Source organism: Spiroplasma gladiatoris (assembly GCF_004379335.1).
Classification (GTDB): domain Bacteria; phylum Bacillota_I; class Bacilli_A; order Mycoplasmatales; family Mycoplasmataceae; genus Spiroplasma_A; species Spiroplasma_A gladiatoris.
The window spans coordinates 115343-173013 of sequence record NZ_CP038013.1; the positions used below are offsets into that span (position 1 = coordinate 115343).

Sequence of the window (57671 nt, forward strand, 5' to 3'; positions counted from 1 at the left end):
AGTGAAAGCTTTAATGTAGAAAACTTTATTAGTAAAATTAAAGCATTTAAAATTAATATTGAAAATATAGTTTTTAATTTTTCTATAACTCAAGAAGTTGAAAACACAAAACTATTAGAAAAAAATATAACAGAATTAAAAAACCTTGGAGTAAAATTTTCTATTTCTGATTTTGGGTCAATTGATACAGATTTTAGGTTGGTTGGAATTTATCAACCAGACTATGTTTTTTTAGATAGAAATATAACTAAAAAAATAAATATGGTTAAAGAAAATGAACAAATAGTTTTAAATAGCTTAAAAATTTGTAATAAAATAAATGCAAAGTTAGTAGCAACAAATGTTGATACTTATATGATTTATAAAACTTTAAAAATGTTAGGCATAAAATATTTTATAGGTAATTTAATTGGTCAAGGTTTAGAACCAAAATTACTTTTAGAAGAAGAATTAAAATATTTATTAATTAAATAAAAGGAGAAACATGAGAAAACAAAACTTATCACCAGACAAGCTCGGCGAGTTATTAGATGATATTTTAAAAACAAACAACTTTAACTTGTACAGAGAAACTTTAAAAGATTATTATCCAGCAGATTTAGCTGATGCTTTAAGTAGTTTGCCAATCGAAAGAATTATAATTGCTTTAAGAATAATGCCAACCGAAGACCTTGGAGAAATATTTCCATTTTTTAATAACGACATACAAGAAGAAATAATTAGTTCATATACTTCGTTAGAAATAAAAGAATTATTTGATCAAATTTTTACAGATGATATTGTTGAAATTATTGAAGAACTACCAGCAGACATTGTTGAAAAAATTTTAAGAGCTACAACTCCTGAATCTAGACTTCAAATTAACTCAATTTTGAAATATCAAGTTAATACAGCTGGAAGTATTATGTCAGTAGATTACACAAAGTTGCATTTAGATTGAACTGTAAGAGAAGCGATTAATGCAATAAAAAAAGAAAGAGAAGAAGCAGAAGAAGTACATTACTTTTTTGTAGTTGATGATTTAAATAATCTAAAAGGTGTTGTTGAATTAAAAACTCTTTTCTTTTCAAAAAGTGATCAACTAATTAAAGATATAATGGATGATAGAATTATTTTAGCAACTACTAAAACAGATCAAGAAGAAGTTGCAAACATGTTTAAAAAGTATGACGTTACAACATTACCTATTATCAATAGTCAAAATAAACTTGTTGGAATTATAACTGTTGATGATGTTTTAGATGTTTTAGAAGAAGAAGCTACTGAAGATATTCATAAAATGGCAGGTATAAGTCCTGTAGAAGACGAGTATTTTAAAACAAGTATTTGAAAAATGGTTAAGTCCAGAATCATATGATTATTATTCTTAATGTTATCTGCAACAATAACTCAAGTTATCATTTTAGTTTTTTTAAACCTATATGGTGTAGAAGATCAAATCTCAGCTATTAAAACAGAAAAAGCAAATTTTTCAATTAGTTATATAGTCGCTATATTACTAACTCCATTGTTAACAGTTATTTCAGGAACTACAGGAAATGCAAGCAGTCAATCATCAACAATGATTGTTAGATCGCTTTCTTTAAAAGAGATTGAACCAAAACATTATTTAAAAGTTTTAGGAAAAGAAATTTGTGTATCATCATTTCTAGCTATAATTTTAATTTGCGTAAACTTTGTAAGAATGATAATAATATATGCAGTTGAATTTAAAGGTGACATAAATCAAAAAGTTTTGTGATATGTAATTGCAACTATTTCAATAGCAATGTTTTTATCAATTGTTTTTTCAAAAGTAATAGGAGCCACATTACCAATTATTGCAAAAAAAATTAAAATGGATCCAGCTATAATGGCAGGTCCACTACTTACAACAATTGTTGATGCTTTATCAACTACAATATTTTTTTCAATAGGTATGATTTTCTTTTTTGTACTTATATAGAAAGTAAAATAATGAGATTAAGAAATAAAAACTGAACAAAAGATTTTATAAAAGAAAACGAAAAACATTTATTAAACAAAGAAGAAAAAGTAAATTTATTTAAATGTTTTAAAAATGAAAATAATTGTTTTTTAGAAATTGGTTGTGGTAAAGGTCAATTTATAATTGATAATGCAACAAAAAACTTGAATAATAATTATATTGCTATGGAAAAAGAATCAACTGTAATCGGTGTGGCTTTAAAAAAAGCCTTAGAAAGAAATAAAGAACTTCATAATCTAAAATTTTTAAATACATATGCAGAAAAACTAAAAGACTTATTTAATAAAAAAACTTTTGAAAAAATATTTTTAAATTTTTCTGATCCATGACCAAAATCAAAACATTATAAAAAACGATTAACTTACAAAAGTTTTTTAAATATTTATTATGAATTATTAAAAGACAATGGCAGATTAGAAATAAAAACTGATAATGATAAACTTTATTTATTTACATTAGAACAAATTGATTTAAATATGTGAAAAATAATTTATAACACTACAGATCTTTACAAAGATTTAAAAGAATTAGAAACAAATATACCAACTGAATATGAACAAAAGTTTCATAGTCTTGGTAAAAATATTAATAAAATTATATTAAAAAAAATCAGTTAATCTTTTTTAGACTAAACTGATTTTTTATTATCGATATGTTCTTTTGCATTTTTATAAAAATCTATATAAGATAATTTAAATTTCTCACTTGCATTCAATAAATATGAGTTTATATTAAAAAATAAATAAAAATAAATTATGTTATAAACCATTATTATCATAAAAACTCATCAATAACTTTTTGCATAATCACCTCATGTAATTTTTTGCAATTGAGACCCACTCGTAATGTGAATAAAAAAACAAATTATTGAAAAAAAAATAGAGAATATGTGTGTATATTTACTTGCTTTTATTTCTACATTAATTTCATTTGTTTCTAAATTTGTAGTTGTGTGAATATCATTAAATATTGTTACAGAAGCTTTTGAAAAGTTTAACACTATGCTAACAAAATAAATACAAATAAAATTTAAACTAATTTGACAAACTCAAATTATTTTCGCTTTTTTTTCTAAGGAAGTTGTTAATATTACTATTAAATAAATTATTAATGTTGCAAAAACAATCGAACCCATTCATATAAGTGGTTTTTTCAAGATTGGCTTAACTAATTTAAATTCCATTTTAATCACCTAAACTCTATTATAAATTAATTTGATAAGATAATTAAAAAATTGAAACTATTCTTGATTATTTATAAATTCTCTAAAAAAAGTGTGTAAAATAAAAATATATTTGAAGGGAAAAGATTCAATGACACCTCACATTAGTGCCAAAAAAGGAGAAATAGCAAAAATTGTTTTAATGCCAGGAGATCCTTTAAGAGCAAAAAAAATTGCAGAAAATTACTTAACAGACTACAAGTTAGTAAGTGAAGTCAGAAATATGTTTATATATACTGGAAAATATAAAGGAATAGAAGTAAGTGTTGCTGGTAGTGGTATGGGATGCCCAAGTATTGGTATTTACTCTTATGAACTATATAACTTTTATGATGTTGACTATATTATTAGAGTCGGATCATGTGGAAGTTATCGTAAAGAAATTAATGTTTATGATATTTACAATGTTAAAGAAGCGTATGGAGATAGTAATTTTGCAAAAATAGCTGCAAATATCGATAATAAAGTAATCCCAGCAGGAACAAAAATTTATAATTTAATTCAAGATACAGCTAAATTAAAAGGACTAAGTATTCATACAGGAAGAATTTATTCATCAGATGTATTTTATACTTATGAAAATAAAGAAAATTTTGCTGATGAACATGAGCTTGATGTTGTAGAAATGGAATCATTCGCTTTATTTGCAAATGCTATTCATGCTAAAAAACAAGCAGGATGTTTATTAACTGTTTCTGATAGTTTTGTAACAAAAGAACAAACAACCCCAGAAGAAAGACAAAACAATTTTATGGCGATGATTGAATTAGCTTTAGATTCAGTAATTAAAATAGCAGACTAACTGTTATTTTTTTAAAAATTTATGACTATTTTAGCAATCGAATCAAGTTGTGATGAATTTAGTGTTGCAATAATGATTGATAACAAAATCAAGGCAAACATAATTTCATCACAAATTAAAGATCATAGCCAGTACGGGGGCGTTATTCCAGAGTTGGCTTCAAGATTACACGTAAAAAACTTTTCAATTGTAATTAAAGAAGCTTTATTAAAAGCAAATATATCGCTTGATAAAGTTGAGCAAATTGCTTATACTGCAAGACCAGGTTTGATAGGAAGTTTAATTATTGGTAAATTAGTAGCTCAAACTTTGGCTTTGTATTTAAATGTACCAATTATGGATTTAAATCATATTGAAGGACATATTTATGGCGCTTCAATCGAAGAAGAATTCATCTATCCTGTTTTAGCTTTAGTTGTTAGCGGAGGACATACTCAAATAATTCACTTAAAAGAAGCATTAAGTTTTGAAATTCTGGGAACCACTCAGGATGATGCGGTGGGTGAGTGTTATGATAAAGTAGCAAGAGCACTTGGTCTCGGTTATCCTGGTGGACCTAAAATTGATAATAATGCTCAAAATGGAAATGAAAATTTTTACATTCTTCCAGTGGTGAAAAAGGATGATAGTTTTGATTTCTCATTTTCAGGTCTAAAAACAGCGAGTTTAAATTTAATTAATAAATTAAAAATTTCAAATAAAGAAATTAATGTAAACGATTTTTGTGCAAGTTTTCAAAAATGTGCAATTGAAAATCTAATGATAAAGTTCGAAAAAGCAATTAAAATAATTAAACCAAGAACAATTACGCTTGCTGGTGGTGTATCTTCCAATAAGTTGTTAAGAAAAAAAATTTTTTCCATAGCATCTATGTATAATATTAGCAGGACTATAGTACCTCAATTGCAATATTGTACAGATAATGCAGCTATGATTGCGAATTTATGTAGAGAATATTTAATAAAAAATAAAAAATAAAAAATAAGACAGGAGAATAAATAGATGAGATCGTTTTTAAGTAAGTTAACTACAATTGATGAAAAAGATCTAACAATTAAAGAGAAAAAAATTGTTGACTACATTAAAAATCATTTAAAAGAAATTGTTGAAACAAATATGAAAATTGAAAGAATGGCTCAGGAAGCAGGTACAGGGTATAGTGCAATTTATGGTTTGTTAAAAAAATTAAATATAAAAGGTTTTAGAGATTTTGCTATTTTATTAGCAAATGATGCAGAAAATCAAGAAATCAATATAGCAAAAAATGATGAAAATGTTGTATTTGGATATATCAATTTAATTAAGCAAAATTTTGCTTTAATTGAAAAAAGATCAATTTTTGAAACACTAAATGTTATTAGAGATGTTGAGGGAGCAAGAGTTTTCTTTTGTTATTGAGAGAATTTATTAGCAGGACCTGCACAAGAACTTTCAAACTTCTTTTATAAGGAAGGATTTAATGCAATCTTGTTAGATAGCGATCAAGAAATTTTAAAAGACAGAATAAATTCATCTTTAGAAAAAGATGTATTTGTATTTTTTACAAGATATGGCAATTCAACAAGACTTAATAGTTTTATTGAAAGCATTGGTGAAATGAATAGAAAAATTATTTATGTTTCAGGAAAAGTTGCATCAAATAATATTACTCAATACTTAACTTCAATCCATACATTAATAGTTGATAATCCAGATCAAAAAGCTTTTAAAGGACACATATCTCAATCTGTTCCATTTAATTACTTTAATGACCTACTTATTTATCATTACTTAAATTCAGAAAACTAGTATGGCAATTTTTAAAATAGAACCTTTTTTTTCTCAAAAAATTTGAGGAAGTAACAAACTTAAAGATATGGGATATAAAATTAAAAGCAATGATATTGGAGAAGCGTGAGTAGCTTCTGCACACAATAATGGGATGGGTTATTTAAAGTGAAAGAATAAAAAAATAAGTTTACAAAAGTTTTACTCAGAAAATAGTTTTTTTAATAACGAATATGATGAATTTCCTTTACTTGTAAAAATAATCACAGCAAGTGACTTTTTATCAGTTCAAGTTCATCCAAATGATGAGTATGCTAAAAATAGACATAATTCATTAGGAAAACCTGAAAGTTGATATATTTTAGATTGTCCTGAAGATGCTTATTTAATTTATGGACATAATGCAAAAACAAAAGAAGACTTTGTAAAAGCAATTGAAAGTAATGATTGAAATAGTGTTTTAAAAAAAGTGTCTATTAAAAAGGGAGATTTTCTTTACGTACCTCCCAGGAAAAATTCACGCTATAACTCCAGCAGTGACCTTATACGAACTACAAAGATCAAGTGACATAACATATCGATTATATGATTTTGATAGAGAAGATAAAAATGGTAACAAAAGAGAGTTACATATCGAGGACTCACTTAATAACGTTAATATTCCAGATGACTCAGATTTTATTGTAAAAAATGCAAAAGGAAATATATTTAATTCTCAATATTTTTCATTATTCTTGTATGATGATAATAATATTAATTTTTCAACAGGCAATGCTAAATGGTTGATAATGACAGTCATTAATGGGAATGGTCAAATTGATGATTTAGATGTCAAAGTTGGAGAAACATTTATGTATTTGTTAGATAGCACACCTGTTATCAAAGGAAACTTAGAAATACTAATTGCTTGAATAAATAAATAGGAGGGTTTAAATGTTTATAAGAAAGAAAAAAAATAAAAGCACATTAATAAATGGAGTTAGAAAAACATTTGTTAAAATTTATTATGCTTTTGAAAAACCTTATTCACCTGTTCCTTTTTATTTAAATAAATATGATAAAGCAATTCGTCCTTTAGTTAAAACTAATAATATAATTAAAAGGTTTTATAAAAGAGAAGAATTGGTTGTAGATGACTATGAGAACTTAGAATCTATTACATTTAAATCACAAGATGGTATTGAATTAGCAGGATTTGTTTACACACCAAATAAAGAATCTAATAAATGATTAATTGCTTGTCATTGGTTTGCAGGACATAAATGTTGAGCACTTCATCATGCTAAAATATTTACAAAAATGGGATATAATGTTTTAGTTTTTGATTTTAGAGGTCATGGAAATTCTCAAGAAAATTCAACAACTATGGGGTTAAGAGAAGAATATGATTTATTAGCAGCAATTGAATGATTAAAAAATAATAAAAAAATTGATTCGCTGGCCTTATACGGAACTAGTATGGGGGGATATTGTGTTAACTATGTCTCTTTAAAGTACTCTGAAGAACTAAAAAAACTAAATTTAAAATTTGTAATTTCAGATGCAGCATACGGTAGTGTTTATAGATTATTAATACATGTAAGAAATATTTATTTAAAAATAATTAATAAAAAGAAAACGAAAAAAATTGTATTAAAAATTATGCAAAAACATAACGAACTAGAACAAGATGTTGATTTTGGAAAAGCTAGTGTTTTTGAATTAATTAAAAAAGGATACAAACCAATTTTTCCAACATTATTCTTTCACAGTAAAGATGATAAAGTTACGCCACCAACTGACACTTATGAATATCTGCTAGAAAGAAACAAATACATTGAAGACGACTATCTAATTTATTCATACTCAATGCATACACAAGCAATAAGACAACATTTTTTATCTTATAATTACAAACTTGCTAGCTTTATATCAAAAATGGATAATAATAAAGCAGATTTTGATAGGGTAACAAAAGAATGAAGCTTGGTAGAGTTTAGCGATCAAGACCAAGATGAAAAAAATTCTAACTAGGAGGATTTATGCAAATTAAAGATATATATGATAAGTATTTAATAGAAGAAATAAAAAAAGTTGAGTTTTTAGCAAGAGTTAGAACTCATAGACAAGGGAAAGTTGTTAGTTTTTTAGTTTTAAATGATGGAACAACATTAAATGACGTTCAAGTTGTTTATAAACCAGAAGTAAAAGGATATAGTGAAATTCAAAACGCAAGAGTAAGTAGTGTTGTAAAAGTTTGAGGAGAGTTAGTTTTAACACCAGACAAACCTCAACCATTTGAAATACAAGCTAATGAAGTTGCTTTATTAGATGAAGCTGCTGAAGATTATCCATTACAAAAAAAAGAACACTCTCCAGAGTTTTTAAGAGAAATTGCTCATTTAAGAGTTAGAACAAAAACTTTTCAGTCAATTTTTAGATTAAGAAGTTCATTAGCTTATGCTATTCATAAGTTCTTCCAAGAACAAAACTATGTTTATGTAAATGCACCAATTATAACAGGAAACGATGCAGAAGGTGCGGGAGAAGCGTTTTTAGTTACAACCAGAACTGATGGAAATCATGAAGAAGACTTTTTTGGGAAAAAAGCATCATTATCAGTTTCTGGGCAACTTCATGCAGAGGCTTATGCTCAAGCGTTTAATAAAATTTATACATTTGGGCCAACTTTTAGAGCAGAAGAGTCTAACACTTCAAGACATGCAGCAGAATTTTGAATGATCGAACCTGAAATTGCTTTTATTGATTTAGCAAAAAACTTAGAAATAATTGAGAATATGATAAAGTTTGTTATTAACTATGTTTTTGAAAACAATAAAGCAGAATTAGAGTTTTGTGATGCAAACTTAGAAGAAGGGTTAATAAATAAACTTACAAACGCAAAAGACTCAAAATTTGTTACAAACACTTACGAACAAGCAATTGAAATTTTACAAAAAGCTGTTGAACAGGGAAAAGAATTTGAAAACAAAAATATAAAATTTGGTATGGATTTAGGTTCTGAGCATGAACGTTATATTTGTGAAGAAGTTTATAAAAGTCCAGTATTTATAATTAACTACCCAAAAGATATTAAAGCTTTTTATATGAAATTAAATGATGACAACATTACTGTTGCTGCTTCTGATCTATTAGTTCCAGGAATTGGTGAATTAGTTGGAGGAAGTCAAAGAGAAGATGACTTTGGAAAATTAAAAAAAAGATGCTTAGAAATGAATGTAAACATAAACGAATTAGACTGATATAACAACCTTAGAAATTATGGTTACTATAAATCAGCAGGATTTGGTCTAGGGTTTGAAAGACTTGTTATGTATATAACTGGCGCATCAAACATAAGAGATGTTATTTCATTTCCAAGAACACCTAAAAACTTGTTATTTTAATAAAAAAACTCTTAAAAGAGTTTTTTTATTAATAAATGTTAAAATTATAAAGAATGTAATTTAAAAGCGGAGGAAATATTTATGCTAATTTCATTTGTTTTAGTTTCTAAGGGATCTTTAAGTAAGGTTGAAAAAGCGATTAAAAACATTGAGCAACTAAAAGACAACGACTATGAAGTCATAATTATTGCAGATTGCAATATTGAAGATAGTATGTTAGATCAAGATTTAAAAAATGAGTTTTGATTAAAAAATAATGTAAAAATTATTTTAAATAGTTCTTCTCAGGGTAAATCGGTTTCATGGAATATGGCAATTGATCTAGCAGAGGGTGAATACATAAAGTTTGTTTCTGAAAAAGATACAATCGATAATAACTTTATAGCAAGTTTTAGAGAAGTTCTTGAAAAAAATAAAGATAAACAAATCGACCTAGTTGAATATTTAATTGAATTAAAAGGCTTAGGTCAAGGAATCGATGTAGAAAATTTTTTAGAAAATCAAAAAGCTTATAACCTAGCAGAAAATTTTGAACCGTTTGCATTTTTAAGTCCTACATTATTTAATAAACTTTTTAAAACCAGTTTATTACAAGAGTTTGGTTTTAAATTTAGAAGGTTTGTAAGATTTGATATGTTATTTGTGTATAAAGTTTTAGGACAAGCAAAAAGTTTTATATTTATGGGTGATAAATTATATGGAGATAGATATTTAGAAGAACCTTCTTATTCTTCTTTTGATTTAGTAAATCAAGGAACACATATTATAAATTACTATAGAAGAATTGGAAAATATAAAAATTTAAAAGATCATTTAAATTATGCATATTTTAAAACTTTGTGTTTTGTCTGATTACAGTTAGTAAAACTTTACAATAACAAGTTACTAATGAAAAAAGCAATTATTTTTGCAGAAAAAAAATTCTCAGAAAAAAGAGAAGAGTTTATTCAAAACAACTCGGTATTAAAATTAAATAGAGATACAAAGTTTAGAGAAATTTGTCAAGACTTTAATAAGTATATTAAAGATTTGTTAAAGTTAGTAAAATAAAAGGATTGCAATGAACAAAATAGATCAAGAAAAAAAATCTAATTACAAATTGAGTTCTTCACAAGAGTGGCAAATACCACATTTGGGGAGAATTTTTTTTGCTAGACTTATAGATTTAACAATTTCATCGATACCAATGATTATATTATTATTTTTATATAAAGTAGAAGATTGAAAATCAGCTACAATAGTTACGACTTTAAATATAACTTTTCTATTTTTATATTTTGTTTTATTACCAATATTTTTAAAAGGAAATACAATAGGAAAATTAATTTTAAATTTAAGATTAAAAAAAGAAAATTTGAAAATAAACTTTTGAGATATTTTTTGTAGAGAAACTTATTTTGTTTTTATTCCTACTTTAATACAAATTTTATTTCAAATAATTACTTTAGTAGTTTTTATAACATTAAACAAAGATAAAAGCGATGAAACAAAAGGTAAGGAAAGTATAACTTTATTACAAAATATAAGTTATCTTGTTTATGTTTGTTGATATTTATATATTATTGCAACCATTGCTTTGCAAAAAAAACATCAAGCTGCAATTGATGTTAAAAGAAAAATTATTGTGAAACATAAAGTTAAAATTTTAAAAATAGAAAATATTAAAAAAGAAAAAGAAAAAAAACATTCACACTTAAAAGATCACAAACCAGGATTGATAAATGTTGATGATATTGAATATGAGGTAAATAAAATGAAAGATAAATTTAAAAACTCAAATAGTTTTATAAATAATTTTATTAAAGATAAATTTATAAGCGGGGCAGTAATTAGAGTATGTAAGAATAAAAAGTTAATTTATAAAAACACTTTTGGATTAAACGATATAGAAAAAAATGTTGAAATGAAAGAAGATTTATTATTTAGAACTTATTCAATGACAAAACCATTAACCGTTGTTGCGTTTTTATTACTAGTTCAAAATAATAAAATTTATTTAGACACAAAGTTAGAAGATATATACGAAGAGTTTAAAAACACAAAAGTTTTAAAAGAAAATAATGAGTTAGAAGATCAAAAAGAAAAAATAACAATGCATCATTTATTAACTATGACAGCTGGCTTCACTTATCACGGAATAAAAAACGAAACTGAAAAATTAACTACAAAATTTTTAAAAAACTTTGCTACTTCAAAAGATGGAAAATATTGAGACTATAAAGATTTTTGTAAAAATTTAGCAAAGATACCTTTAGCTTTTCAACCTGGAACTAATTGATATTATGGAATTGAATTAGATGTAATAGCAGCAGTAATTGAAAAAATAACTGGAGAGAAATTTTATGATTATGTAAAAGAAAATATTTTTGAAAAACTAAAAATGTTTGACAGCTCTTTTTATATTAATAACAAACAAAAAGAAGCAAATGTATATAATTGTATAAGAGAAGAAAATAAAAACACATTGATAAAAATCAATGACTTTAAAGTGTTTTTTCAACAAATGTATCAACAATCTCCAATTGCGCTTGGAGGAGCTGGACTAATCTCTACTTCAAAAGATTATCAAAACTTTTTAAACTTTTTAATTGATGGTAAAGATCATAATGGAAATCAGTTATTGGATTTTAAATTTATTGAAATGATGTCTAAAGATCAATTAAAAGATTTAAAAAAATATTTTAAATGAACTGTTAATGAAGATTATAGTTATGGCTATGGTGTTAGAGTTAAAATTGAAAATAAAGCTTATCCAGTAACAAATGTTGGAGAGTATGGTTGAGGTGGACTTTTAGGATCATTTTGTTTGGTTGATATGAAAAATAAAATAACTATGAATTTAATGATAAGTTCAAAACCTGGACATAATAAAATAATTGAAAACGATTTTGTGAATGAGTTTTATAAAGATTTACAAGAAGAAAATTTAAACTAAGGAGAATTTATGTACGACTTTTTAAAAGATTTAAATGATCAACAACTAGAAAGCATTATCACAACTGATGTTCCACTAAGAATAATAGCAGGAGCAGGGAGTGGAAAAACAAGAGTAATAACAAATAAAATAGCTTATCTTGTTGAACAAGAAAAAATTAACCCCTACAAAATTTTAGCTGTTACTTTTACAAACAAAGCAGCAAACGAAATGAAAAGTCGTGTGCAAAAAATTTTAAAAAATAGTTTATCTGTACCTTATATTTTAACCTTCCACTCATTTTGTGTAAGAGTTTTAAGAGAAGACTATGAGTTTGCAAACTTAAAAAAAGATTTTATTATAATTGATACAAGTGAACAACAAAAGATTATTAGAAAAATTCTAAAAGATTTAAATTTAGATGACTCAAAAAATAAACCTGAACGAAAAATTTTATCTAGAATTAGTAATTGAAAATCTTCTTTTACATCATGAGAAGAAGTAATCGATAATACTTTTAATAGTCAAGAAAAAAGTTATGCAAAAGTATATAGATACTATGAAGATTATCTAATAGATAAAAATTTCGTTGACTTCGATGATTTACTTTTAAAAGTACATAAAATGTTTAAAACAAATATGAACGTAAGAAAAAAGTGAATTCAAAGATTCGATTATATACTTGTAGATGAGTTTCAAGATACAAACAATGTTCAGTTTGATTTAATAAAATGATTAACAGACAAAAGAGGTTGTTTAACAGTTGTTGGAGATCCTGACCAAACTATTTATTCTTGAAGAGGTGCTAGAGTACATATTATTTTAAATTTTGAAAAAGAATTTGAAAGAGCAAAAACTGTTAAACTAATAAAAAATTATCGTTCTACTCAACCTATATTAGATTTAGCAAATAATTTTATTCAAAATAATAAAAATAGAGAACAAAAAGATATATTTACTGATAAAAAAGAAGGAGACATAGTTGAAGTAAAAGAATGTGCTTCAAAATATTTTGAAGCTAAGTTTATTGCAAAAAAAATAAAACAATTAGTTGAAGAAAATAATTATAAATATTCTGATTTTTTTGTACTATATAGAATGAACGCTTGGTCTGTTGAGTTTGAAAAAGAATTCTCAAATTCTAAAATACCTTACGAACTAGTTGGTGGTTTTGAATTTAGAGAAAGAAAAGTTATAAAAGATGTAACTGCTTTATTAAAAGCAGTAGCAATTCAAGATGATTTTTCATTTGAAAGAGTATTTAGTTTTGTACCTAAAGTAGGAACTGTCACTTCTGAAAAATTATTTAATTGTGCATATGAAAATAACATTAATATGTTTGAACTTTTAACTAAAAGAGAAGATTTGACTATTATGATTTCTAAAAATTTATATGAAATAAGTAACGCTTTAAGAGAGGCGCATAAAAAGTTTTTAAATAACGAAAACGTTGTTGATATTGCAAATTTTCTAATTAAAGAATCAGGTTATAAGCAAAAATTAGACCTTAAAGATAAAGAGGGAATTGATGCAATTGAAAATATAGAAGCATATTTTGATCAAATGAAAAAATTTGATGATGAGTATGATAAAAATCAAGAACAATCAAATCGATTAGTCAAATTTTTACAAGAAGAAACATTAAATATAAATAACGAAAATCTTATGGTTGTTCCAAATAAAGTTACTTTAATGACAATTCATGCTGCTAAGGGATTAGAAAATAAAGTTGTATTTATAGTTGGTTTAAGTAGTGATGTTTTTCCTTCAAGAATGAGCATGTTTTCAAAAGAAGGTTTAGAAGAAGAAAGAAGAGCTTTTTATGTTGCAATAACAAGAGCTCAAGAAAAATTATTTATTTCATATGTTATGGGAGAATACTCTTATATTGCTTCAGGACAATTAGGTCCGAGTCGTTTTATAGGTGAGTTAGATCCAAATTTATATAGTATCGAGAAAAATATCTTTTTTCACTCAGCAACAGAAATGAGCAGTAAAAAATATGATAGTGGAGTAGTTAATCAAAAACCTGAAAAAATTGATCCAGGAGTTAAAGTAGGAGATATTGTAGAACATTTTATGTTTGGTGATGGGGTTGTTAGCAAAATCTTAGATAAATATATTCAAATTGCTTTTTCTAATCCTGCATACGGAAGTAAGGCAATACCAATCAATTCCAATGCTTGAAATAAAAAATAGTATTTTTACCAAAAACTTAAGTTTTTATATATAATATACTTTGTTAGGAGGATTAAAAAATGACTTCATTTACAGCAAAAGTTATTGATCCAGTAGGGTTACACGCAAGACCGGCTTCAGTTTTAACAAAAGAAGCTTCAAAATATGCTTCAGACATTAAAATTGTTTGTGGTGAAAAAGAGGGAAACCTAAAATCAATTATGAACGTTATGGCATTAGCAGTAAAATCTGGTGCAGAAATAACAATTCAAGCATCTGGAGAAGATGAAAAAGAAGCAATAACAGCTATTGAACATGCAATGAGAGAAAATTCAATCATTTAATTGAAATAGCAATATACTTTAAAAATGGTTTTAAGAAGTTAAAATCATTTTTTTTGTATTTATTATATAATAATTAGGTAGTGAGTTTTGATATTTAAATCATTTCTACTAAATTAAGAAAGGAATAATAAAATGATAGAACTAAAAAATGTGTCGAGAAAACTAAATAATTTTAAATTAAAAGACGTAAGTTTTCAGATAAAAAAAGGTGCTGTCGTTGCTTTTGTTGGAGACAATGGAGCAGGAAAAACAACAACTATTAAAGCAATCTTTGGTGAGCTTAAAATAGATAGTGGTGAAATATTAATGGATGGTGAAAATTTATTTGCCAACAATAATCTCCACAGATTAGCATTTTTTCCAGATTCAAATAACATTCCTCTAAATATTAAGGTTCATGACTATATGTTATATATTTGTGCTGCAAATGGAATACCTTCTTCAAAAGCTGCAAAAAAAATAGATGATGTTTATCGTTTATTAGAATTAAGACCCTATAAAAATAAATTAATTAAACAACTTTCTGCAGGGTGAAAGAAAAAAGCTATTATGGCAAGTGTTCTAATAAGAAGACCTGAATACGTTGTTTTTGATGAACCAACTGCAAACGTTGATGTTGAATCAAAACTATATTTTATGAATATTTTAGAACTGCTTATTAATCAAGGAATTACAATAATGATTACCAGTCATATTATTGAAGAATTGCAAGAAGTTGCTAACTATTTAGTTTTAATTAAAAAAGGTGAGATTGTTCATGCAGCAGATTTTGACAATAAAAAAGAAAAAATAATGGATGTATATAAAACACATATGAAAAATCCAATTAAGGATATGACTATATTGCGTGAGTTATACAATAAGGAGATATAAAAGTGGAGTTAAATTTAGTTAAACATAAAAAAAATAAAAGCACAAATTCAAATAATATTAAGGCTAATTTATCTGTAATTTTTGCAATAAATTTAAAAATGACTTTTGCAAGTCCTGGTGTTATAATTGCATTTTTAATTCACTTTATATCACTAATTGCAATTTTATTAGTCGAAACAACTTCTGGAATTCAAACACAAAATATTGGAAGCATTGGAAATTATAAAATAATATTTTATGTAGTATCGGTTTTATCAACAATCTTTTTTGTAATGATGATGCTTTTGTTTTTATTTAAAAAACAAAAAAAATCTGGTATTCATTCAATTGAGTTAAGAGCTGGATTAGCAGTTTGAAAATCATATATACTAAGGGTTTTAGTTGCAACTACAATTATTACAATTGCAAACATTTTAGTACTAATTGGAGTAGCTATTATGGGATTGTTATTTACAGTGCCAACAGAACTATATAAGGCTTTTCCTTATTCACAAGTTGCATTTATAATATTTTTAGCAATTATTATGATTTTAATTTTATTACCAATTTTTATTTATTCATCAACAATGGTTGGTACATTAATGGCAACTGTTTTAATGTTTGTGTTTTCATTAAGTCCAATATTTGCTTCAATTAGATATTCATTTTCTGGTAAAGATGCAGAAGATGATTATGCTTTAAAATTTAATGTTTTAAATGAATTTTATGAAAATACAAAAAACGATGAAAATGTAAAAAAAATATTTAACGATGAACAAATATCAGAAGTTGATAGTAGATCTAAACTTGTAACAACTTTAGAAGAAAACCTTGCAGGTTATCAATCAGGATTAAGTTCATTTAATTTACCATCAGCTTCAATAACAAGCAAGTTTAAACAGTTTTATACTTCAAACAATAGTCAAGAATCTTCGAGTACAAATAGATATAATTCTTGAGATCTTGTAAATAAAGACAAAGAAGGATCAGATTTTTTAAGTACAAATTTTAAAAGTTTAATTTGAGACACAATCATTACTAATGATATGTATTTAGGACAAGTTAATTATGATTATTCATTTACACCATCTGTAAACAAAGATGCTAGAAATAAAAAAAGTATTTTAGAAGATACTCCAATAAAAAGTGTATTGGATGAATTGTTTGACTCATTAAAAAATAATCAAGATAAAATTGATTCTAAAAATAAAAATGAAATACCAACAATGTTTTTAAAAAAATATAATTATAATTCAAGTGAAGTATATAAAACTAAAAAAGTTTCTATTAGTGATTTTGCAAATCAATTAGAAAAGTACTCACCAAAATATGCAAATTTAATTAGTACTGCTGCAAAAATTTATGATAAGTACTCTGCTATATTTAATGAACAACAAACAAATATATTTAAAAACACTAACCCAATTGAATATATTAGTGGTTCAAGTTCAAATAAAAAATATGCATTAGATGATTATTATACAGGTGATTTCAGAGCAAATTTATTTGTAGATGATGTTTATTATAAACCATTCGAAGGTGGTCAATACAATTATTATTATAAAGTACCTTATGATTTCTTTAGTGAATATAACAATAGAACTAAACAATATGAAGATCAAGAAGAACATTTGGGCGATACTGGATTAAAAGCTTTAAGTGATGAGGAAAAAGAAACTATTAATAAAAATCAAGAAGTAGCAGAAATTTATAAAAAATTTCCTGAAATAACAATTTTAAACTGATTAATAGTTAATTTATGATATGAATCATTTACAATTGCAGTTGATTCAGTTGATGAATTGTATTCATACTATGTAAGTTCAAAAAATGGATCAAAATTGACTTTTGATGTATTTAGACACTTTGCAGTTATGTCAAGTGGTTTATTTGCAAATAGTTCATTAAACGATTCATACAATAATACAGACTCAAAAGTTTTATATCAGGGGAAAACTTCATCGATTAAAAATATTTTAGATTACGAAAAATATTTACCACAATACAATAAAAACTACGCTGTTCAAAAACCATTTTTAACAGAAGGAAAAGTTATTTATAAAAATGCTTTCATAATCCCACTGGCTTATGCAATTTACTTATTATTAGCTTCTCCACTTTATTACCTTGGTTATATGGCATATAAAAGAAAAATTAGAACATAGGAGGCAACTAAAATGATTGAAATAAAAAATATTACAAGAGACTTGGGTGGTTTTTTCTTAAATCAAGTAAGTTTCACAATTAAAAAAGGATCAGTAGTTGCTTTTGTGGGTGACAATGGTGCTGGAAAAACAACAACAATTAAAGCGCTTTTTGGAGAAATTAGACTTGATAGTGGTGAAGTAATGATCGATGGAGAAAGTTTATTTGTAAATGAAAATTTACAAAGAATTGCCTTTTTCCCTGATTCAAATAACGTTCCAATGGATATGAAATTAAAAGACTATGTTAAATATATTTGTGCAGTAAATGCTATGAAAGCAAAAGATGCAAATGCAAAAGCTAAACAAGTATATAAAATGTTAGGTTTAGAAAAATATGTTGGAAAAAAATTTAGAGAATTATCAGCAGGTTGAAAAAAACGTGCAATTATGGCAAGTGTTCTTGTTAGATCGCCAGAGTTTATAGTTTTTGATGAACCAACTGCAAACGTGGATGTTGAGGCAAAACTTTCATTTATGAACATCTTGCACGAACTGTCTAAAATTGGAGTTACCATTCTTATAACAAGTCATATTTTGGAAGAACTTCAAGAATTAGCAAATTATCTTGTTATTATAAAAAATGGAGAAATAGTTTATGAAAATGATTTTGATAATCAAAAAGAAAGCATAGCAAATATTTATAAAAAATTAATGGCTGAAAAAAATGACAATATCAAATTGCTAGCAGAAATTTATACACCAGAAATAGAAGGGGGTAATAAATAATGAAAGCAATATTAGATGAAAATATTCAAGCAAAGAAAAAGAAATCAATCTTTAAAAAACCAAAACTTGAAGGTGTAGGGCTTTTATTTTTAATTACTGTAAGAAAATCTTTTTCAGCAAAAGCAAGTAAAGGTACAGGTATAACTTTTTTAGTTTTAAGTTTTATATTTACTCTTGTAACAGCTTTAACAAATAAGGGATTTAAAATAGATGCTACAATTAGTGTTATTGCACCAACTATAGGATATATATTTATAGTATTTTTCTATGTTGTATTTTTAACAATTCTAGTGGTTAGTTTATTTAAAGTCCCAATTATGGAAGGTATTCAGCAAATTGAAACTAGAGCAGGAGTTAGTTTGTTCAAATCATTTTTAATTAGATATTTTAGTTACATAACAGTTACTTATTCATATTTAATTATAAATTTAATTTTTGCAGCAATTCTTAGTACAACATTTTCAAATCAACCTTTAGCAGAAGCTATTCTACTATACTCTCCAGTATTATTTTTAATGTTATTTACTTTAATATGATTCCCTGTATTATGTTTAATCTCATTAATTTCTTCAGTGGCTATGGGAACATTTGGAAACATTTTTTTAGGAGCAATTCTATCACTATTACCATTTATTAGTGGAATGGCAAATTTAGTTACCTCAAATTCAAGTGAAACACAGTTAAGTAGCGCGGCAAAAGCTCAAACTGCTAGATTAGTTTTTGCAAATGACTTTTATAAAAAATTTATAAACGATAGTGCAGTTAAACAAATTTTTGAAGAAGAAGAAAATTCTAAAAATATTTTAGAAACTATCTCAAAAAATTTACAAGTAGTAAATATAAATGATCTTTCATTAGATACTTTAAGCAGTAGTTTAATAAAAGAATTTGTTACTGTAAATGAAGCTGGTGGTGGATTACAAAAATCAGTTAGATATAAACCAGTTATTGAAGCGCTTATAAAAGCTTTATATTTAGGTCAATTTAATCTTGATGTAGATACAGCAGCTAATGACTTTAAAAAAGAATTAGATGAATTAAACAATGATAAAAGTAACAACGGTGGTAATAACAACGATTATAATTATAATCAAAATTCAATTAAACAAAGTATAGAGACTCCATTAATTGAAACAAATACTGTATTTAGTGGATTAGGAATTAATACAATATTGGAAAGCTTTTATAAAGAAGTTTATGAAAATATGTTTACTGCTAACGAAGCACCAGTATCATATCCTGGTTATTCTGGAAGTATTTTTATTGGTAAAAATAATAGAACCGGAAAAGAAGTTGAAAAAGAATTTTTAGACATTTCTGATTTAGTAAAATGATTATCAAATAAATTACCGCAATACAAATCTTTATTAAGCTATGTTTCATCTCAGTATAAAAATTACAATGAAATTTTATTTAATAGAGTTAATACATCTAATGACGGTGGAACAACTTATTCTAATAACACACAAAACTCAATCTTTAAAACACCTGGAAACATTGAGGATTCATTCTACTCATTCCAAAGTTATTCGACTAAAAACTCTGAAGTATTAACTTTATACAAAAGATATCCAGAATTAATGATGATTAACAATTTAATAACTCAAAATTGAGTTAATACAATGAGCTACTCTACTGACTTTTTAAAAGCAATCAGAAGTGCTAGTAGTTCAATAAGTTCTGATGAAAAAATGACAGCTGAATCAGGTATTGAATATATTGCGAGCAAAGCGAATAAAGAAGTTAGCAGTTCACAAATAAATATTATTAATCACTTTTATATTTTTTACCAAGGTTTAATTGGTAATCATTCTTATGGTGATGCATTCTTTACTAATAAAGATTTAATTGCAAATAGATCTTTAACAACAAAAATTTCTAATTTTAAAAGTTATTCAAAATATGCAACTGCAAAAAATACTGCAGAAATGAAGGGTGAGGAAAGCAATAATACACCTTCAACTGGTTATGGAATTGAAACTTACTTTGGATTAGAAAACCAAAAGCCAGGCAATTATGTAACAACTTTACCTGCGATATATGGAGAAGTGACAAAAGAAAAAATTCTTGCAGCAATCCAAGAAAGATATAGAAATGTTTTATCAGAAAATAAAGATATGCAAACAATTAGAACACTTTCTATTAAAGGCTTAACAGCTGAAAAATTGGGTAATGATTGATATATAAAAAATGCAAATGATAAACAAAATTATTGAGTTGATTATAACTCAGAAAAAAACCGTAATGAATTTTCAATTAAAGTTCAATTTAGCGATAATAAAAATAATAAATTACAATCAATTTTTAAAGAAACTCCTCTTCAAAAAGGGATAGGTTTTAACATAATTGGTGTAGCGTTTATTTACTTAGCAATTTCTTTATTATCAACAGGTTTAGTTTTCTTAGTATTTAAAAGACTTTCTAGAATCTAATTTAAAGTATGAACTCTAAATATGCAAATATTTAGAGTTTTTATTTATTAAAAATAAGAAATAAGATTTTTATCTAATTTATTTTATGAATAAAATAACCAATAGTAATTGTGTATAATAAATATGAAACTTTACTTTAGGAGGAATAAAAACATGTCAAACAAAATAAAAGGTATCGGAGCAAGCAATGGTATTGCAGTTGCAAAAGTTTATATATTAGATGAGCAACCAATTGTAATTCCAACTACCAAAGCAAAAGATGTTCAAAGTGAATTAGACTTAATTAATTCATCAATTAATAAAGCGAAAAAAGATTTAGAAAGTTTACAAGCTATAGCAAAAGAAAAATTAGGAGAAGAAAAAGCAGCAATTTTTGAAGCACATGCTTCAATCTTACAAGATCCAGCAATGGCAGAAGAATTTGTCGCTCTAATTAAAGAACAAAACTATAATGCATCACGTGCAATTGATGAAGTTGCTAAAAAATATATTGAAATGTTTGGGGCAATGGAAGATGTATATTTTAGAGAAAGAGCAGCAGACATTAAAGATGTAACAGAAAGATTAATTCGTTATGTTTTAAAAATGCCTGTATTAGACTTAGCATCAATTAACGATGAAGTAATAATTGTTGCAGAAGATTTAACACCAAGTCAAACTGCACAATTAAACCCAAATTATGTTAAAGGATTTGCATGTAATGTTGGAGGAAGAACTAGTCACGCTGCTATTATGGCAAGAAGTTTAGAAATTCCTGCAGTTTTAGGTTTAAAAACTATTTTATCTTCTGTAAAAGAAAATGATATTTTAGCAATTGACGGAAGCACTGGAGAAGTTGAACTAAATCCTAGTGATAAATTAGTTTGAGAAAAAAAAGCAAAAAAATTTGCACAAGAAAAAGTAGAACTTGAACAATTTAAAAACAAAAAAACAATCACAAAAGATGGTTTTGATAAATTTATATTAGAAGGAAACATTGGTAGTCCAAAAGATGTTGCAGCTGTTATTGAAAACGGTGGAGAAGGTGTTGGATTATTTAGATCTGAGTTTTTATATATGGACAACGATCATTTCCCTACTGAAGAAGAACAATTTGAAGCTTATAAACAAGTTGTTGTTGATATGAACGGAAAAATGACAGTAATCAGAACACTTGACATTGGCGGAGATAAAAAATTAAGTTACTTTGAATTCCCAGAAGAAATGAATCCATTTTTAGGATATCGTGCAATTCGTTTTACAATGGATAGAAAAGATATTTTTAAAGATCAAATTAGAGCTTTACTAAGAGCAAGTGCATTTGGTCCGGTTGGAATAATGTTTCCTATGATTGCAACAATTGATGAATTTGTTGGTGCCAAAAAATTCACTCTTGCTTGTAAAGCAGAACTTGAAAAAGAAGGAGTAAAGGTTGGTAGTGATTTACAAATCGGTATGATGGTAGAAATTCCTGCTGCAGCAATCAATGCAGAAAACTTTGCAAAACATGCAGACTTCTTTAGTGTTGGAACTAACGACTTGATTCAATATTCTATGGCAGCTGATAGAATGAGCGAAAATGTTACTTATTTATACCAACCATTTAACCCATCAATTTTAAGATTATTAAAAATGACAATTGATGGAGCACATAAACATGGTAAATGAGCTGGTATGTGTGGAGAAATGGCAGGAGAGCCTGAAGCAGTTCCGTTATTAATGGGTTTAGGTTTAGACGCATACTCAATGTCAGCAACTAGTATCACTAAGGCAAGAAGTATAATGGCAAAATTAACTTTATCAGAAACTCAAGAACTTGCAAAAAAAGCAATTGAATGTGAAACTTCAAGTGAAGTTTTAGAATTAGTAAATCAATTAATGAGTACAAAATAATTACAGTCTAATCCTTGATTAGGCTTTTTTTATGGTTGTCTGGTATTTTAGCAATCTTGATTTTATTTGCAAATAAGTTATAATTTAAGATTATTAGGAGTTTTATGAGGCTAGTAAATAAATTAAAACACTGAATTAAGATAGTTCTTATAGGTTGTTTATTATGAAACTTATTTGACAAAGTTAGTTCAAACGAGTTACTTGGACATTTTTTTGAAAATCTTGCATTACTTGGTCTTGCTTTTTTGTTGTTCACAATCTCTATAAAACTTATTATTGAATTTTCTAAGTACTTTGAAGATCAAAAAAGTAATTACAGAAAATATAATTCTTTAAATGCTTTTGTAAAAACAAAAAAAATGATTGTTTTAATTAAAACTCTTTTATGTTTATTTCCAATTGCAAATTATCGTGTCTATCTTTTGCTAGTTGATATAAATAAAATTGAGAGTAACTATAGTTTATTAATTACTTTGGTGATAATTGCCAACCTAGCATTATTATGTTCATTTGTTAGTTATGTTTTGTTTTTAACATATTATTTTAATTATAGAAATAAAAACTTAGAAAAATGAGAAAAGGAATTAGATTATATTTTATATGAAGCGAATTTAGATCCAAATTCATTAGTTTATATTAATTTATTAGCTTTTTACAAAGAAATGAGTATTGATTTTAATCTGACAATGAAATATTTTATTTCTAATGGCAAAAAATTAAGAGATTTAAAAGTTAAAATACTTCACTCAAAATTTTTAGTTTCTCAAAAAAAGGCATCAACTCCACCTATAATATAAAATTTTCTTGTATAAACAAGTAGTTTTTTATATACCATTTTTTTATTTATTAAAAAATATAGGAGGTAATGGTTTTAAATTAGTTAAAACCTAAAAATAAAATGAAAATACAAAAACCATTTTTTAGAAATGCTTTAAAAAACATTTTTAAAAACAAAATACAGTTTATAACGGTTGTGATTTTGCTTTTTATAAGTAGTTTAGTTTTAACTATGTGTTATTCAGCGACATCTAGAATCAATCGTTCTTACGAAAATTTTATCTCGGAAAAAAATAGTAATCTACATGATTTTGTAGTTGATCTTTCTTCAACTTCATATGTAAGTAGTGAAGCAAACGAAGATAAAATAAACTTTAACAAAATTTCTAATTCAGATATTAGAGATAGTTTAATAATGGATTATATTGTAAATAAACTAGCAAATAGTGAGTATTCGATTGATATTGATAGGGTTGAAACAAGAAATTTTACTTTATCTTCAAATAAAAATATTAAAGCAATAGGTTTAAATCCTGAACAAAAAGTTGATAAATTTATTGTAAATAAAGGTATGAGTCTAGAAACTTGAAAAACTTATTCTAGAGCAACTAATAATTTAACTTTAAAATGAGTTTATTTAGATGAAAGGTTTGCTAAACAAAATAATATTAAAATCAACGATATTGTAAGGTTGGAAGACGATACATATGGGTCTTCGGTTTTAGTGAAAAATAGTGAAAATAAAGATAAAGAATTTGATGAAATAATAAAACAATATGAAAATCAAGATATAAATATGTGAATTGATAAAACTCAATATAATTCAAATAGCTGATTTCAAGTTGTTGGTTTTGGTAATTCATCTGATTATATAACACCAATAATTAATGCACAAAATCCATTACCAGATTATAATAAAGAATGTTTAGCATATGTAAATCCTTTAAATTTTGGAATTGATTATAAGTATTATGAAACAATATTTTCTAATAATGAGTATGACTTTAAAAATTATACAAACACTAAAATATGATATACGGATAATGAAATATTAAATTTTGAAAGACTAAGAGTTTTATCTGAAAGTGATAAAGAAATTTATTTTGTAGGAGATATCAAAAATAATAATAAAGCAGAATCAATTAAATACATAAATAATATTTTAACTAATATGGAGTTTTCAAAAGATATCGGATTAAAGTCTAACTTCATAAATAGTTTAAACCCAGATAAAAGTGTAGCAACTTTGTTAGGTGATGACAATTATAAGATGAGTTCAAGAACCAACACTTTTCCTATTGTAGTTTTATTATTTAACATTGTTTCTTATGGTTTAATGGCAGTTATCTTAGGAATTGGTCTAATAATTTTAATCACTCAACTAAAAATGCAAATTGAAAAAGCATTTGGACAAATGGGAGTTTTAATTTCTTTAGGTTATAAAAAGATGCAATTAATACTTTCAAATAGTTTATATCCTTTATTAATAACTTTAACAGGAGGAATATTAGGTTATATTCTAGGCTTAACTTTTCAATGATTAATTGTTATATTGTTTAAAAAGTTTTTTGCTATAAATATTGAACCTTTTAGTTTTGATTGAAAATCTTGTCTAATGTCAATTATTGGAATGTTTATTTTTTTAGAAGCAGTTACATTAATTACATGCTTTGTAATGTTTAGTAAAAATACGACTTTAGAAATGATCAATTTTGAACAAAGAAGCGCAACAAATAAATTCAACTTATTTTTCAAGAAAATATTTACAAGAGGATCTAAGAAATTTAACTTAAAATTTGCAGGAGCAATTCTTTCTGGATCTCTATTAAAATTACTTGCAGTTTTTAGCGCTTTGTTTGTTTCTTCAACAATGATTACTATCGCTGTTATTGTGCCTAACATGTTAAATGAGAATAAAAAATATATGTATTATGGTGATGAGTATGACAATAAAGTAAGTTATTATTCTCCAATGTACAATAGTCCATTATCATTTTATAAAACCTATAATCCAGACGCAAGTCAAGAAGATTACGATAGTTTGAGTGCAAGCGATAAAATTAATAAACTTATTAATAATCAAACAAGTGCAAAATTTTATACACCTTCAAATGATTTGGGTGAATTAAATAATATGACCTACAAATCTTTTGACATTGATTATTTAAAAAATAAAGATTTAAAACTTCAAAATGGATCAGAATTATTGGTTTCTTCTTTAACAGGAAGCTTGTGACCAGATTTATATAAATATGTAAAACAATCTTGATTAGAAGATAAAAAGACTTTTATGGATGTTTTATTTGATAATGTTAAGTCTAAAGAACAAATTAATGACTTAGAAAATTTAAGATTATTTTATTTAAAATATCGAAACACAATAGGGCTTAACCTTAAAAAAGATGGATACTTTGACACCCAATCGAGTTTCTTAGAAAAACTATCTGAGGATGGTGGAAAAGATAACGATATGATTACAAAAGAAGAGTTTAAAAATTATGCAAACTATTCTGGATCAATTTTTATTGAAAAAAATGGAAGAATAAGAAATGATGATAACTATGAATATAGTTTATATGACTATATTGATAATGACATGAGATGATTATCAGATGCAGTTTCTATATGTGGTCCTATTTATAATTGAATTGTTGCTTATTTTAGAAACAACTTACAACAATCATTTTTGCAAGGTATCTATACAAATATGCCTTCAAATGTAAGAGAGATAATATTTAGAGAGTTTAATAAAGAAAAAGGAAATTTTAATCTTGGTTTTGGAATAACTCCTTTTAACAATGATAAAGAAGAATTAGGAACATATTTAAACTCTGTAATTAATAATGTTGGATTTAAAGTTTTTGGAATTAATCAGAACGGATTACAAAAACTTTATAATAAAAAAAATGAAGATATCAAAAACTTACTAACCGAAGAAAACTCTATTATTATTAATGAAACTCTAGCAAAAAATCTAAATATTGAAGTAGGTCAAACAATTGATGTTGATCATATTGTTGAATATTTAAAAAAGGATGACAAAGAGTTAGCTATTGATAGTTGAAAAACAGATAAAATGGATGCCTATGATTCAAACAAATACACTAGTGCAAAAAACTTATACAAAAGTAATGTTTTAAATCAAAACGATAATCCAAAAGGATGAGAAAACACTGAATTAAATCAAGACGATACTGTTGATCCCAAGGAAAAGAACTTAGTATATTATTCAAAAATAGATTTAAATAGTGATAATAAAGTTTCTCCAACAAATATGGCTAAACAAATAAAAGATGGACATATTAAAAAAGCTAATAAAATCATTAGCAATAATTATAAGGTTGTTGGAATTGCAAATCAGTATGGTAATGCAAAAGCATGAATCGATAATCAAAAAGCAATTGAACAAGCACAATTTGAAAAAACAAAGCCTTTACTGTTTAGTTTATTTATAAAAGAATGATTAAACCCACAAGGGACAGTTTCAACTGATGATAATTTCTTTATCCAAAAGATTAAAGGTTATGAAAAACAAAATAATAAAAACAATTATGAATCAAATTATAAAAATTTTGTAGAATGAACAAATTCAAATGATAACTATAAAAAATATTTAAAACTATTTGAATCTGAGTATCCAATGTTCAATTATAAATCTTCAAATGACTCAAGATTTACAGATTATTCATTGGGAGTAAGTTCTATACAAAGATATGGAGATTATAGTGTGTTTGGATTAAAAGGGGGAAAAACTTTAACTCCAACCGAACAATCTTATGCTGCTTTATCACAATCTTCTATAACAGATGCTTGAACAAGAAACGCTGTAAATGATGTTCTAAACAGAATCAATAGCACATTAACGACCATGATAACCATATTTTTAATGATCGTGATGCTAATTGGGCTTATAGTCATACTTTTAACTATTAATTCTGTTATCTTTAAAAATCAAAAAATAATTGCAATGATGAAAATACTTGGTTATAACAAAACATATATTATGAGATTATTTATCGGTATTTATGTACCCTCTGCTGTTTTTGGCTCATGCTTAGGGTTTTTAGCAGGATGATTCATTTTAAAATCAGCATTGCTATCAGCAACTGATTCAATATTACTGCCATACAATTTTTACATTTGATATCTTGTTGTTGGAGTTTTAGGAACTTTAGCACTATACTTACTAAGCGTTATTATAAGCTGATCTGCATTAAAAAAAGTAAATATGCTAATTGCAGTACAAGGAGGTTAAAATATGAAAACTTTATTAAAAATATTTACAGTTATTTCATTAGTAACAACACCTTCATTTACAATTGCATGTCAAGATAATAACTCATATGATGATATTGAAAGACCTGAACCTGAATTACCAATTCAAAAAATTGGATTTGAAAACGTTATAGTTGATGATATAGATATTCAAAAAATTTCTTATAATTATGATTTATATGAACAAATTATAAATAAATTAACTAAAGCTGGTTTTAAAATTAATAATTTAAATATAACTTTAAAAAAAATTGGTGTTGGAGTAATAAATAAAGATACAAGTGATTTATTTAGAAATGGAAAATATGAATGAACATTTTTAGATAAAAATAATGAAAATAACAAAATCACTGCAAGTATAATAATTAGAAACTCACAACATTTAGCAGATTTGTTTACAAATTTAAGCTTGGGTACAATTTATGATTCAAGGCCAAGATCGATATTAATTTCATTATTAACTAATAATTTAGGATTAATAAATATGATAAATTCTATAGCAGATCAATTAATAGATGAAAAAAAATTTATATACAATGAGGATAATACTAGTGCAAAAATTGAAGTAACAAAAGAAGATGATTTTCCAAAATTAAGCCAAGGTAAAGAAGGCATACCTAAAAAATTTTATGGAGTTATTAAAGTTGACTACAATGTTAAACCTTTTGATTATCAAAAGGTAGAAGATGATAAAAAAAGAGGAGTTAGTTTAGAAGAACTTTGAAAAAATATCAATGATTATGAGGAATCAAGTGATAAAAAATTTAACTATAATGTTGGAGTTATAAATCAACTTAACATTTACAGTTTTTTAATGACTTTAATTATTAATAACTTTAGTGATTATAAAAGTCAAATTTATTGACCAATTTTAATAAATGATATAGTTAGTGATGGTGATGAAGCGTTTAATTATAAACAATCTGATCAACAAGGAGCTATAAATGGCAAAGACTATATGGTTGAAATTAAATTTAAACCATATAGTAAAAGTTTACCAATAAATAATTTAAATGAAGAAATAGATAAAGTTTCTTACATTATTGATCAAAAAGAAAATGTTAAATTTTACTTTAGATATTTAAAAGAAATCAAATAAGGAGAAAAAATATGAAAAAATTAATTACATTGTTAGTAATAAGTACTTTTGTTGTATCAGCGTCATCAACTGTTATTGCTTGTCCAAAATCTACAGATAAAGAAAAAGAAGAAATTACAAATTTAGAGAGTTTAAAATATAAAGATTTACCAGCAGGTTATATGGTCGATGGAGTGTATGACTCAGAAAACTCAAACTTATTAAATAGTGATAAAGCTAATCAAAATAATAAATATAACATTAATGAAGAATCAATATTATTTTCATTAAATCAAATGAATAAATTAAATTTAACATTTGATGATGTAGAAATAAAATTAGAAGACTCAAAAACAATTTTTGATGGTGTTGGATTAACAGCAGAAGTAACTGCTAAAAGCGGCAGCTCTAAAGTAACAGGGAAGCAAACTTTAACTTTAAATAGTGCAGTTTCATTTTCTGGACTTTTAAGCAATAGAACTATAGATGATGTTTATTTAAAGCCAGAATCATATAAAAACATTGAAAGTCTTGTTAAAGAAGCAAATAATAAACAAGCATTAGCGGCTTTAGTTTTTGAAGCTATAGGTAATAAAAATCCAGCTTTAGAAGCTTTTGCTGGAATACTTGTTGAACAAGCAAAAAACATTCTATCTGAAGCTACAATTTCAATTAACAAGTTTACTATTTCAAAATCTCCCGAAAAAGGAGCTATCTTTAAAAAAGAAAAAAATATAGATTTTGAGATTAAATTTTTAGAAGATAACAGAACTATTATTAAATCTGACAATAATAGTTCTAAAACAAAAACTATGGAACTTACAAAATCAGCTTCTACTTTAGAAACTAAAAATAATTATCTACAGTTAAGAAAAGAAGTTTTTGAAAGTTTAGACGAAAGTACTAAAACTGCAATTGGTCAAGAAGAATTTTTAAACTTTTCTAAAGTAATTAAAATTAGTGAAAGTAAATTTCAAATTAATTTAGTACCAGGTTCTTCAAAAATGTACTCACATGATGCAAATTTATACATTATGTCAGAAAAATTTATGTTGTCAGGTGCTGCAAGTAACATTGTAGTAAATATAAAATAGCATTTTATATAATAAATTATTTAGTTAATAAAAATGGTGTAAAATAATTTTGAAAGGGGATAAACTCTTATGGGATTATTTACAAAAAATAAAAATTTAGAAGTATTCGCGCCAGTTGATGGTGAGATTATTGAACTTTCATCAGTTGAAGATGAAGTATTTGCAGAAGGTATGCTTGGTGATGGACTTGCTTTTGTACCAGCTAATGGTGATTTTTATGCACCAATCGATGGTAAATTAGTAACAGTTTTTCCATCAGGACACGCTTATGGAATTGCTAATAAAAATGGTGTAGAAATTTTATTACACATTGGAATAGATACAGTTTCATTAGAAGGTAAAGGTTTTGATGTTAAAGTTAAGCAAGATCAATCTGTGAAAGTAGGAGATTTACTTGTTAATGTTGATTTAAAAGAAGTTGCTTCAAAAGTACCATCAATTCAAACTCCGTTAATTTTTACAACAGATTCAATGAGTGGAAAGCAAATTGAAATTGTAAAAACAGGTAAAGTTGCTAAGGGAGATTTAATCGCTATTATTAAATAAAAGAAAAATGTTTATATAATATAAACATTTTTTTATTTTTATAGAGTAAAATAGTCTTAGATTATTTTTTTGGAGTGAGATTATGAAAAATAAACAAGATTATTATGAATTATTATCTGTTGATAAGAGTTTTTCTAAAAGCAAAATTATAAAAGCATATGAATCTTTAGCAAAAAAATATCATCCAGATAACAATTTAAATATTGAGAATGAGTTTTTAATGATAACTGAAGCTGCTATAGTTTTAACTGATAAAAAGAAAAAAAAGCTTTATGATGAAGGTGGTTTTGAAAAACTATACGGACAAGATTTACAAAACTATGCACCTCCAACATATAATGAAGCTTTAGAATTTTTACAAAACAAGAGACTAAGTAAAAATAATGAAATAAAAAATCAAAATTTCAAAGACTTTCAAGATAAATATTACGGTTTGTCAAATGAATTTAAATTTAATTCCCTAAATTGAAGAACAGATGGAATGATATTTATATTTTCTACACTATTTATCCCATTGATTTGCTGTTTAATTGCAAAAATTTTGTTTCCTGCAACTGATAGTTCTGCTTCAGCTTTACAAATGATATATATAATATCTGCATCAATTGGTGCTCTTGCTTTAATAACAATTCATAAAGGTGGTTATTTTAAATATGGATATGCTTGACAATTCTTATTCATAGTAATTCCTTTACTCGCTATATTATTAGGAATTGTATTTAGCAGTATAAATAAAGATATTTTAAATATGTTAGCTAATTTAATTCCTAAATTAGTGTTATTAGTTTTAATTGTTGTTATTGATAAACGCTTAATAAAAAGAATTATAGAAACTATTAAAAAACAGTGAAAACCACTTATTATAACTGTTGTTGTTGGTTTTATTTTAATGATTTTAATTGGTACATTTTTTAGTAGTGTAATTGAAGGACTGTTATTTAAACTTCCTGAATCAAAAAATCAAGAATCACTAAAAGGTTTATTGGATAATGCAGATATAGGAATGGGTTATAAAGTAGTATACGCTTTGTTACTATTTATGTACTCGGTAATTGTTGCTCCATTTGTAGAAGAAGTAGCTTTTAGAAATGCTTATTTTTTAAATGTTTCAAATAAATGATTAGCTTTTGTAACTAGCTCAATAGCTTTTGGATTTATTCACTATGGATTTACTGGTGACTTTAGTCACGCTCTTTCTTACTCAGCAGGTGCTTTTGTGCTTGGAGGAATATTTGTTTGAACAAAAGGAAATGTTACTCACACATGATTAATTCACTTTGCAAACAATTTATTTGCAATTATATTATTATTTAGCAGTGTAAATTGATAGGAGAAATATGACAATATTAAATGTAAATGAAAATGATGAAAATCAAACAATTTTTAATTTTATCAAAAAAAATTATAAAACAACTAATTTATCTGTTATTTATAAATGATTTAGAACTAATAAAGTTAAAATAAATGAAAAAAAAATTAAAGATCAAAAAGTTGTTTTAAAAAAAGGAGATGTTGTAAAAATTTATGATAGTGCTAATATATCAAAAAGATTAGTAGTAGAACTAGTTGATTATTCTAATTTAGAAATAATATATGAAGATCAAAATATTATAATTGTTGATAAACCTGCAGGATTAGAAATACACTCTCCAATTAACATAAGTTTAGATCAAATTGTAAGAAGTTACTTAATTGACACAAAACAATATGATGTTGATTTAGAAAACTCATTTGTAATAAGTCATGTTCATAGACTAGATAAACTTACAAAAGGTTTAGTTATATATGCAAAAAATAAAGCAAGTTTAAACACATTATTAACTGCAATAAAAAATAAAGATATGATAAAAAAATTTTACAAGGCTAAATTAGAGAGTAATAAAATTAATCTTGGATTAATACAAGGTTATATTAATTATGATTCTGAAATTCAAAAAGCAAATTTTATTTTAAATAATAAAAGAAATTATAAAAAATGTTCACAAATACATAAGTGAATTGATAAAGAAAACAATATTTTAGAAGTTAATTTGTTATCAGGCAGAAAACACCAAATCAGAGCAGTTTGTGAATTTTTTAACGCTTCAATAGAAAATGATTTTAGATACGGTGCTCAAAGAACTTCTAAAAAAGAAATTAGTTTAATTGCTTATAAACTAGTATTTGACAATTTTTCAAATTTTTTAAGTTATTTGAATGGTAAAGAATTTTACTCAAAAATTGATTTCTAAAATGTTATTATTATATAAATGGGGGAAAGCAAATGTTATCTACTAAACAAAGCATTTTTAGTACTATTGTAGGAACCTTCATATCTCTTTTTAACACAATAATACAATTATTGCTAATTTATTGAATATTAGAAAAATATGGGACTCAATTTAACGGGTTTGTAAGAATTGTTAGCTCTTTTTCTTTAATTATTTCAACTGCAGAAAGTTCATTAGGTGTAGCAACAACTATTTTACTAGTTAGACCTTTAGTACATAATGATTGAATTACAGCAAATGAAATTTATTCAACTTCAAAAAAACTTTATCGAAAAGCAAGTGTTACTGAAATTAGTATGACTGCATTTGCTTGTTTTGCTTATCCTTTATATGCAGGAGTGTCATCAAGTGGTGGCTTTTTTGAGTCTGCAAGTTGACAAAGTATTTCTATTCCTTTAGCAGGAATAGAATCAGGTCAAGCGACTTATTTCATCTTAGTATTTGTAGCATTAGCTTTTAGTTGTAAAAATTTCATAGGTAATTATTGATTTAATTCGTACGAGTGTGTAATGGCAGCAGATAGTAGAAATACAATCAGAAGACTAATTATACTATTTAGTGATATTTTAGTGTATTCAATAATGTTTTATTTAATGAGTTTAGACTACATTATTGCTTTTATACCTTTTTTTAGTTTAATTATTTATAGTCCAATTAAAGGTCTATTAGTTTCTTTATATGTAAAAAGAAAATATGTATGATTAAAATATTATCGAGATTTCAATAGTATTAAACTTACATCAATTTCTGCAAAAATTTCAAAATCTTCAATCGGTACTTCAATATTAATAAATGCAGATATGATTGTTGCTGCTTTATTATTGGGTTTGGGTGTATCATCAACCCTATCACTTTATTTAGTTATTGCTGTAAATGTTAGATTAATAATGACTAATTTTATAACTTCTTTTAAAGATTTTTTTATTACATTAGTGGCTCAAAGAGGAAGAATCAATTGGGAAAGCTATTCTAAGTATGAATTATACACATATTTAGTAGCGGCATTTACTTTTATTAATATGGCAATACTTTCACCTTATTTTGTAAGTGCGTTATATTCTGATCTAGCTTTATCTAATTTAGAATCACAAAAGTTTGTCGAAGCTGAAAATGAAGCTTTAAATTTTATGTTTTTTAGTCCAAAATTTTCAATTTTGTATGCATTTTCAACCGCTTTAATAATCTTATGTGAAGGACAAATTACATTAATTCATGCAAAAGGAAGATACGGAGAAGTCTCTAAGTTTCAAAATATACTTGGAGGTACTTATTTAATTTGTGTGTTTGGACTTGTATTTTTAGCAAAAACTTTAAAAATTGGTGGAGATAATAATGTTTTAATATCAGGTATTATAACTTTATACGTTTTAAAATCACTATTCTTATTAATTAGATATTGCTATTTATGATTATATGTATGAAGATATGCTACATACAACTCTACATTTAAACACGTTTGAAATAATCTTGCAATTTTATGCACTGGTCCAATTTTAATGACAGCATTCACTTTGCTTTACCTAGATAAATATTTTGATATTAAGCAAAAATCCACAGGTCAAGGAACTCCATTACTACCACTAGTTTCATTATTTTTTGCAACAGTTTTTATAAGCGCAATTATATTAGTATTAACAGCATACATTTTTTCGCCAAAAACTATGAATGGAATAATTAAAAATTTACCACTAATTAATAGAATTGTTAACAAAAAAGTGACTGACGCTAGAAAGAAACGATTTGAAGAAAATGGAATTGATATTGATAAAATAGTTGATAAATCAGATCAATTAGGACCTGCGTTATACGGAATAGTTGATGAGTCAGCTGCAGCTGAACTATCACTTGAAACAATTGAAATAAAAGTAGAACCAAAAAATGACAAAATATATGTTTTAAGAGGTAAGGGTGAAGAAAACGATTAGTTATTTAAATTAAGGTTTAGAAAATATGTTTTTCAATGAGTGATATAATCAAATTGGTGAACTTAATGGAAAATATATCAATATTAGTTCCAATTATGCTTGCTCTAGCATACATATTTGTTTTTTATGCTTCTGGAGTAATTATTTTAGAACTTATAAAATTTAAAACAAAAAATCCATTTGCTTCAATTGCAGCGGGTTTTTTTTCATATTTTACTTTTATATCAATTTTCACTTTTCCGTTACAATTAATCTCAGTTTTACCTTATGTATTTTTTATATATTTTTTATGATCAATTACAATTGTTTATATTATATTTTGTATAGTATTTGCAAAATACTGATTATCTTTAAACTTTTTAAATAAGAACCTAATTATATTTTTATTTGTTTTTCTAATTTTAGGTGTCGTATGTTATTTTGAATATAAAGTTTTAAACACAACTAGTGAATTCTCTAGACATAAAAATATATTATCAATTCTTTCTTGATTGAAAGACAACCCTGTTTCATTTTTTAATAATGCAACCCTATTTAACTTTCTTGGGTTCAGACCATTTCAAGGTTGATATACATTTGAATTAGCATTGCTAATGTTAACTAGTGCACAAAGTTATCAATATCAAGATGTTTTAATTCCTTTTACATTTATTATTGATATAGTTCTATGCGCTTCAATTTTTATTACAATGTTTGAATCGTTTGAAAAAACATTTTCAAAAACTAATAAATTTATCTTATTGTTAGTTTCGCTCTTTACGTTCACAATTACAAAAGTTGGATTTATTTATTTAAATGATAATTTTTGAACAGGCGACACAATATTTTCATACTTAATTTTTTATGTAATAATTTTATCTTTAAGATACACTACATTAAATTATCGAGAAAGAAAAGTTCCAATTTTTATTGGTTTAGTTATGGGTGGTTATATTTCATTTGCTTGAAATAGTTCCTATCAAGTTTTATTTATAATTTATTGTATTTTATTTATTATTCAAAAAAAATATTCACAAAATTTTACAAAAGACTTTTTAAAGATTTCACTTTTTGCAATTGTTGACTTAGTATTTTTTAACTTAGTTTCTAAATATTATTTACAAACAATTTTATTTGCAGCTTTATTTTTATTATTAATTGTAACATCATATTTTATGTCCAAAAGATATGCAGCTGTTGTTAAGTTTGAAACTTTTGTTGATAGAAGAATTAATTTAGTAACTTTAATTTTACCTTTAGGGTTTATGATTGTTTCGATTGCAATGGCTTTAAAAAATAATAAATCATTTGTAGATCCTCAAGAAAGTTACTTAAACTTTTTATACGTATGAACTTCTTTTTCATCCAATGATGTATTAAGGTTTTGAGTTACATTTGTTGTAGCTATTTCTATTCTTGTAATATCTTTTATATGAATATTTATTCGAAAAAAATTTAAAATAAATATTTTATCAGCAGTTGTGGATTTAGTTTTAATCAATTACTTGACATTTTACAATCCTATTGTTGTGCGGTTTATAAATTTAATTTACCCTATGATGAGTCAGTCAAATGGATTGATTATGATTGTCGAAGGGGCTGTACTTATAAATGTTTTAGCTTATTGATGTTTTAACAAAATAGAAAACAAAAAACAAAATAATAAAGGAATAAAAATTATTAAAAATTTTAATTGATTAAAACTATAAGGAGTATTATGACAGAAATTGAAAATAAAATTGAGCATTTAAAAAAACTTTTACAAGAATATGGTTATGCATATTATGTTTTAGATAAACCTTTAGTAGATGATGCAGAGTACGATAAATTATTTAATGAACTTTTAGAACTAGAAAAAAATAATCCTGCTTTAATAACAATTGATTCTCCTACCCAAAGAGTAGGAGGAATAGTTTTAGATAAATTTGAAAAGTATAAGCATCAAACTCCAATGTTAAGTTTGGCAAACGCGTTTAACCAAAAAGATTTAAAAAACTTTAATGATCAAATTTATAAAGAGATCGAAAATAATAATTATAATTTTTTTGTAGAACCAAAAATTGATGGACTATCTATATCACTTATTTATAAAAAAGGAAAATTGCATAAAGCAGTTACTAGGGGCGATGGAATTTATGGAGAAGATGTCACTTCAAATGTAAAGACTATAAAAAGTATTCCATTAGTGATTAATGATAAAGATAGTTATGTTGAGATACGAGGAGAAATATTTTTATCTAAAAAAGAGTTTGAAAAAATTAATAAACAAAGACAATTAGATGAAGAACCTTTGTTTGCAAATCCAAGAAATGCAGCAGCAGGAACAATTAGACAATTAGATTCTAATATAGCAGCTTCTAGAAACTTAGACGCTTACTTATATTATTTTATGAATAGACAAAAAGTTGAAACACATCTTGATTCTCTAGAGTACTTAAAAAAATTAAAATTTAAAGTAAATGAATTAGGAAAATTATGTAATAGCATTGAAGAAGTTATAGAACATATTAATTTTATAAGCGAACAAAGATTACAATTAAATTATGAAATCGATGGAGTTGTAATAAAAATAAATAATTTTGATTTATACGAAAAAGTTGGATATACTTCAAAGTTTCCAAAATGAGCCATAGCTTATAAATTTCCTGCAGAAATAAAAGTCACAAAACTTTTAGATATTTTTGCAACTGTAGGAAGAACGGGAAAAATCACATATAACGCTTCACTTGAACCAGTTCAACTAGCTGGAACAACGGTGCAAAACGCAACTCTACATAATGCTGATTTTGTAATGCAAAGAGATATTAGAGTTGGTGCTAACGTTAAAGTTAAAAAAGCCGGAGATATAATTCCTGAAATTATAGAACCAATCATTAATAAGGATTTTGAAGCATTAAAAAAATTTAGCGAAGTAAAAAATTGTCCTATTTGTAAGTCTACTTTAGAAAGAGTTGATGGTGAAGTTGATCAATATTGTATAAATATTTCTTGTCCTAGAAAACTTATAAGATCAATGGAACATTTTGTTTCTAGAGAAGCTATGAACATAGAAGGTTTAAGCATAAAAATTATAGAAAAACTTTTTGAAAATCGTTATATAAAAAAAATCTCTGACTTATATAAATTAGAAAATCATAAAGAAGAATTAATCAGTCTAGATAAAATGGGTAAAAAATCTGTAGAAAATTTATTAAAAGCAATTAATAAATCTAAAACAAACTCAGCTGAAAAATTATTTTTTGGTCTAGGTATTAGACATGTTGGAAAAAAAACAGCACAACTTTTAATCTCTATTTTTAAAGATTTAAAAAACTTTAAAGATTTAAATATTACACAACTAGAAAGTATTCATGATATAGGACCTACAGTTGCAATGTCTGTTGTGGATTGATTTAAAAATGAAGATAATTTAAATTTATTAAATGAATTAGTAAGTTTGAATGTAAATACTGGTTACTTAGGACAAGTTGGATCTAAATTTAATGACAAAATTTCAAATAAAAACTTTGTTATAACAGGAACTTTGTCACAACCAAGAAATTATTTTAAAAATATTCTTGAAGAATATGGCGCAAAAGTTATTGATAGTGTTAGTAAAAAAACAGATTTTTTATTAACAGGAACAGATGCAGGAAGTAAACTTGACAAAGCAACAAAGCTTGGTGTTAAAATAATTGAAGAAAAAGATTTTGAAATTATGTTAGGAGAAAAATAATGAAAATTGAAAAAAAATTAATTTACGAATTAGCTGATGATATTATGCTAGATTTAACCGAACAAGAAGCAGATGAATTTTTAAAGTTGGAAAACGATTTACTTTCAAAGTTTGAAAAAGTGTTTGCAATAAATGTTAATGGTGTAGAACCTAGTCACTACTGTTTTGAATATTTAAACTCATATTTAAGAGATGATAATCAAACAAGAGTCATTCAAAAAAATGAACTTTTAAATAATGCTCCAAAAGTAGTCGATGGTTTTGTAGCAATAGAAAAGGTAGTTAAGTAAATGAATTATAAAAATCTAAGTATCATTGATATACATAATAAATTAAAGTATAAAGAAATTAGTGTAAAAGAATTAGTAGATAATACTTATAAAAATTTACAAGCACATTTTGAAAATAATTTTTTAGTGACATTAATAGAAAATAAAATGTCTGAATTTGATTTGCAAAATCTTTTTGATGAAAATAACTTATTATCTGCAATCCCTTATGTTACAAAAGACAACATCTCAACAAAAAATATTTTAACAACAGCAGGTTCTAAAATATTATCAAATTACATTCCTTCGTTTGATGCTACCATTACAAAACAGTTAGAATCTAATAAATGTATTTTGTTAGGTAAAGCAACTTTAGACGAATTAGGAATGGGTGGAACAGGTCTATTTGGTTTTAACGGAGAGGTTAGACACCCGCTTGATAATTCAAGAATAGTTGGAGGAAGTTCAAGTGGTAGTGCTTATGCTGTAAGTGCAGGTTTAGTACCATTTTCAACAGGAACAGATACAGGGGATTCAATTAGAAAACCTGCAAGTTTTAATGGAATCGTTGGATTTAAACCAACATATGGAAGTATTTCAAGATTTGGTGTCATACCTTATGCACCGAGTTTAGATCACGTTGGTTTTTTTACAAGAACAGTAGATGATGCTGCAATTTTAAGTGATGCAACTTTTGAATATGATAAAAATGATTTTACTTCATTTAATAATAAAAAAGAATATTACAAAAACATCAATGGGTTAAATAAAAAAATCAAATTTGGATTTTTAAAACCAGTATGAAAATATATGAATGAAGATTTAAAAAATAAGTATCAAGAACTTTTTAATCAAATAAAAAAAGATGACAATGAAATTATTTTAATAGATTTTGACGAAACTTTATTAAAAACAATTCCAGCTATTTATATGATGATTTCTTTTTCTGAAGGAGTATCAACCCACTCTAATCTTGATGGAATAAACTTCGGAATTAGAGAAGAAGGAAAAGATTACATTGAAATAATGAAAAAAACAAGAACCAAAAACTTCGGAAAAACTGTTAAAAAAAGATTTACAATAGGAAGTTATCAATTAAAAAAAGAGAATCAAGAAGAAATTTTAAATAGATCTAAAAAAGTAAGAAGAATATTTATTGAAAAAACAAATGAGTTGTTTGATTTAATAGATATTTTAATCTTGCCTCCGTCTTTTGAACCAGCACCAACTGTAAAAAATGTTTTAGGAACTGATGTAGAAGATCGTAAAGATTATGAAGGAAGCTGAATTGAAGATGTTTTAGAAATAGCAAACTTTAATGGAATGCCTTCAATTACAATTCCGTTTATAAAAAAAGAAAACCTACCAATTGGTATAAATTTAAACGCAAAACCAAAAGAAGATTTACTTGTTTTACAAGCAGCTAAATATTTAGAAAATCTAATTAAAGCAAACAATTTTGAAGGCGGTGAGTTAAGTGAGTAATTTTGAAGTGATAATAGGAATTGAAAACCACGTTGAGTTGAAAACTAAATCTAAAATGTTTTCACCAGCTCCTGTAAGTTTTGGAAAAGAACCAAACACACAAGCTTGTGAAGTAGATTTAGGTTATCCAGGTGCGCTTCCAACCGTTAATAAAGAAGGAGTTAAGCTTGCTTTACTTGCATGTAATGCTTTGAATATGGAAATTGATAAGTTATTAAGATTTGACAGAAAAAATTATTTTTATCCAGACTTAGTAAAAGGATTTCAAATCACTCAACAATTTCACCCAATCGGAAAAGAAGGTAAATTAAAAATTAAATTACAAGATAATTCTTATAAAGAAATTGAAATTGAAAGATTGCACATTGAAGAAGATACTGCAAAACAAATTCATAAAGAAGAAATTACTTTATTAGACTATAACAGAAGTGGAATCGGTTTGGTTGAAATTGTTTCAAAACCGGTTATAAGAAGTGCATATGAAGCGGTTGAATATGTTAATAATTTAAGAGAAATTTTGTTATACCTTGGTATTAGTGATGTAAAAATGAGTGAAGGTTCTTTGCGGTGTGATGTAAACATTTCTTTAAGACCTTATGGTTATAAAGGTTTTGGAAACAAAGTAGAAATTAAAAATCTAAACTCTTTAAATAATGTAAAAAAATCAATAGAGTTCGAAATTGAAAGACAGTCTAAACTAATATTATCTGGTCAAGTTGTTCAACAAGAAACTAGAAGATATGACGAAACAATACAAGAAACAGTTTTGATGAGAGTTAAGACTGATGCTGTGGACTATAAATATTTTAGAGAGCCAAACATTAATCCAATTTTGTTAGATCAAGATTGAGTTAACGAAGTTTTAAATGCATCTTTAGAACTACCAAATACTAAAAGACAGCGTTATATCAACGATTTAAAATTAAGTGTTGATGACACAAACTATTTATTGTCTAGTGTTGAATTAAATAATTTTTTTGAGAGTTGTCTTAAAATAGGGAGCGATCCAAAAAAAATATCTAATTATATAATTAGTGATATTAAATCTTTATTGAATAAAGATAACATTACAATTGTTGAGTCTAAAATTAATCCAAAACATTTAGCAGACATAATAAAATTTTTAGAAGAGGGTATTATTTCTTCAAAACACGTTAAAGCAATTTTGCCAATTGCTTATTCGTCAGGAAATGAAGTTGAAGATATTATAAAAGCGAATAATCTAAGATTAATTAACGATGAAAACGAGATTTTAAAATTACTCGAACCAATTATTTTAGAAAATATAGAATTAATAAAAACTCAATATGAGAATCGCCCAGAAAGAGTAGAAAAAACTTTAATGGGACAACTTATGAAAATTACAGGTGGGAATGTTAATCCTGATAAATCAATTGAAATAATAACTAATCAATTAAAAAAAGTAAAGTAGTTAACTACTTTACTTTTTTATTAATAATTTTTTAGTTATCTTCTCAATCGCCCTTAATTTTTTCGATCAAGTTGTTAATAATGTTATTTTTTGCAAAAACAACAAGAGTATCATCTTCTTTTAAGGCGGTATATTCATCAGGAATAACTATTTTACCATTACGTTTAATTTGAATAATGTTAAAATCTTTATTAGTACTTAGCCCAGCCTCGTTTATAGTTTTATCAATTATTTGCTCATCTTTTACGATAATATTTGTGAAACTATATTCTCCATCAGTTGATTGTAAATCTCCTTCAATGTCAAATAGTGATTTTGTAGCCATCAATTTACCTGTTAAAACATCTGGAATAATAACTTTATCTTCATCTATTCCTAAAGCAACTAATATTCTTTTGTGATGATTATCCTTAGCATTTACAATAATATTTTCAACACCCAAGTCAATCAAGTTTAAAACCGTAATAATTGACGCTTCCATGTTTGAACGTAAACTTACAATAACACAATCAAATTGAGAAATCCCATTCTTTTCTAAAGCACTTTTATGTGTAGTATCTAAAACTATTCCTTCAACTGAATCAAAATCTGATAAGTATAAATTTAACTTTTCTTCGTTTATATCAAACATTTTAATATACTGTTTTTTTTCGTCTAATGTTTGAGCAACAGATAATCCAAAGTAATTAGCCCCAATTATTGCAAAACTTTTCTTTTTAGCCATATTTTAAAGCCTCTTCTTTCTAACTTTTTAATTATACAACTGTTTATTAATTATAGTACAATAAAACTACTATATTTTGATTTATAAAAAAAACTTGTTGTATAATAGTTAATAGTTTAAAAAGTTAGGAGTTGTTCTAATGCAAGATTCTTTAAATAATTTAAAAGAAAATCCAAATAAAAATGTGGAAAAAAAGTTAAATAAAAAGATTTTAGCTAATAAAAAGAGGCTGGAAAAAGAAGTATTTAAAAAAACAACTTTTCAAAAACTTAAGTCTTGATGACCATTTTCTAAAATAAGTGGGAAAATAATTATTGGTTATCTTTCTGCTATAGTGATTGGTGGTTTTTTATTATCAATACCAGGAGTTGTTTTAGATAAAGAATCTTATTGAAACTTTATAACAGGGATGTTTACGGCTTCTAGTGCTATTTCTGATACAGGAATTACAATTTTACAAACTAATACTCAATATAGTTTGTTTGGACAAATTTTAATTTTAATCATGATTAAAATTGGGGGAATAGGATTACTAACAATCAAATTAGTAATTTTAGCTTTATTAAATCGAAAAATTTCATTAGACGATCAACATGTTGCAAAAAGCGAAAGAGGAACAGGAACAGTTTCAAATACAGTTGAAATGATAAAAGATGCATTTATTTTTTTAACTTTTATTGAAATCAGTGGGGCTGGAGTTTTATTTTTTGGATTTTATTTTACACCCTTAAGTTCTACAGGTGCTGCAAATACCGATTTTAGTGTTACGAACCCTTATCATAATTTTTCTACTTCAATTTGAGCTGCAATATTTCACTCAGTAAGTGCTGTTAATAATGCAGGGTTTGACATAATTTCAAAGGCTTCACTTCAACCTTATAACCAAGGAGATCAAAGAGGTTATTTTTTACAAGTAATTTTTATGATGCAATGAATAATTGGTGGTTTAGGATATCCAACATATCACGATATCAAAAGAAAACTAAAAGCTAGAAAAGAAGGAAAAAAAGTTAAATTTTCTTTATTTACAAAACTAAACTTTGTAGTTTATACAGGGCTATTATTTATAGGACCGATTTTAGTAATTATGTCTGAGGTTTTAACTATTGAAAAAAGTAAAATAATGTATAGACCAACTGGATTTGATGGAGTTTATGAAGAACAAAAAATCTATCAATGAGTATTTGATATTATTTTTAACGTAACTTCCTGTCGGAATGCAGGATTTTCTACAGTTGATGTTAATAATTTTACAGCAGGATCTAAATTTATAATGGCTATATGAATGTTTATTGGCGCCGCTCCATCTTCAACAGCTGGAGGTATTCGGACAACTACATTTGCGATTTGTTTAATTGCAGTTGTTTCAATAATCAGAAATAAACACTCGATTGAAGCTTTTAAAAAGAAAGTTCCAGATGAAACTGTTAAAAGAAGTTTTGCAGTTGTTTTTCTTTCATTTTTTATTGTTGTGTTTAGTATTTTTATTGTTTATCTAGACTCAAATAAAATGTTATACAATCGTGAAGCTTCAACTGATAATACAGAATATACAATTATTCAATTAATTGTATATGTTTGTAGTGCGTTTGGAACTGTTGGATTTCAACCATTTGATAATAAAGAAATTTTAGCAATGGGTGTTTTAAGTAAAATTATATTAGTAATTACAATGTTTGTAGGACAATTAGGAATATCAAACACATTACTTGCTTTTGTAAAACCAAAAAATAAACAAAATTATGCTTATTTAGAAGAAGAAGTAACTATTGGATAATATTCATTTTATATAAAAAAAAATTTCATAAAAAACTATAAATAACCCTTATAACACTAAGTTATAATAGGGTATTTTTTTTAGCAAGTTTGTATTTTATTTTTAAAGTTGTAAGATTGATTTTGTAGAATTTAAAGGAAAAAATATATGCAAGAAAACTTAAATAAAAATACAACTTCACTTGCCGATCGAATTGACAAATACTCTAAAAAATGACATGCTTTATCAAATGAAAGAATCTTAAAAATTTTAGAAAGTAACCAAATTACTGGGCTTTCTTCAAAAGAAGCTCAAAAAAGACTAGATGAATTTGGTACTAATTGTTTACCAAAACCAAAAAAACCAAATTTAGTAAAAATATTTTTCAAAAGTTTTTTAGACCCTTTAAGTATTATGATGGCAATTGCAGGACTTGTCTCTCTGATTATTGGTTTAATTAATCAGTTAGAAGCTCCTGATATAGCTGGTTTAGTAATAATATGTGTTATTATTTTAACTAACTCATTTATTGCTACTATTCAAGAATACAAGGCATTAAATCAAAAAGAAGCAATAAAAAATAACTCGGTTCAAGCGATTGTTTTAAGAGACTCAAAACAAATTAAAATAAGTATTGAAGAAATTGTTCCGGGAGATATTATATATACTAAATCTGGAGATTATGTACCAGCAGACTGTAGAATTATTGAAAATCAAATGTTAAAAGTAGATGAATCTGCTTTAACAGGAGAAAATGAAGCAGTTGATAAAGTTGATGAAATTTTAGATGAAAATCAACTTGTGTTGGGAGATCAAAAAAATATTGCTTTTATGTCTACTTTAGTAATTGAAGGAAAAATGAAAGGTGTTGTTTTTAACACCGGAAGAGAATCAGAAATAGGGAAAATTGCTACAAAAATTAGTGAAACTAAAAAGAAAAAAACACCCTTAGAAAAAAAAGTAGCAAAATTAACATTGATTATTGGAATAATTTCAATAATACTAGGAACAATTATTTTTACTATCGCTTATTTAAACAATAGTAAAATTAACGAGTCAGTCTATCAATTATTGTTAGTAGCTGTTTCTTCTGCTATTAGTATAATTCCAGAATCTTTAACTATAATAGTAAAAATTTGTTTAATGATTGCAACTAAAAAAATGGCTACTAAAAATGTTATGATTAAAAAACCAAAATCAATTGAAACATTAGGGAACATTAACGTTATTTGTTCTGACAAAACAGGAACACTTACTCAAAATAAAATGTTTGTTGATAGTTTATATTTTAATAATAAAGTTTTTAACAGCAAGGATTTAGATTTAACAGAAGACCCTTTGGTTAGATGTATGGCTTTATGTAATGATGCAATTATTAATAAAAAAGGAGAAAAAATAGGGAACGCAACAGATTTAGCATTAGTAAGTTTATTAGTTGAACAAAAAATTAATTATTTAACTATGAGAAGAAAATATAAAAGAGTTGATGAAGTTCCATTCGATTCAAAAAGAAAAGTAATGTCAACTGTTAATTTAATTGATTCTGAAAACGGTCAATATGTAGCTTATACAAAAGGTGCAATGGACTATTTGTTACCTAATTGCAAACACATTGTCGATGGTAAAGATGTTAGACCTATTAATGATGATGATATAGCAAATATTAAAGATCAACTATTAAGATTTGCAAAAAAAGGAATGCGTACATTAGGATTTGCAAAAAAAGATTTAGAAAAAATAGACTTAGAACAAGATTATCAGTATGAAGATAAACTTGTTTTTATGGGATTAGTTGGAATTATTGATCCGCCAAGAGAAGAAGTTAAACACTCCGTACAAGAAGCACATGATTCAGGGGTTAGAGTTATAATGATTACTGGAGATCATAAAGTTACTGCTTTTGAAATAGCATCGAGATTAGGCATTGCAGATGAAACTTATAATGATGTTATAACAGGAGCTGAAATTGAAACTTTATCAAGAGAAGATTTAAAAAACAAGCTAAACCAAACAAATGTTTTTGCAAGAGTTAATCCAGAACATAAAGCTTTAATTGTAGATTTATTACAAGACCAAAATAATATTGTTGCTATGACAGGTGATGGAGTTAATGATTCACCAAGTTTAGTTAAAGCTGATGTCGGTATTGCTATGGGAATTACTGGAACTGAAGTGTCTAAAAAAGTAAGTGATGTTATACTAACTGATGACAATTTTAAATCTATAATTTCAGGAATAAACTCAGGAAGAAACGTTTATGAAAAAATAAAATACTCTATTTCATTTTTGATTGCAGCAAACATTAGTCAAGTTTTAACGATATTGTTAGTATTAGGAATATTTGGCCAACTTGCTCTAAACTCAGTTAACATTTTATTTCATATTTTTGTTGTTGAAACAATTGTTGCAATTCCAATTGGTATGCAAAGCGAAAGAAATGGGGTTATGCTAAATCCTCCACCAACTCATAAAAAAGAAAGTTTATTTAAAGGTATATTAGTTCAAATAATTTTAACAACATTTTTTAACACATTTTTTGCTGTTTTAAATTTCGCAATAGCTGAAATTTATATGAATAACTTCAATGTATCACTTAGTGCTGAACAATTAAAAAATTTTGCTACTGGTTATGCTAAAGCGGGAGCTTATATTTGTATAATGTTTTCTCCTATATTTTATGCAATTTTATTTAATAATAAGTTTATGCCGATATTGAATTCTAATAAAAAAGTAGTTGTTGATAAATATAAACCAAACAAGTGATTAATTATTCTAATAACATTTTCTATAATAATAACAGCATTGACAATGTTGCCTTTTGAAGGTTTAAATGTATTTTTCGATTTTAAAACATATAATTTACCTGCCGGATTAGCTGCTATTTTTGTAATAAACACTTTACTTGTACCACTATTTATTTTTATTACAAACTGATCTTTTACAAAAATTTTAGCAAGACAAAAAAAATAAAATAATACAACCTAAAAATAAACAAATATACATTTTATTAGTTTATTTTTAAAAGGTTGTTTATTTATATTTAAATTAGTTAGAAATAAAGAAATACTTTTTACATAATGTTTATATTAAAACTTTAATTAATATACATAGTTTTTTGACAGATTAATTTACAAATGATATGATGTTTATGAATAGTATCTTAAATGATATGTTCAATGCAAAATCAACAATAAAATTTATGTTGATGGGTTGTGGTCTTTTTTTTAATCTAAGCCACTTATAAAAAATAATAGAACTATATCAATAGTTCGCAAAAAAACTTTTAAAAAGTTTGTTTGTCTTTTTATAAGACCATATTGATTTTAATATAGCAGATAATATTAAAATCAACTTTAGTTCAAATGTTCGAACTCAAAGAAACTCTGCATCAAAAAAATATTGAATAAAATCAATATTTTTTGCTTTAAAGAACGGAGATTTATATGAACGCGATAACAGGTTCTACAAAAGGGCCTTTTAAAAAATTATTATTTTATTATTATAAAAAAGAATACAAATTATCAATTTTATTGTTAATAATGAGTTTATTGATAGTGGCATGCTCAATTTTACTACCATTATTAACTTATCAATTAACACTGGCGATAAATATCAAATTATCAGATCAATTAGGAGAAAGTAATCCTATTAATAATCAAAATTTAATACCATATTGAAACTTAGATATATATTTATTAATATCTATATCGATATTAGATATTGCTTTGTATTGTGTTGCTTCATACTTTTATGAAGTGGTTGCTTATAACATTGGAAGAAAAATAGAAATTGCTTTAAGAAATAAAGCTTTAGAAAATTTAGTAAAACAAGACATTTCTTATTACTCAAACAAAAAAACAGGAGAAATTATTACAAAAATTATTAACGATACGCAAATTATAGGAGATCAAGCGATTCAGGTTCCTCTTCAAATTGGTGTGTCAAGTTTAGAAATAGCATCAGCTGCAATATTAATGCTTGTTTTTTCTTGAAAAATTGCAATACTATCTTTAGCAATATTTTGTTTATCAAATATTGCTATGATATTTAGTTTTGTAGCAACAAGAAAAAAATTATATAAGGCAAAAGATACAATTACTAAAATAAATGGAGATGTTGTTAATCGTCTTTCGGCGATTAGTCTTATTAAGTCATCGGGTACAGAAGAATATGAAACAAAACGATTTGTAAATATTCATCAAAAGTATTATGATGAATCAAAAAAAGTAAACACTAACCAAGCGATGATGCTAACAATTATATGAGGAGGAATATTTGTTTTAAATTTCTCTTCTATATTGTTGTCAATATTAATTTATGGTATTTTTGCAGAACCTAATGAAGGTTTAAGTTTTTTTAAATATAAATTAGCTTCATTTCAATTGGCTCAATCTATGCTAACTGCACCATTGTTTCAAATTATGAATGCTTTAATAGGATTAATGAACGCTTCTGTATCTTCACAAAGAATAATTAAAACAATGGAGTCAAAACCTAAAATAAAAAAAATAAAAGACGAAACTATTAAAGGAAAAAATATTTGAGGAGATATAAAATTTGAAGATATCGACTTTGTTTATCCAGAAAAACCAGGAAAAAAAATTCTAGAAGGTTTTAATTATGTTTTTAAAAAAGGAAAAAGTTATGCAATTGTTGGTGAAACGGGTAGTGGTAAATCTACAATTATAAAACTATTGTTAAGATTTTATGATCCAACAAATGGTAAAGTTCTTTTAAATAATGATTGTGATTTAAAAGAAATTAGCTTATCTAAATACTTAAGTAATGTTGGATATGTGGAACAAGAACCTCAAATTTTATATGGAAATGTTTTTGAAAACGTTAAATACGGAAACTTTAAAATGAATAACAAAAAAATAATAGAAGCTTGCAAAAAGGCTGGTCTACACGAACTGATAATGTCTTGACCAGAAAAATATAACACTATTTTAGGTGAAAGAGGTGTTATGTTGAGTGGTGGCCAAAAGCAAAGATTAGTAATAGCAAGAATGTTTTTGAAAAATCCTAAATTGCTCTTACTAGATGAAGCGACTAGTGCTTTAGACTCAAAAGTGGAAAAAGAAATTCAAGCAAAGTTATACAAATTAATGCAATCAAGAACGACTATTATCGTCGCTCATAGACTAGCTACAATTAAAAAAGTAGATGAAATTATAGTTTTAGGAAGTAATGGTAAAGGAATTATTCAAAAAGGAGCATTTGACAAGTTAAAAAGCATGGAAGGACCTTTTAAAGAATTATACGAAGCAAGTAAAATGGAATAATAAATATATAAAAAAAGTTTTTACTAAATAAAGGGTCGCCCCAAACTACATATATTTTAATAAATTACTCTCAAAAATTTCTTTGAGAGTATTTTTTAATTTGTTTATTATTCTATTATTAGAATAATTTCATATACAATCTTTCATTCAATTTATAAAAGTTCCATTATCTTCAAACTTATAACCTACATAATAATTTTGTTTTATGCTTTTAAAAAATGTTTCTACTATCAAGTTTTGTCAAGAAGCATATACATCTGTCATGCTTTTAATAATATTGTAATTGTTACAAAATTCTTTCATAATTAAGCTCCTAAATTGTGATCCTCTATCCGTGTGGATAATGCTGTTTTTTACATCATATTTAGCAACTAAAAGTTTCATACTAATAATAAGTTCTTGTTTGTTTGATTGTTTGCAAAATATGTTATTAAAGGTAGTCTAGAATATATATCTATATAAGCAAATAAGTAATTTTTTGTTTTTTATTTTGAACTCCAAAATATCTAAACAAATTTTTTCTAACGATTTATTTGCAATAAACTCGCTTTTATTTGTTTCTTGGTTTTTTAATAAATTGGGAGCTGTATTTATTAGATCTTTGTTTTTTTTAGTATAAGCTTTTCATTTTCTACTTTTTTCACAATTTTCAGGAACTAGATTTTGTGTTTTCATAGAACTCAAGACCATTTTTCGACCTAAACCAAATTTTAGTGCAATTTTTTTGTGCCCTCATTTTCGATGAGTTCCATATTTTGAATATTTATCGTAAAAAACTTGGTTTATAAATAAGTCATAACTTGTGTCTCTTATGGTCATATATTCTTTTGAACCATTTGATAATCATTTATTATAAGCTTTTAGATTAATATTTAAAAGATTAATTAGTCATGATAATGCTATATTTTTTGCTCGTAATTTTTTGCTATTTTATACAATTCGATATTTACTTTTTGTTTTTTCATTCCTTTACTAGAGATACTGTATACTTTTCCATAACTTCTACTTTACTTGTTAGTTTTTTATTCTCTTTTTCTTTAATTTGCATCTCTCTTCTTAAATGTTCCAACTCTTGTTTCATTGTTTCAAACTCAACTTCTTTATTTATTTTAGGTTTTCTACCTCTCTTTGCATCAATTAGCCCAGCAATTCCTTTTTGTTTATAACGATTTTGTCAAATATAAATAGTTGATGTTTGTTTAATATTAAATTTTAAAGCTAACTTTCTTGCGCTTATATCTGTATTTGTAAACTCATCTATTATTTTCTTTTTTATTCAGCACTAAATAAAATAGTTTTTGCCATAAAAAAAATCACCCCTCTATAAAAATTATATACATAATTTTTATGTAGTTTGGGGTGACCCTTTAATTTAGTGCGGCACCTTTAACTGCTTCTATGAGATCAATATTTATATCATGTAATGACTCAGCTGCGGCTGCATCTAAAGGTACTGTTGTAAGTTTGGATTTTCAAATAGAGTAAAATCAATTGCTGCTGCAAAAAATTGTTTATGATAAATTTAACGGAAAAAACCCCCCGAAAGCGATGCGAACTTATTAGTTGAATTTAAATAAGCAAACGAAATTAAAGGAGAAGTTAAATTTCAAATAAACAATACAAAAACATTTTTTCAAGTGAAATTAACACTGAAAATTTAAAAGTATTAAAAGAAAATTTGGTGACAAAAGTAAGTGGCAAAAAAGAACTAAATGATGTAGAAAAAAATATTAAGTCTGTATTTAATAACTATTATATTACAAAAACTTTTATAGAAGACATAAAAACTGCTTTTGCTAGTGCTTGAGAAGAAGTTACAGGTGGGGTAAAAATTGAAGATACATATAACTCAACATCCAGAAGTGAAAAAAATAAAAAAGCAAAATATGACGCTTTAGCTAAAAAAATAAGTGATTAAATGTATACTTCGTTAGAAGCAAAAAACCTTGAAAATACTTATATATCTGAAATAAACTTTGATTATAGTGCAAAAGGGTGAAAGATCAGTTATAAATTAATGATTGATTTAAATGGTAATAACACTTATGATGAAAATGAAAAAAGTAATGAGTCTGAAAATAGCGGTTTAGAATATTAAAAAACTTAAAGAAAGTTCAACACAAGATGAAGTTGATGCAAAAAATAAAGAGGTTGGTTGAATGAAAAAAACTCAAAACTTATTGTCATTAGGAATATATAAAATGAAATTATTTATGCAACAATTAGTTTTAACTAATGGAAACGAATGACTAAAAGATGTATTATATGGTTTATTAGTTAATTTTGCTGAAAACGTATTAGAAATGATACCTAACATTAAGACAATGCTTAGTGTTCCGGTAGCATCTTAAATTTTCAATAAATTTGTATTATTGCCATTAAGTAATAAACTTACTGCATCAATAATTAAAATGATAGTTACTTGAGCAGAAGAAAATAAAGATAAAAATGCTATATCAATAATTAATGTCCAATTTTTTATAACTAAATAAGAGTTAAATTAAACTTCAAAGCTCCAATTAATATTGATAGAAGTTTTTTTAAAAAAAATAAAAAAAGTTTGTATTTTTTATTATATCTATGCTATTATGAATAAGTAGTTTTTAAGAAATGGCTTTTTAGCTCAGTTGGTAGAGCAACCGGCTGTTAACCGGTTGGTCGCAGGTTCGAGTCCTGCAAAAGCCGCCATTTTTTATGGCCTGTTGGTGAAGCGGTGAACACACACGGTTTTCATCCGTGCATACACGGGTTCGATCCCCGTACAGGCTACCATATTTTTATTTTTTTGTGGAGTGCTAGCTCAGTTGGGAGAGCTCCTGCCTTACAAGCAGGCGGTCGGCGGTTCGAGCCCGTCGCACTCCACCATTTATTTTACGCTGATGTGGCTCAATTGGCAGAGCAACTGACTTGTAATCAGTAGGTTGTAGGTTCAAGTCCTATCATCAGCACCAGTAAAAAAAATATAAGCAATCTCAACTAATGAGATTGTTTTTTTATGTAAAATATAATTATGTATAAGAGGTAAACTATGAAACAAATGATAAAAAATAGTAGAATAATTTTAATAGCAATTGGAGTCTTTATGTCGTTTTTGGTAAATGTTTTAGCAATGATTTTTTGAAAAACTATTGCAATAAATTTAAACAAGTTTACTCAAGAAGGGTTTGTTTTTACAATGACTTATTTATGTATTATGCTGGGTTGAATTATTGTATATTCATGCCTAATTTTTATAAAAAGAAATCTATCATTTGGTTATATTGGATCAATTATGTCTCTTATTTTTGCAATTCAAATTATTCTTGTTTCATACTTTTTTTTAACATGAATTTTTTGATTACCTTATTGTATTTCAGCAATTGTAACAATTGTTGGTAGTGCATTGATAATTAAAGATAATCGAGAAAATTTATAGAAATAAATATATTTATGATATTATTATTTTGTTGCAATTGTCTCGTTAGCTCAGTCGGTAGAGCAACTGGCTTTTAACCAGTGGGTCATAAGTTCAAGTCTTATACGGGACACCATTAAACCGGGATTGGCGGAATTGGCAGACGCACCAGACTTAGGATCTGGCGTGGCAACACGTGGGGGTTCAAGTCCCTTATCCCGGACCATATATGAAATAATACTCTTGAATTTTTTCAAGAGTTTTTTTATAAAAAATATCATATTTCATACATTTAATGTAATATATAGCAAGGTGGTTTTTATGAAAGAAAAGTTAAAAGAGAAAGTAATAGTTTTTGTTGATTTAGATGGTACAGCGTTAAATTCAAATCATGAATTTAGTAATAAAACTAAAGAGATTGTAAAAAAACTTTATAATAAAGGTCACTTGCTAATACCAATAACTGCAAGAAGTACAAAAGATGCAATTTTTCAACAAGCTGTTAATTTAGGATTAGATAAATTAAAAGGAATAGCCGTTGCAAATAATGGGACACATATTTACGATTTTAAAACTAACTCATTTATAAGAAGTAGCACTATTTCACAAGATATGTTAAAAAAAGTTTTTGAAAAAACTTATGGTAAAATAGGTAAGTACAAAGTTCATTATTTTGCAAATGACAAAACTTATGTTTATGGAGATGGAGAAAACTCTCGATATTGAAGCGATATAATGAAGGTTGATTATAAAATCATCAAATCTTTTGAAGAAATTCATAGAGATATCAATCATCTTACTATTATTTTGGATGAAAAAGTTACAGATGAAGATATTGAGAATTTTTATAAAGATTTTGATTTTGTAAGTCAGCAATTGCAAATAACTCAATATACTCGTAGAGTATATGAGCTTTGTGCAAAGGGTATCAATAAAGGAGAAGCAATACAATATATTTTGAATTATTATAATTATGATGATTCAAATTCTTCTATATTTTGCTTTGGAGATAGTGTTAATGATATACCTATGTTTAAAGTAGCAAAATATCCAGTTGCAATGGGTAATGCTATTGATGAAATTAAGAAGTTAGCAAAGTTTGAGACTTTATCAAATGATCAAAACGGAGTTGCTGACTTCATTGAAAAAAATATCTTAAAAGAAGGAGATTAAAATTATGGCAAAAATAATTAGTACTACTGAGGAATTTAATGCAGAAATTTCAAAACCAAACACTGTTGTTGATTTTTATGCAGATTGATGTGGACCATGTAAAATGTTTGCACCATTATTTGATCAAGTATCACAAGAAGCAACTGATTCAAACTTTATAAAAGTAAACGTTGATGAATTAAGAGAAGTTGCAGATAAATATGAGATTAAATCAATTCCTACAGTTGTAAAATTTGAAAATGGAAATGAAGTAAAAAGAAATGTTGGATCTTTAGGAAAAGATGCATTGTTAGATTTTGCAAAATAAAAAAATGATTAAACTAATTACATTAGATATTGATGGAACATTATTAGGAAAGAAAAAACAAGTTTCTAAAAAAAATATTGAAGCAATAAAAAAAGCAAGAGAATCAGGAATTAAAATATGTATTGCTTCTGGAAGAGCTTTAAATCGTATTGAAAAAATTGCAGAGCAAATTGGAGTTATGGATTCTTTGGAATATGTAATAACTATGAACGGGGCAGCAATTTATAAATACAATCAAAAAAAAGAACCAGAATTAATTAGTGAAACATTATTTTCAAAAAATGATGTTAAATATATTTATAATTGTGCAATGGATAATAGGCTAAATTGTTTTTCTTATTCAAAAGATATTAAAAAGGCCTATGTTATTAAAAATAAAGGACCTTTTATTTGGTTTATGAAAAAGATCTCTAAAAGAAATATTATAATTTATAAACGAGATGAAATGGATGAACAAGCTTACAAAATTATTATCTATGGTAATAAAAAAAGAATAAATAAATGTAGAGAAACATTAGAACTAAAAAAATATGAAATGTTTTCTTGAAGTTATTTATCTGGAAATACAGCAAATATTGAAGTTAACCCAAATGGAGTAGATAAAATGTTTGCTTTACAAAATATTGCTAAATTAGAAAATATTAATTCTGATGAAATAATGTATTTTGGTGATGGAGATAATGATAAAAGAGTTATGCAATGAGCTGGACATGGAGTTGCTATGAAAAATGCTGCTAAACATGTGAAAAAAGTTGCAAATTACATTACAGGACATCACAAAAAATCTGGTGTTGCTCAAATGATTGAAAAATATCTAAATAGTTCTAAAAATGCTTTATAAGCATTTTTTTATTTTTTTTCAACTCAATATTTATTGCACAAAATTGTATTTACTTTATAATAAATTAGACAAGATTTTTTTTGAAGGGAGAATAACTATGAATATGTATGATGTTGTTAATATTAGTCAATATATTATTGAAGAATGACTTGATGTAGTTATTACTCGAATTGAATGATTTGAAAAAATCTTAGAAACTGAAATGCTCCTCCTGAATGCGTAATAAGATAAGATTACGCGATAACAACTTAATATTTAAATCTATAAGAGGAGAAAAAAACGCCAATGAACAAGAAAAATAATATATTGGAAATTCGTAACTTAACAAAAAGTTACGATGGAAAAGTTGTTTTAAAAGGTGTTAGTTTTAACGTCCACGAAGGAGAGTTTATTACTCTATTAGGACCTTCAGGTTGTGGGAAAACCACAACTTTAAACATTATTGGAGGACGTGAAAAACAAGATTTAGGAGATTTATTATTTGAAGGAAAAGACTTAACTCCAATTCCAAGTAATAAACGCCAAATTAACACAATTTTTCAAAATTATGCTTTGTTTCCACATTATGATGTGTATGATAACATTGCATACGGTTTAAGAATTAAAAAAACTAAAGAAGATCTAATAGAACAAGAAGTTATGAGATACATTAAAAAGTTCTCTTTAGAAGGACATGAAACAAAAAGAGTTCATGAATTGAGTGGAGGGCAAAAGCAACGTGTTGCAATTGCAAGAGCTTTAGTTTTGAAACCAAGAATATTACTTTTAGATGAACCAATGTCAGCTTTAGATGTTCAATTAAGAAAAAAAATGCAAGCTGAGCTAAAAGAATTACAAGAAGAAATTGGAATTACATTTATTTTAGTAACTCACGATCAAGAAGAAGCTTTAACTTTAAGTGATAGAGTTGTTGTTATGAATGACGGAAACATCCAACAGATAGGAACTCCAGAAGAAATTTATAATGAGCCAGAAAATAGATGAGTAGCAAACTTTATTGGAGTTTCAAATTTAATTAATGATGGAATGATGGTAAAAGACAATCTTGTAAAATTTGACGGAAAAGAATTTGAGTGTGTTGATAAAGGATATGGTGAAAATCAATCAAATATCGATATAGTATTAAGACCTGAAGATATTAAAATCGGAAAACCTGGGAAAGGATTTTATGATGGCGTTGTAGAAAACGTAACATTTAAAGGTGTTCATTATGAAATATTAGTTGAAGGTGAATTTAGAAAATATAAAATTCACACAACTGAATTCCATGATTTTGACTCAAAAGTTTCAATTAGTTGATCACCAAGCGATATCCATGTAATGTGAAAAGAGATTGATGAATAATCTAGATAAAAACGAAGCTTTATTAGAAGAAAACGAAGCTTTAGATAATAACGAAAACAAAGACAATTTGGATGTCGAAACAGAATTAGAGGCAATCGAAAACATTGAAGCTATCGGAGAATCAGAATTTGTATATCAAAAACCTCCATTAAAAGAAAGAATTGAAAATTTTAAAGTAGTAAAAACTTTAAGAGGGAAAATATGACCAATATTAGTACCATTCTTTTTTGTTATGAGCTTTTTAGTTGTATTGCCTTTAATTGGAATAATTTTATTTGCAATTATTGAACCTTCAGGAAATAGTATAAAATTCAAAGCAAACTTTGAAAACTTTATTAAATTTTTTGCATCAGAAAACATAATGATTGTTTTAGGACTTTCACTTTTGTATGCATTTGCAGCAAGTATTATTTGTGTAACAATGGCCTATCCAGTAGCACTTGTTTTATCACAATTAAAAAATAAATTATTAGCAAAAAATATGTGAGTTCTAGTTACTTTACCTATTTGAATTAGTATGATTTTAAAAATATTAGGTTTAAATAGCTTATTAGAAGTAGTAGGATCATCATTTTTAGGAACGCCAGGAGCAATTGTATTAGGAATGGTTTATATGTTTTTACCATTTGCAATATCTCCAATTTATAACGCATTAGAAAATCAAGATCCAAGCTATTATGCAGCAGCACTTGATTTAAAAGCAAGTAAGTTTAAAGCGTTTTGACATATAACATTTAGACAATCATTACCAGGAGTATTTGCAGGATTTACATTAGTAATTGTACAAGCTTCAACTTCTCTATTGATTGTTCGTTATATGGGAGATGGAAAAATCAGTTTAATAACTTCAATTATTGAAAATTACTTTTTCAAAGGAACTGATTTTGGGTTTGGAGCAGCGGTTGCTGTTATTCTAGCGTTATTATTATTTGCAATTATGGGGTTAATGAAATTAATCTCTAATAAATTTGAAGTAAGGGGGTCAAGAAAATGAAAAAACTCTTCAAATCAAGTTACTTCGCTTTAATTTTATTATTCATTTATATTCCCATTTTTGTAATGATATTATTTTCTTTTAACTCAGGAAATAGTGTTAGTGAATGAAATGGATTTAGTTCAAAATGATATAAAACATTTTTAGAAAACTCACCATTTGTTAAATCGATAATAGTTTCATTATTTGTAGCAGTTGTTTCAACAATTATTTCAATAGTAATTGGAGTAATGGCTGTAATTGGTTTATCAAAAATGAAAATAAAAACTTCAAATCGTTGAGTTAGAATAGCAAATATTCCATTAGTAAATGCAGATGT

General features: G+C 25.8%; 50 protein-coding genes and 6 tRNA genes (2 of these 56 running past the window's edge). 51 read left to right on the forward strand and 5 right to left on the reverse strand.

All coding sequences use genetic code 4. The annotated features are described in order from the left end of the window. The 3 genes in view from SGLAD_RS00550 to trmB are tightly spaced (at most 11 nt apart) and all read left to right on the forward strand, a layout consistent with a single transcriptional unit that may run on beyond the window. Positions 1-474, forward strand: partial view of an EAL domain-containing protein gene (locus SGLAD_RS00550; RefSeq protein ID WP_134297111.1) — the end only. The gene continues 1473 nt to the left of window position 1, outside the view; the window shows 474 of its 1947 coding nt (coding positions 1474-1947); its start codon lies beyond the left edge, outside the window; its stop codon occupies positions 472-474. A 10-nt stretch (positions 475-484) separates the two neighbouring features. Next, on the forward strand, positions 485-1945 hold the full coding sequence (mgtE, locus tag SGLAD_RS00555) for a magnesium transporter (RefSeq protein WP_134297112.1): 1461 nt from the start codon (positions 485-487) through the stop codon (positions 1943-1945). 11 nt (positions 1946-1956) lie between these two features. Further along, entirely contained in the window at positions 1957-2604 is a 648-nt protein-coding gene (gene trmB / locus SGLAD_RS00560) for a tRNA (guanosine(46)-N7)-methyltransferase TrmB (protein WP_134297113.1), read from the forward strand. An 11-nt stretch (positions 2605-2615) separates the two neighbouring features. On the opposite strand, the gene SGLAD_RS00565 is transcribed toward trmB, so the two are convergent. Then, entirely contained in the window at positions 2616-3170 is a 555-nt protein-coding gene (locus SGLAD_RS00565) for a hypothetical protein (RefSeq protein ID WP_134297114.1), read from the reverse strand. Positions 3171-3300: 130 nt separating this feature from the next. Here SGLAD_RS00565 and deoD point away from each other — a divergent pair, with 130 nt between their 5' ends. The 29 genes from deoD to gatB all read left to right on the forward strand — a co-directional run bounded on the left by deoD (position 3301) and on the right by gatB (position 41534). Then, a complete protein-coding gene (deoD, locus tag SGLAD_RS00570; protein ID WP_134297115.1) occupies positions 3301-4011 on the forward strand; it encodes a purine-nucleoside phosphorylase in 711 nt (236 codons plus the stop codon). Positions 4012-4032: 21 nt separating this feature from the next. Next, positions 4033-4989 carry a tRNA (adenosine(37)-N6)-threonylcarbamoyltransferase complex transferase subunit TsaD gene (gene tsaD / locus SGLAD_RS00575; RefSeq protein ID WP_134297116.1) on the forward strand — a complete coding sequence of 319 codons (957 nt, stop codon included), beginning with the start codon at positions 4033-4035 and terminating at the stop codon, positions 4987-4989. Between the two features lie 24 nt (positions 4990-5013). Next, positions 5014-5799: a MurR/RpiR family transcriptional regulator gene (locus SGLAD_RS00580; protein WP_134297117.1), complete on the forward strand. Its 786-nt coding sequence runs from the start codon at positions 5014-5016 to the stop codon at positions 5797-5799. Between the two features lies 1 nt (position 5800). After that, the gene (locus SGLAD_RS05345; protein ID WP_208338086.1) at positions 5801-6376 is read left to right on the forward strand and encodes a type I phosphomannose isomerase catalytic subunit; all 576 of its coding nucleotides are present in this window, start codon (positions 5801-5803) and stop codon (positions 6374-6376) included. Beyond that, entirely contained in the window at positions 6315-6701 is a 387-nt protein-coding gene (locus SGLAD_RS05350; protein WP_208338087.1) for a hypothetical protein, read from the forward strand. The genes SGLAD_RS05345 and SGLAD_RS05350 overlap by 62 nt, the downstream gene beginning before the upstream one ends. A 10-nt stretch (positions 6702-6711) precedes the next feature. Beyond that, positions 6712-7791, forward strand: coding sequence for an alpha/beta hydrolase (locus tag SGLAD_RS00590; protein ID WP_134297118.1), 1080 nt, complete (start codon positions 6712-6714; stop codon positions 7789-7791). Positions 7792-7799: 8 nt separating this feature from the next. After that, positions 7800-9164 (forward strand): asparagine--tRNA ligase, encoded by a 1365-nt coding sequence (gene asnS, locus SGLAD_RS00595; protein ID WP_134297119.1) that lies wholly within the window; start codon positions 7800-7802, stop codon positions 9162-9164. A gap of 81 nt (positions 9165-9245) precedes the next feature. Further along, positions 9246-10214, forward strand: a complete 969-nt coding sequence (locus SGLAD_RS00600; RefSeq protein WP_134297120.1) for a glycosyltransferase family 2 protein — start codon at positions 9246-9248, stop codon at positions 10212-10214. A gap of 10 nt (positions 10215-10224) precedes the next feature. Further along, on the forward strand, positions 10225-12099 hold the full coding sequence (locus SGLAD_RS00605) for a serine hydrolase (RefSeq protein WP_134297121.1): 1875 nt from the start codon (positions 10225-10227) through the stop codon (positions 12097-12099). A 9-nt stretch (positions 12100-12108) separates the two neighbouring features. Continuing rightward, the gene (locus SGLAD_RS00610; RefSeq protein WP_134297122.1) at positions 12109-14277 is read left to right on the forward strand and encodes an ATP-dependent helicase; all 2169 of its coding nucleotides are present in this window, start codon (positions 12109-12111) and stop codon (positions 14275-14277) included. Positions 14278-14336: 59 nt separating this feature from the next. Further along, positions 14337-14600 (forward strand): HPr family phosphocarrier protein, encoded by a 264-nt coding sequence (locus SGLAD_RS00615; protein WP_134297123.1) that lies wholly within the window; start codon positions 14337-14339, stop codon positions 14598-14600. Positions 14601-14732: 132 nt separating this feature from the next. Then, a complete protein-coding gene (locus SGLAD_RS00620) occupies positions 14733-15473 on the forward strand; it encodes an ABC transporter ATP-binding protein (protein WP_134297124.1) in 741 nt (246 codons plus the stop codon). 2 nt (positions 15474-15475) lie between these two features. Next, positions 15476-17617 (forward strand): hypothetical protein, encoded by a 2142-nt coding sequence (locus SGLAD_RS00625; protein WP_134297125.1) that lies wholly within the window; start codon positions 15476-15478, stop codon positions 17615-17617. Positions 17618-17629: 12 nt separating this feature from the next. Next, entirely contained in the window at positions 17630-18385 is a 756-nt protein-coding gene (locus tag SGLAD_RS00630; protein ID WP_134297126.1) for an ABC transporter ATP-binding protein, read from the forward strand. Further along, the gene (locus SGLAD_RS00635; protein ID WP_134297127.1) at positions 18385-20817 is read left to right on the forward strand and encodes a hypothetical protein; all 2433 of its coding nucleotides are present in this window, start codon (positions 18385-18387) and stop codon (positions 20815-20817) included. The genes SGLAD_RS00630 and SGLAD_RS00635 overlap by 1 nt, the downstream gene beginning before the upstream one ends. Before the next feature lie 153 nt (positions 20818-20970). After that, positions 20971-22689 carry a phosphoenolpyruvate--protein phosphotransferase gene (gene ptsP, locus SGLAD_RS00640; RefSeq protein WP_134297128.1) on the forward strand — a complete coding sequence of 573 codons (1719 nt, stop codon included), beginning with the start codon at positions 20971-20973 and terminating at the stop codon, positions 22687-22689. Positions 22690-22793: 104 nt separating this feature from the next. Beyond that, on the forward strand, positions 22794-23486 hold the full coding sequence (locus SGLAD_RS00645; protein WP_134297129.1) for a hypothetical protein: 693 nt from the start codon (positions 22794-22796) through the stop codon (positions 23484-23486). A gap of 101 nt (positions 23487-23587) precedes the next feature. Then, positions 23588-27721: an FtsX-like permease family protein gene (locus SGLAD_RS00650; RefSeq protein WP_134297130.1), complete on the forward strand. Its 4134-nt coding sequence runs from the start codon at positions 23588-23590 to the stop codon at positions 27719-27721. 3 nt (positions 27722-27724) lie between these two features. Next, the gene (locus SGLAD_RS00655) at positions 27725-28840 is read left to right on the forward strand and encodes a hypothetical protein (protein WP_134297131.1); all 1116 of its coding nucleotides are present in this window, start codon (positions 27725-27727) and stop codon (positions 28838-28840) included. 11 nt (positions 28841-28851) lie between these two features. Continuing rightward, on the forward strand, positions 28852-29913 hold the full coding sequence (locus SGLAD_RS00660) for a hypothetical protein (protein ID WP_134297132.1): 1062 nt from the start codon (positions 28852-28854) through the stop codon (positions 29911-29913). Positions 29914-29982: 69 nt separating this feature from the next. After that, positions 29983-30459, forward strand: coding sequence for a PTS sugar transporter subunit IIA (locus SGLAD_RS00665; protein ID WP_134297133.1), 477 nt, complete (start codon positions 29983-29985; stop codon positions 30457-30459). 82 nt (positions 30460-30541) lie between these two features. After that, on the forward strand, positions 30542-31789 hold the full coding sequence (locus tag SGLAD_RS00670; protein ID WP_134297134.1) for a DnaJ domain-containing protein: 1248 nt from the start codon (positions 30542-30544) through the stop codon (positions 31787-31789). Positions 31790-31796: 7 nt separating this feature from the next. Beyond that, positions 31797-32690, forward strand: a complete 894-nt coding sequence (locus SGLAD_RS00675) for a pseudouridine synthase (RefSeq protein ID WP_134297135.1) — start codon at positions 31797-31799, stop codon at positions 32688-32690. Positions 32691-32722: 32 nt separating this feature from the next. Continuing rightward, the gene (locus SGLAD_RS00680; RefSeq protein WP_134297136.1) at positions 32723-34654 is read left to right on the forward strand and encodes a hypothetical protein; all 1932 of its coding nucleotides are present in this window, start codon (positions 32723-32725) and stop codon (positions 34652-34654) included. Between the two features lie 65 nt (positions 34655-34719). Then, positions 34720-36342 (forward strand): hypothetical protein, encoded by a 1623-nt coding sequence (locus SGLAD_RS00685; RefSeq protein ID WP_134297137.1) that lies wholly within the window; start codon positions 34720-34722, stop codon positions 36340-36342. 8 nt (positions 36343-36350) lie between these two features. Then, entirely contained in the window at positions 36351-38348 is a 1998-nt protein-coding gene (gene ligA / locus SGLAD_RS00690; protein WP_134297138.1) for an NAD-dependent DNA ligase LigA, read from the forward strand. Next, a complete protein-coding gene (gene gatC, locus SGLAD_RS00695) occupies positions 38348-38638 on the forward strand; it encodes an Asp-tRNA(Asn)/Glu-tRNA(Gln) amidotransferase subunit GatC (protein ID WP_134297139.1) in 291 nt (96 codons plus the stop codon). Before ligA ends, gatC begins: the two co-directional genes overlap by 1 nt. Then, positions 38639-40102: an amidase family protein gene (locus SGLAD_RS00700; protein ID WP_134297140.1), complete on the forward strand. Its 1464-nt coding sequence runs from the start codon at positions 38639-38641 to the stop codon at positions 40100-40102. It abuts the gene before it with no gap. After that, a complete protein-coding gene (gene gatB, locus SGLAD_RS00705; protein ID WP_134297141.1) occupies positions 40095-41534 on the forward strand; it encodes an Asp-tRNA(Asn)/Glu-tRNA(Gln) amidotransferase subunit GatB in 1440 nt (479 codons plus the stop codon). Before SGLAD_RS00700 ends, gatB begins: the two co-directional genes overlap by 8 nt. A gap of 31 nt (positions 41535-41565) precedes the next feature. On the opposite strand, the gene SGLAD_RS00710 is transcribed toward gatB, so the two are convergent. Beyond that, complete coding sequence (locus tag SGLAD_RS00710; protein WP_134297142.1) at positions 41566-42258, reverse strand: potassium channel family protein; 693 nt, start codon at positions 42256-42258, stop codon at positions 41566-41568. 139 nt (positions 42259-42397) lie between these two features. On the opposite strand from SGLAD_RS00710, the gene SGLAD_RS00715 reads away from it, so the two are divergent. The 3 genes from SGLAD_RS00715 to SGLAD_RS00725 all read left to right on the forward strand — a co-directional run bounded on the left by SGLAD_RS00715 (position 42398) and on the right by SGLAD_RS00725 (position 49299). Further along, positions 42398-44035, forward strand: coding sequence for a TrkH family potassium uptake protein (locus tag SGLAD_RS00715; protein ID WP_134297143.1), 1638 nt, complete (start codon positions 42398-42400; stop codon positions 44033-44035). 147 nt (positions 44036-44182) lie between these two features. Further along, positions 44183-46984 carry a cation-translocating P-type ATPase gene (locus tag SGLAD_RS00720; RefSeq protein WP_134297144.1) on the forward strand — a complete coding sequence of 934 codons (2802 nt, stop codon included), beginning with the start codon at positions 44183-44185 and terminating at the stop codon, positions 46982-46984. Positions 46985-47457: 473 nt separating this feature from the next. Then, complete coding sequence (locus tag SGLAD_RS00725) at positions 47458-49299, forward strand: ABC transporter ATP-binding protein (protein WP_134297145.1); 1842 nt, start codon at positions 47458-47460, stop codon at positions 49297-49299. Between the two features lie 45 nt (positions 49300-49344). Here SGLAD_RS00725 and SGLAD_RS00730 read toward each other — a convergent pair whose 3' ends face one another. The 3 genes from SGLAD_RS00730 to SGLAD_RS05440 form a co-directional block, all read right to left on the reverse strand. Continuing rightward, positions 49345-49602: a hypothetical protein gene (locus tag SGLAD_RS00730; protein WP_134297146.1), complete on the reverse strand. Its 258-nt coding sequence runs from the start codon at positions 49600-49602 to the stop codon at positions 49345-49347. Between the two features lie 138 nt (positions 49603-49740). Beyond that, positions 49741-50118, reverse strand: a complete 378-nt coding sequence (locus tag SGLAD_RS00735; protein ID WP_134297147.1) for a hypothetical protein — start codon at positions 50116-50118, stop codon at positions 49741-49743. A 127-nt stretch (positions 50119-50245) separates the two neighbouring features. Next, positions 50246-50380 carry a hypothetical protein gene (locus tag SGLAD_RS05440; RefSeq protein WP_279585901.1) on the reverse strand — a complete coding sequence of 45 codons (135 nt, stop codon included), beginning with the start codon at positions 50378-50380 and terminating at the stop codon, positions 50246-50248. Between the two features lie 600 nt (positions 50381-50980). Here SGLAD_RS05440 and SGLAD_RS00740 point away from each other — a divergent pair. From SGLAD_RS00740 to potCD, 16 genes are all read left to right on the forward strand, one after another. Next, a complete protein-coding gene (locus SGLAD_RS00740; protein ID WP_134297148.1) occupies positions 50981-51217 on the forward strand; it encodes a hypothetical protein in 237 nt (78 codons plus the stop codon). Then, entirely contained in the window at positions 51218-51397 is a 180-nt protein-coding gene (locus SGLAD_RS00745; RefSeq protein WP_134297149.1) for a hypothetical protein, read from the forward strand. Between the two features lie 61 nt (positions 51398-51458). Further along, positions 51459-51650 carry a hypothetical protein gene (locus SGLAD_RS00750; protein ID WP_134297150.1) on the forward strand — a complete coding sequence of 64 codons (192 nt, stop codon included), beginning with the start codon at positions 51459-51461 and terminating at the stop codon, positions 51648-51650. Between the two features lie 261 nt (positions 51651-51911). Beyond that, positions 51912-51987, forward strand: a tRNA-Asn gene (locus SGLAD_RS00755). Between the two features lie 8 nt (positions 51988-51995). Next, positions 51996-52071 (forward strand) — tRNA-Glu (locus SGLAD_RS00760). Positions 52072-52088: 17 nt separating this feature from the next. After that, positions 52089-52164 (forward strand) — tRNA-Val (locus tag SGLAD_RS00765). A gap of 10 nt (positions 52165-52174) precedes the next feature. Beyond that, positions 52175-52250 (forward strand) — tRNA-Thr (locus SGLAD_RS00770). Positions 52251-52327: 77 nt separating this feature from the next. Next, positions 52328-52714 carry a hypothetical protein gene (locus SGLAD_RS00775; protein WP_134297151.1) on the forward strand — a complete coding sequence of 129 codons (387 nt, stop codon included), beginning with the start codon at positions 52328-52330 and terminating at the stop codon, positions 52712-52714. A gap of 39 nt (positions 52715-52753) precedes the next feature. Continuing rightward, positions 52754-52829 (forward strand) — tRNA-Lys (locus tag SGLAD_RS00780). Between the two features lie 5 nt (positions 52830-52834). Next, positions 52835-52919, forward strand: a tRNA-Leu gene (locus SGLAD_RS00785). Between the two features lie 95 nt (positions 52920-53014). Then, positions 53015-53866, forward strand: a complete 852-nt coding sequence (locus SGLAD_RS00790) for a Cof-type HAD-IIB family hydrolase (RefSeq protein ID WP_134297152.1) — start codon at positions 53015-53017, stop codon at positions 53864-53866. Positions 53867-53870: 4 nt separating this feature from the next. Continuing rightward, on the forward strand, positions 53871-54173 hold the full coding sequence (trxA, locus tag SGLAD_RS00795) for a thioredoxin (RefSeq protein ID WP_134297153.1): 303 nt from the start codon (positions 53871-53873) through the stop codon (positions 54171-54173). A gap of 4 nt (positions 54174-54177) precedes the next feature. Further along, a complete protein-coding gene (locus SGLAD_RS00800) occupies positions 54178-55014 on the forward strand; it encodes a Cof-type HAD-IIB family hydrolase (protein ID WP_134297154.1) in 837 nt (278 codons plus the stop codon). Between the two features lie 285 nt (positions 55015-55299). Next, the gene (gene potA, locus SGLAD_RS00805) at positions 55300-56358 is read left to right on the forward strand and encodes a spermidine/putrescine ABC transporter ATP-binding protein (protein WP_134297155.1); all 1059 of its coding nucleotides are present in this window, start codon (positions 55300-55302) and stop codon (positions 56356-56358) included. Further along, positions 56351-57385: a spermidine/putrescine ABC transporter permease gene (gene potB, locus SGLAD_RS00810; RefSeq protein ID WP_134297156.1), complete on the forward strand. Its 1035-nt coding sequence runs from the start codon at positions 56351-56353 to the stop codon at positions 57383-57385. Before potA ends, potB begins: the two co-directional genes overlap by 8 nt. Continuing rightward, positions 57349-57671: the start of a spermidine/putrescine ABC transporter permease/substrate-binding protein gene (gene potCD, locus SGLAD_RS00815; protein ID WP_134297157.1), read on the forward strand. The gene runs 2812 nt beyond the window's last position; only the first 323 of its 3135 coding nucleotides appear in the window; the start codon lies at positions 57349-57351; the stop codon falls past the right edge of the window. The genes potB and potCD overlap by 37 nt, the downstream gene beginning before the upstream one ends.